This is a genomic window from Leifsonia aquatica H1aii (assembly GCF_000633535.1).
Lineage (GTDB): Bacteria > Actinomycetota > Actinomycetes > Actinomycetales > Microbacteriaceae > Leifsonia > Leifsonia aquatica_A.
In genome coordinates, this window is record NZ_AYMR01000009.1 from 1 (window position 1) to 56521 (window position 56521).

At 72.5% G+C, this 56521-nt stretch carries 54 protein-coding genes (1 of these 54 cut by a window edge); 19 read left to right on the plus strand and 35 right to left on the minus strand.

Annotation, left to right across the window (positions count from 1 at the left end; translation table 11 throughout):
* From U870_RS0108355 to U870_RS0108385, 7 genes are all read right to left on the minus strand, one after another.
* Nucleotides 1-913: zinc-binding dehydrogenase (locus U870_RS0108355; RefSeq protein WP_025156945.1), on the minus strand; the 913-nt coding region annotated here is incomplete at its 3' end.
* 97 nt (nt 914-1010) lie between these two features.
* Nucleotides 1011-2525, minus strand: a complete 1515-nt coding sequence (locus U870_RS0108360; RefSeq protein WP_025156946.1) for a PucR family transcriptional regulator — start codon at nt 2523-2525, stop codon at nt 1011-1013.
* Nucleotides 2522-3550, minus strand: a complete 1029-nt coding sequence (locus tag U870_RS0108365; RefSeq protein WP_025156947.1) for a DUF917 family protein — start codon at nt 3548-3550, stop codon at nt 2522-2524. Before U870_RS0108365 ends, U870_RS0108360 begins: the two co-directional genes overlap by 4 nt.
* 62 nt (nt 3551-3612) lie before the next feature.
* Entirely contained in the window at nt 3613-4731 is a 1119-nt protein-coding gene (locus U870_RS0108370; RefSeq protein WP_025156948.1) for a DUF917 domain-containing protein, read from the minus strand.
* Nucleotides 4728-5840 carry a DUF917 domain-containing protein gene (locus U870_RS0108375; RefSeq protein WP_025156949.1) on the minus strand — a complete coding sequence of 371 codons (1113 nt, stop codon included), beginning with the start codon at nt 5838-5840 and terminating at the stop codon, nt 4728-4730. The genes U870_RS0108370 and U870_RS0108375 overlap by 4 nt, the downstream gene beginning before the upstream one ends.
* A complete protein-coding gene (locus U870_RS0108380; protein WP_025156950.1) occupies nt 5837-7390 on the minus strand; it encodes a hydantoinase/oxoprolinase N-terminal domain-containing protein in 1554 nt (517 codons plus the stop codon). The genes U870_RS0108375 and U870_RS0108380 overlap by 4 nt, the downstream gene beginning before the upstream one ends.
* Nucleotides 7391-7459: 69 nt before the next feature.
* Nucleotides 7460-8845, minus strand: coding sequence for a purine-cytosine permease family protein (locus U870_RS0108385; protein ID WP_025156951.1), 1386 nt, complete (start codon nt 8843-8845; stop codon nt 7460-7462).
* 194 nt (nt 8846-9039) lie between these two features.
* Here U870_RS0108385 and U870_RS0108390 point away from each other — a divergent pair, with 194 nt between their 5' ends.
* Both U870_RS0108390 and U870_RS0108395 read left to right on the plus strand, forming a co-directional pair.
* Nucleotides 9040-9312, plus strand: coding sequence for a DUF1778 domain-containing protein (locus U870_RS0108390; RefSeq protein ID WP_025156952.1), 273 nt, complete (start codon nt 9040-9042; stop codon nt 9310-9312).
* 70 nt (nt 9313-9382) lie between these two features.
* The gene (locus U870_RS0108395) at nt 9383-9814 is read left to right on the plus strand and encodes a GNAT family N-acetyltransferase (RefSeq protein WP_052357652.1); all 432 of its coding nucleotides are present in this window, start codon (nt 9383-9385) and stop codon (nt 9812-9814) included.
* A 62-nt stretch (nt 9815-9876) separates the two neighbouring features.
* On the opposite strand, the gene U870_RS0108400 is transcribed toward U870_RS0108395, so the two are convergent.
* Complete coding sequence (locus U870_RS0108400) at nt 9877-10287, minus strand: (deoxy)nucleoside triphosphate pyrophosphohydrolase (protein ID WP_025156954.1); 411 nt, start codon at nt 10285-10287, stop codon at nt 9877-9879.
* 48 nt (nt 10288-10335) lie between these two features.
* Between U870_RS0108400 and U870_RS0108405 the strand changes: the two genes are divergently transcribed.
* From U870_RS0108405 to U870_RS0108415, 3 genes are read left to right on the plus strand one after another with little or no spacing between them, the layout of a single operon-like run.
* The gene (locus U870_RS0108405) at nt 10336-11013 is read left to right on the plus strand and encodes a DUF1345 domain-containing protein (protein ID WP_025156955.1); all 678 of its coding nucleotides are present in this window, start codon (nt 10336-10338) and stop codon (nt 11011-11013) included.
* A gap of 46 nt (nt 11014-11059) precedes the next feature.
* Nucleotides 11060-11605: a cysteine hydrolase family protein gene (locus U870_RS0108410; protein ID WP_025156956.1), complete on the plus strand. Its 546-nt coding sequence runs from the start codon at nt 11060-11062 to the stop codon at nt 11603-11605.
* Nucleotides 11606-11644: 39 nt separating this feature from the next.
* Nucleotides 11645-12226 (plus strand): hypothetical protein, encoded by a 582-nt coding sequence (locus tag U870_RS0108415; protein ID WP_162819115.1) that lies wholly within the window; start codon nt 11645-11647, stop codon nt 12224-12226.
* Between the two features lie 144 nt (nt 12227-12370).
* Here the strand turns inward: U870_RS0108415 and hpaD are convergent, their stop codons facing one another.
* The 6 genes from hpaD to hpaH all read right to left on the minus strand — a co-directional run bounded on the left by hpaD (nt 12371) and on the right by hpaH (nt 18944).
* Nucleotides 12371-13465, minus strand: coding sequence for a 3,4-dihydroxyphenylacetate 2,3-dioxygenase (hpaD, locus tag U870_RS0108420; protein WP_025156958.1), 1095 nt, complete (start codon nt 13463-13465; stop codon nt 12371-12373).
* 43 nt (nt 13466-13508) lie between these two features.
* Entirely contained in the window at nt 13509-15005 is a 1497-nt protein-coding gene (gene hpaE, locus U870_RS0108425) for a 5-carboxymethyl-2-hydroxymuconate semialdehyde dehydrogenase (RefSeq protein WP_025156959.1), read from the minus strand.
* 29 nt (nt 15006-15034) lie between these two features.
* Nucleotides 15035-15724 (minus strand): GntR family transcriptional regulator, encoded by a 690-nt coding sequence (locus U870_RS0108430; RefSeq protein WP_025156960.1) that lies wholly within the window; start codon nt 15722-15724, stop codon nt 15035-15037.
* Nucleotides 15706-17139: a fumarylacetoacetate hydrolase family protein gene (locus U870_RS0108435; RefSeq protein ID WP_025156961.1), complete on the minus strand. Its 1434-nt coding sequence runs from the start codon at nt 17137-17139 to the stop codon at nt 15706-15708. Before U870_RS0108435 ends, U870_RS0108430 begins: the two co-directional genes overlap by 19 nt.
* Before the next feature lie 222 nt (nt 17140-17361).
* The gene (locus U870_RS0108440; protein ID WP_025156962.1) at nt 17362-18174 is read right to left on the minus strand and encodes an HpcH/HpaI aldolase family protein; all 813 of its coding nucleotides are present in this window, start codon (nt 18172-18174) and stop codon (nt 17362-17364) included.
* Nucleotides 18159-18944, minus strand: a complete 786-nt coding sequence (gene hpaH / locus U870_RS0108445) for a 2-oxo-hept-4-ene-1,7-dioate hydratase (RefSeq protein ID WP_025156963.1) — start codon at nt 18942-18944, stop codon at nt 18159-18161. Before hpaH ends, U870_RS0108440 begins: the two co-directional genes overlap by 16 nt.
* Before the next feature lie 301 nt (nt 18945-19245).
* Here hpaH and U870_RS0108450 point away from each other — a divergent pair, with 301 nt between their 5' ends.
* The 6 genes from U870_RS0108450 to U870_RS23090 all read left to right on the plus strand — a co-directional run bounded on the left by U870_RS0108450 (nt 19246) and on the right by U870_RS23090 (nt 28275).
* Nucleotides 19246-20769: an ABC transporter substrate-binding protein gene (locus tag U870_RS0108450; protein WP_025156964.1), complete on the plus strand. Its 1524-nt coding sequence runs from the start codon at nt 19246-19248 to the stop codon at nt 20767-20769.
* An 82-nt stretch (nt 20770-20851) separates the two neighbouring features.
* Nucleotides 20852-21793, plus strand: coding sequence for an ABC transporter permease (locus tag U870_RS0108455; RefSeq protein ID WP_025156965.1), 942 nt, complete (start codon nt 20852-20854; stop codon nt 21791-21793).
* Nucleotides 21790-23649 carry a dipeptide/oligopeptide/nickel ABC transporter permease/ATP-binding protein gene (locus U870_RS0108460; RefSeq protein WP_025156966.1) on the plus strand — a complete coding sequence of 620 codons (1860 nt, stop codon included), beginning with the start codon at nt 21790-21792 and terminating at the stop codon, nt 23647-23649. The genes U870_RS0108455 and U870_RS0108460 overlap by 4 nt, the downstream gene beginning before the upstream one ends.
* Nucleotides 23646-24518: an ATP-binding cassette domain-containing protein gene (locus U870_RS0108465; protein WP_025156967.1), complete on the plus strand. Its 873-nt coding sequence runs from the start codon at nt 23646-23648 to the stop codon at nt 24516-24518. Before U870_RS0108460 ends, U870_RS0108465 begins: the two co-directional genes overlap by 4 nt.
* Nucleotides 24515-26854, plus strand: coding sequence for an arylsulfatase (locus U870_RS0108470; RefSeq protein WP_025156968.1), 2340 nt, complete (start codon nt 24515-24517; stop codon nt 26852-26854). The genes U870_RS0108465 and U870_RS0108470 overlap by 4 nt, the downstream gene beginning before the upstream one ends.
* Nucleotides 26855-26985: 131 nt before the next feature.
* The gene (locus U870_RS23090) at nt 26986-28275 is read left to right on the plus strand and encodes a hypothetical protein (protein ID WP_162819116.1); all 1290 of its coding nucleotides are present in this window, start codon (nt 26986-26988) and stop codon (nt 28273-28275) included.
* A gap of 19 nt (nt 28276-28294) precedes the next feature.
* On the opposite strand, the gene U870_RS0108480 is transcribed toward U870_RS23090, so the two are convergent.
* From U870_RS0108480 to U870_RS0108500, 5 genes are all read right to left on the minus strand, one after another.
* Complete coding sequence (locus tag U870_RS0108480; protein ID WP_240183663.1) at nt 28295-29533, minus strand: multidrug effflux MFS transporter; 1239 nt, start codon at nt 29531-29533, stop codon at nt 28295-28297.
* Nucleotides 29530-30510, minus strand: coding sequence for an alpha/beta hydrolase (locus tag U870_RS0108485; RefSeq protein ID WP_025156971.1), 981 nt, complete (start codon nt 30508-30510; stop codon nt 29530-29532). Before U870_RS0108485 ends, U870_RS0108480 begins: the two co-directional genes overlap by 4 nt.
* Complete coding sequence (locus tag U870_RS0108490; protein ID WP_025156972.1) at nt 30510-31484, minus strand: alpha/beta hydrolase; 975 nt, start codon at nt 31482-31484, stop codon at nt 30510-30512. The genes U870_RS0108485 and U870_RS0108490 overlap by 1 nt, the downstream gene beginning before the upstream one ends.
* Before the next feature lie 69 nt (nt 31485-31553).
* Nucleotides 31554-32516: an aldo/keto reductase gene (locus tag U870_RS0108495; RefSeq protein WP_025156973.1), complete on the minus strand. Its 963-nt coding sequence runs from the start codon at nt 32514-32516 to the stop codon at nt 31554-31556.
* Between the two features lie 19 nt (nt 32517-32535).
* Nucleotides 32536-33657, minus strand: coding sequence for a zinc-binding dehydrogenase (locus U870_RS0108500; RefSeq protein WP_043709828.1), 1122 nt, complete (start codon nt 33655-33657; stop codon nt 32536-32538).
* 112 nt (nt 33658-33769) lie between these two features.
* Here U870_RS0108500 and U870_RS0108505 point away from each other — a divergent pair, with 112 nt between their 5' ends.
* A complete protein-coding gene (locus tag U870_RS0108505; RefSeq protein WP_025156975.1) occupies nt 33770-35257 on the plus strand; it encodes an amidohydrolase in 1488 nt (495 codons plus the stop codon).
* Nucleotides 35258-35369: 112 nt separating this feature from the next.
* Here U870_RS0108505 and U870_RS0108510 read toward each other — a convergent pair whose 3' ends face one another.
* On the minus strand, nt 35370-36134 hold the full coding sequence (locus U870_RS0108510; RefSeq protein ID WP_025156976.1) for an SDR family NAD(P)-dependent oxidoreductase: 765 nt from the start codon (nt 36132-36134) through the stop codon (nt 35370-35372).
* A 101-nt stretch (nt 36135-36235) separates the two neighbouring features.
* Between U870_RS0108510 and U870_RS0108515 the strand changes: the two genes are divergently transcribed.
* Complete coding sequence (locus U870_RS0108515) at nt 36236-37210, plus strand: aldo/keto reductase (RefSeq protein WP_025156977.1); 975 nt, start codon at nt 36236-36238, stop codon at nt 37208-37210.
* Between the two features lie 115 nt (nt 37211-37325).
* Here the strand turns inward: U870_RS0108515 and U870_RS0108520 are convergent, their stop codons facing one another.
* Nucleotides 37326-38069 carry an alpha/beta fold hydrolase gene (locus U870_RS0108520; RefSeq protein ID WP_029947400.1) on the minus strand — a complete coding sequence of 248 codons (744 nt, stop codon included), beginning with the start codon at nt 38067-38069 and terminating at the stop codon, nt 37326-37328.
* 129 nt (nt 38070-38198) lie between these two features.
* Here U870_RS0108520 and U870_RS0108525 point away from each other — a divergent pair, with 129 nt between their 5' ends.
* On the plus strand, nt 38199-39188 hold the full coding sequence (locus tag U870_RS0108525) for a methyltransferase family protein (protein WP_029947401.1): 990 nt from the start codon (nt 38199-38201) through the stop codon (nt 39186-39188).
* Between the two features lie 19 nt (nt 39189-39207).
* Nucleotides 39208-40191 (plus strand): MBL fold metallo-hydrolase, encoded by a 984-nt coding sequence (locus U870_RS0108530; protein ID WP_025156980.1) that lies wholly within the window; start codon nt 39208-39210, stop codon nt 40189-40191.
* On the opposite strand, the gene U870_RS0108535 is transcribed toward U870_RS0108530, so the two are convergent.
* The 5 genes from U870_RS0108535 to U870_RS0108555 form a co-directional block, all read right to left on the minus strand.
* Nucleotides 40178-40771 (minus strand): TetR/AcrR family transcriptional regulator, encoded by a 594-nt coding sequence (locus U870_RS0108535; protein ID WP_025156981.1) that lies wholly within the window; start codon nt 40769-40771, stop codon nt 40178-40180. The two genes, U870_RS0108530 and U870_RS0108535, sit on opposite strands and share 14 nt — an antisense overlap.
* A 43-nt stretch (nt 40772-40814) precedes the next feature.
* Nucleotides 40815-42488, minus strand: a complete 1674-nt coding sequence (locus U870_RS0108540; protein WP_025156982.1) for an amidohydrolase — start codon at nt 42486-42488, stop codon at nt 40815-40817.
* Entirely contained in the window at nt 42485-43312 is an 828-nt protein-coding gene (locus U870_RS0108545) for a molybdenum cofactor biosynthesis F family protein (RefSeq protein ID WP_025156983.1), read from the minus strand. Before U870_RS0108545 ends, U870_RS0108540 begins: the two co-directional genes overlap by 4 nt.
* 147 nt (nt 43313-43459) lie before the next feature.
* Nucleotides 43460-44170, minus strand: coding sequence for an IclR family transcriptional regulator (locus U870_RS0108550; RefSeq protein ID WP_115644431.1), 711 nt, complete (start codon nt 44168-44170; stop codon nt 43460-43462).
* Nucleotides 44171-44224: 54 nt separating this feature from the next.
* The gene (locus tag U870_RS0108555) at nt 44225-44527 is read right to left on the minus strand and encodes a DUF1905 domain-containing protein (protein WP_029947402.1); all 303 of its coding nucleotides are present in this window, start codon (nt 44525-44527) and stop codon (nt 44225-44227) included.
* 139 nt (nt 44528-44666) lie between these two features.
* Here U870_RS0108555 and U870_RS0108560 point away from each other — a divergent pair, with 139 nt between their 5' ends.
* Entirely contained in the window at nt 44667-45065 is a 399-nt protein-coding gene (locus tag U870_RS0108560) for a DUF7144 family membrane protein (protein WP_025156986.1), read from the plus strand.
* A 90-nt stretch (nt 45066-45155) separates the two neighbouring features.
* Nucleotides 45156-45785, plus strand: a complete 630-nt coding sequence (locus U870_RS0108565) for a hypothetical protein (protein WP_025156987.1) — start codon at nt 45156-45158, stop codon at nt 45783-45785.
* An 88-nt stretch (nt 45786-45873) separates the two neighbouring features.
* On the opposite strand, the gene U870_RS0108570 is transcribed toward U870_RS0108565, so the two are convergent.
* The gene (locus tag U870_RS0108570) at nt 45874-46551 is read right to left on the minus strand and encodes an endonuclease/exonuclease/phosphatase family protein (protein ID WP_081815245.1); all 678 of its coding nucleotides are present in this window, start codon (nt 46549-46551) and stop codon (nt 45874-45876) included.
* A gap of 147 nt (nt 46552-46698) precedes the next feature.
* Here U870_RS0108570 and ligD point away from each other — a divergent pair, with 147 nt between their 5' ends.
* Nucleotides 46699-47718, plus strand: a complete 1020-nt coding sequence (gene ligD / locus U870_RS0108575; protein WP_025156989.1) for a non-homologous end-joining DNA ligase — start codon at nt 46699-46701, stop codon at nt 47716-47718.
* Between the two features lie 33 nt (nt 47719-47751).
* On the opposite strand, the gene U870_RS0108580 is transcribed toward ligD, so the two are convergent.
* Nucleotides 47752-48822, minus strand: coding sequence for an ATP-dependent DNA ligase (locus U870_RS0108580; protein WP_025156990.1), 1071 nt, complete (start codon nt 48820-48822; stop codon nt 47752-47754).
* Nucleotides 48823-48949: 127 nt separating this feature from the next.
* Here U870_RS0108580 and U870_RS0108585 point away from each other — a divergent pair, with 127 nt between their 5' ends.
* Nucleotides 48950-49414, plus strand: a complete 465-nt coding sequence (locus tag U870_RS0108585; RefSeq protein WP_025156991.1) for an SIP domain-containing protein — start codon at nt 48950-48952, stop codon at nt 49412-49414.
* Here the strand turns inward: U870_RS0108585 and U870_RS0108590 are convergent.
* From U870_RS0108590 to U870_RS0108620, 7 genes are all read right to left on the minus strand, one after another.
* A complete protein-coding gene (locus U870_RS0108590; RefSeq protein ID WP_025156992.1) occupies nt 49377-50246 on the minus strand; it encodes an SDR family NAD(P)-dependent oxidoreductase in 870 nt (289 codons plus the stop codon). The two genes, U870_RS0108585 and U870_RS0108590, sit on opposite strands and share 38 nt — an antisense overlap.
* Entirely contained in the window at nt 50243-50644 is a 402-nt protein-coding gene (locus U870_RS0108595; protein WP_025156993.1) for a hypothetical protein, read from the minus strand. Before U870_RS0108595 ends, U870_RS0108590 begins: the two co-directional genes overlap by 4 nt.
* The gene (locus tag U870_RS0108600; protein ID WP_025156994.1) at nt 50641-52092 is read right to left on the minus strand and encodes a dihydrolipoyl dehydrogenase family protein; all 1452 of its coding nucleotides are present in this window, start codon (nt 52090-52092) and stop codon (nt 50641-50643) included. The genes U870_RS0108595 and U870_RS0108600 overlap by 4 nt, the downstream gene beginning before the upstream one ends.
* Before the next feature lie 70 nt (nt 52093-52162).
* Nucleotides 52163-52948 (minus strand): crotonase/enoyl-CoA hydratase family protein, encoded by a 786-nt coding sequence (locus U870_RS0108605; RefSeq protein ID WP_025156995.1) that lies wholly within the window; start codon nt 52946-52948, stop codon nt 52163-52165.
* A 22-nt stretch (nt 52949-52970) separates the two neighbouring features.
* The gene (locus U870_RS0108610) at nt 52971-53909 is read right to left on the minus strand and encodes an arginase family protein (protein WP_025156996.1); all 939 of its coding nucleotides are present in this window, start codon (nt 53907-53909) and stop codon (nt 52971-52973) included.
* A gap of 7 nt (nt 53910-53916) precedes the next feature.
* The gene (locus U870_RS0108615; protein WP_025156997.1) at nt 53917-54687 is read right to left on the minus strand and encodes a PspA/IM30 family protein; all 771 of its coding nucleotides are present in this window, start codon (nt 54685-54687) and stop codon (nt 53917-53919) included.
* Nucleotides 54688-54740: 53 nt separating this feature from the next.
* Nucleotides 54741-56521, minus strand: partial view of a TPM domain-containing protein gene (locus U870_RS0108620; RefSeq protein WP_240183664.1) — the 3' portion only. It continues 271 nt past the right edge of the window; the window shows 1781 of its 2052 coding nt (coding positions 272-2052); its start codon lies beyond the right edge, outside the window — the gene reads right to left on this strand; it ends in the stop codon at nt 54741-54743.

Below are 56521 nucleotides of genomic sequence, written 5' to 3' on the forward strand. Positions count from 1 at the left end.
CGCCGGAGGCGACGAGGTCGAGCATCCCCGCGTAGTCGGCCGCCGCCATCCCGTGGCTTCCGAGCACGTCGAGCTCCCAGCCGATCACCCGGTCGAGCGGGAGCACCGGGCCGCCGCCGGGCAGCAGGCCGATCTGCACATGCCGGCCGCGGCGGCGCAGGGAGTGCAGTGCGGCGGCGGCCGTCGCGGGCGAGCCGACCGCGTCCACCGACACGTGGGCACCGCCGCCTGTCAGCTCGGCGACGGCCTCCGGGGTCTCGTCGCCGGCCTCCAGCGTGTGCTCGGCCCCGAACGCGCGAGCCAGCTCCAGGGCGGCGGGAGCCCGGTCCACGGCGAGGGGACGCGCACCGAGGGCGGCGGCGATCATCACGGCGCTGAGCCCCACCCCGCCGGCACCGTAGACGACGATCCACTCGCCGGGCCGGAGGGCGGCCCGGGCGGTGACCGCGCGGTAGGCGGTGGCGAACCGGCAACCGAGACTGGCGGCGGCCGCGTCCTCGATGGCGTCCGGCAGGGCGACCAGGTTGAGGTCGGCGGCGCGCACCGCCACCAGCTCCGCGTGGGAGCCCCAGTGGGTGAAGCCCGGCTGGGTCTGGTCGGGGCACACCTGCGCCTGCCCGCTCCGGCACCACGCGCACTGCCCGCAGCCGTTGACGAACGGCGCCGTCACCCGGTCGCCGGGCCTCCAGCGCTCGACACCCGCGCCGACCGCCTCCACCACGCCGGCGAACTCGTGGCCGGGCACGTGCGGCAGGGCGACGGTGTCGTCGTGCCCGGCCCAGGCGTGCCAGTCGCTGCGGCACAGCCCCGACGCGGCCACCCGCACGACCGCGCCGCCCGCGGGTGCGACGGGATCGGCGACCTCGGCGACCCGCACGGGTGCGGCGAACGTGTCGTACAGCAGGGCTCTCATGGCGATGGCACTCCGGGGTGGAACGGGCGGTGACGGACGGGCGGTGACGGACGGGGCTGGAACAGGCGGGACGGACGGGGCGAGGACGGGGCGACGATCAGCGCCGGACGGCGCGACAGGCGAGATGGACGGCGAGACGCGTCTCCGGGTCGCCGAGGTCGAGCCCCAGCAGCTCCTGCGCGCGGGAGACCCGGGTCGAGACCGTGTTGCGGTGCAGGCCGAGGGCGTCGGCCGTGGCCGCGATGCCCGACTCGTGGTCGAGGTAGGCGGTCAGTGTCTCCAGCAGCTCCGGACCGCGCGCGATCAACGGTGCGAGCAGGGACTCGGCCGCCGGGACGAAGGTGTCGCTCTCGGTCCAGGACAGCAGCAGCTGCTCCAGGCCGAGCGCGTCGATCCGGACGAAGTACCCCGTCGCGGACCGGTCGGCGGCGATGCGGGCGGCGTCGGCGGCGCCGTCGATGGTGGCGACCAGCCCGGGCGACCCGCTCTCGAGCGTGCCGACGCCGGTCGCCACGTTGAACGCCCGGCGGGCGGCCGTGTGCAGCGCGTGCAATGCGCGCACGTTCTCCTCCACCCGGCTCGGCGCGGGCGGGGTGGTGAAGCTGAGCCAGCCGGTCACCCCGCGCCCGCTGGTCGCGGCGTGCGAGTCCACGGGCATCCCGGTCAGCTCGCGGGTCACGAAGCGCAGCAGCTGCAGCGTGTCGACCCGCGTGCGGCCGATCAGCCGGAAGCCGAGGTGGTAGCCGGTGGTGCGCCAGCCGCGCTCCAGCATCCGCTGCTCCAGCTCGGCGTCGCGGCTGTCGCGGAACTCCAGGAAGTCGCGCAGCAGCCCCGAGGCGACGGCGGCGTCGTTCACATCGGCGACCTCGTCGATGAGGATGCGGGAGGCCACGGCCGGCATCGCCACCTCCGCGGCGACCGCGAGCGCGCTGAGCTGCTGCTGGCCGAGACCGCGCCCGAACACGGCCAGGCGCAGACCTTCGCGGCTGGGGCTGTCGACGCGCACGGAGGCGGCGGCGCCCTCCGGCAGCGAGACCGTGTCGGCCCAGGGGCCGAAGTCGACGGCGGCGTGCACCGCGGCGGGGAGCGACTCGCCGGCCTCCAGCAGCACCCCCTCGCTGTCGATGAGGGCGACGCCGTGGCCGACGCTCGCCGAGAGGTGGCGCAGCAGGTCGGCCAGGTTGTCGGCGTGGTACTCGATGGACTGCGCGACCCGGCGCACGTAGCCCAGGGTGAGGGCGTCGCGCCCCTCGAGCAGCTCCCAGCCGGCGCGCGCCAGGGTCATCGGCTCCGCCGTGTCGAGCAACGCCAGGCCGAGCCGTTCGGCGAGCGCACGGGTGCCGGCTCCGAAGGCCTCCGCCTCCGGCAGTACCAGTCCGCGGTAGCCGCGGTCGCGCACCCGGCGCACGAGGGCGTCCTGCTGCCACGGTGTCGCCGGAGGCGCGACGGTCAGCACGGCCAGCGCCCCGCCGCCGTCGGCGGGCAGTCCGGCTTCGGACGAGGCGACCACGAGCTCGCGCCACACGACGGCGGGGTCGGCTCCGGCGATCGGCCGGAGGCCGCCGTTCGCGGGGTGGGCGAACAGCGCGGCGAGGTCCAGCTGCTCGTTCATGCCGCCGGTTCCAGCCCGGCGAGCCCGAATCCGGCAGGCGTCACGTGGCGCAGCCGGTCGGGGGAGGCGGTCCACCAGGTCGGGGCGGGGAGGGCGATGACGGTGACGTGTCGGGCGAGCGTCACGCCGTCGACCTGCAGCACGTCGCGGGAGATGGAGTCGAGGGCGACGATGATCTCGGGCGAGGCGGAGGTGGTCTCGCCGTCGCGCACGACGGCGAGCAGTTCGGAACGGGCCACCAGCCGCAGCAGCGCGCCGTCGTCCCCGTCGAGCTGGATCGCGCTGACGTACGGGTCGTCGACCGAGGGCACGATCGCACTCACCCGTCCGGAGCCGAGCAGCCGCCCGCCCACCGCCTCGGCGAGTCGCGCCGCCGGGAGGGAGCGGTCGGTGCCCGCCTCGCCCAGGGCCATCGCCCGGGCGTAGGAGCCGAGGACGGCGTGCTCGGTCAGGTCGCCCACGGTGAACCCGGCGACGAGGACGGCGCCGCCGCCGCCGGCCTGCACGATCGCGGCACGCACCTGGCTCTCCACGTCCGCCGGGCGCTGCGTGTCGATCACGACGACGCCGCCTCCCGTGTCGCAGACCGCGACGACGCCGGGCAGCGCGTCGACCAGCAGCGACACCTGATCGAGGCGGGGGAGGGCGCGTCCCATCAGGTCGGCATCGACCAGGGGCAGACGGTCGGCGAGCAGGAGGGGGGTGAGCCCGTTCATCCCGGCGCCTTCGAGCGCGCAGACCGCGGCGGCCCGGACGCCGGTCCAGCGCTCGGCGGCGGCCACCAGCGGGCCGAAGACGTCGGCGCCCGGCAGACGCTCGGCGAGCAGGTAGGTCGATCCGGCGAACGCGACGGCGACGCAGGGGGTCGACGGGTCGAACTCGTCGGGAGCGCGCAGGGTGAGCGGCCAGGCGGGTGCGTCCTGCACCATCAGCTCCAACATCGTCGAGGCGCCGCCGCCGCCGGAGCCGAGCAGGGAGAACCCTCGGGCGAGCGCGGGCAGGCGCTCCGGTCCGAGGGTTCTCATGCCCTCCAGGGTAGGCGGTGCGGACGCCCGGCGGTGCGGGCGTCCGCGGACGGCGGCGCGGCTCAGACGAGTGCCGAGGTCTCGACCGGCACGAACTCCTCGGTCAGTCCGAACGCCGCGGGGCCGAAGGCCGCCAGCGCCTCGGGGGTGCGCATCATCTCCGGCGTGGAGATGCCCAGCACGCGCACGCGCTGGCCGTAGCGCAGACCCTCGGTGGTGATCGGCTCGCCCGACTCGATGTCGGTCACGCAGATCAGGTCAGGCACGATCGCGACGAGCTCGCCGTCGCGCAGGGCGATGAGGTTCTCGTTCTGGAAGCGGATCTCGAGGGTCTCGCTCGCCGCGGCGTCCAGTGACGAGATGGTCGCGCGGCCCTTGGCGAAGCCCTCGGTCGTGCGGCGCTCGACGTCCGTGACCTTGCCGGTGAACAGCTCGCGCACCTCCGAGTAGAGGGTGGTGGAGAGCGTCTGCGCGATCGCCTCGAACGGCGAGCGATGCTGCTCGCGCGCCTCCCGGATCGCCCGGCCCAGGGCCAGCGCCATCGAGAGGGTGCGGGGAACGGCGGTCCGCTTCACGTCGGCGCCGCTCATCGCGTACTCGGCGATGTGGCCGACCCCGCCGAGCCGGATGGTCACGCCGCGGGCGAGCCATTCCATCTGCCGGTCGTCGTCCCCGGTGTCGATCACGACCGTCTCGCCGCGCTCGCCCGCGAGGGCCAGCGGGGAGCCGTGCACGCCGTAGACGGCGAAGGTCTCCATCGAGAGCTCGGGGAAGGCGCGGCCCATGCCGTCGGCGTCCACCACCGGCAGGCCGGTCTCGGCCGCGACGATCAGGGGGATCATCGAGTTGATGCCGCCGCACTCGATCGGCATGGTGGCGTCCGCGGTGCGGCCGATATGCCCCTCCAGCGTGCGCAGGGCGAGCGTCGGCTCGGTGCCGGCGGGGATCTTCTCGATCATCACCGTGGGCGCGCCCATCTGCGCGGTCGGGATGACGAAGAGGTCGTCCGCCAGCTCGTCGGGGTCGAGGATCGTGATGCCGCGCTCGCCCTCGGGCTTCTCGTTCAGGACCCGCGCCACGAGCATCTGCCCGATGTAGGGGTCCCCACCGCCTCCGGTGCCCAGCAGGGTGGCGCCGCGCGCCAGGTCGGGGAGGTCGGTGGCCGTCAGCGTCCAGCTCATGCGGCCGCCTCCTCGAGCGTGTGCTCGGCGCTGCCGTCGAAGCGGTGCGAGGGGAGGTCGTAGCCGAAGTAGCCGGGGCCGACCATCGCGAGCGCGTCGGCGCCGTGCCAGCGCGGGTCGCTGGGGGCGGCGATCACCCGCACCCGCTGGCCGTAGCGCAGGCCCTCGGTGGTGATCGGCTCGCCGCTCTCGGCGTCGAGCACGATGATCAGGTCCGGCGTGGTCACGAAGACCTCGTCACCGGCCTGGGCGATCAGGTGCTCGTTCTGGAACGACAGGGTCAGCTCCGCGTCCGCTGCGGCTCCCGTGGCGGCGCCGTCGATGCGGGCACGGCCGCGGGCGAACCCGGCCGTGGTCCCGCGCTCGACGTCCACGACCTTGCCGCCGAAGAACTCACGCCCGCCGAGCAGGGCGACCGTGGCGGCGACCGGGTCGGTCTTGGCCGCGCGGGCCTCGGCGATGCCGGCGCCGATCGCGACGCAATGGCGCAGCGAGCCGGGGACGAGCGCCTCCCGGGCGACCGTCCCCGACATCGGAAAGCCGGAGATCATGATGGAGCAGCCCATCTCGACGCACGCGACGCGGGCGATCCGCTCGGTCCAGTGGTTGTCGACGGTCTGCAGCACTCCGACGTTGCCCTTCTCGTCCGCGAAGGCGAGCGGGGACGCGGTCACGCCGTAGAGGGTGGGGAGCACCATCTGCAGTTCGGGGAACGCCCGCCCCATGCCGTCCGCGTCGATCAGCGGCAGCCCGAGAGCGGCAGCGGCGGCGACGGGGATGGTGGAGTTCACGCCGCCGACCTCGGCGCACGCGACATGGGTGACCGGGCGGCCGAGGGAGGTGCCGAGGGCGACGACGGGCGCGATGACCTCGTCGAGGCTGGGCAGCTTCTCGACCATGACGGTCGGGGCTCCCATCATGGCGACGGTCAGCACGAGCGCGTCGTCCGGCACCTCGTCGAGCCCGACGACCGTGACCGGTCCGTGCTCGGCGAGCGCCTGCTTCGCGAGCAGGGAGCCGATGTACGGGTCTCCGCCGCCGCCGGTGCCGAGCACCGCGGCGCCGCGGGAGAGGTCGCCGATCGCGTCGGCGGTCAGCGTCCAGCTCATACCCGGACCTCCATCGCCAGGTCGCCGACGGCCTTCACGCGGATGCGCGTGGCGTTGCCGGGCAGGTAGGGGATGGGGACCTCGTCGAAGTCGACGATCGCGACCGACGAGGGGGAGGCGCCGGCCGCGATCGCCTTGTCCACCGCCTCCGCCCGAACGGCGGCGATGGCCTCGTCGCGGCGGCCGGGCTCGACGGCGTACACCTTGTCGATCTCGCCCCCGACCTGTGCGATGGAGGCGCCGATCGCGTTCGCGACGGCGTAGTTCTCCGGCCGGTGCACCGCGCCGAAGATCGGCAGCTCGTCCGGCAGGAGGATGGAGCCGCCGCCGACGGCGACGACGGGGATGGGGTCCGGCGACGTGCGCATCCGGTCGACCGCCTCGGCCACGCGCTCGGCGATGCGGGCGAGCACGCGCCGCACGAAGGCGGGGTCGAGGTGCGCGACCTTCGACGGGTCACCGACCTGCGCGCGCCCCGCCGCCACGGCGATGTCGGTCGCGGTCAGCGTCGAGCCGCCGAAGACCAGCGCCTCGGTGGTGAGCCGGTAGCCGACGGACTCCGGGCCCACCTCGGCGGTCTCGGTGTCGACGATGGAGCCGCCGCCGATGCCGATCGAGAGCACGTCCGGCATCCGGAAGTTGGTGCGCACACCGGCGACCTTGACCTCGTTGGCCGTCTCGCGCGGGAAGCCGTTGACGAGCAGGCCGATGTCGGCCGTGGTCCCGCCGATGTCGACGACAGCGCAGGTCTCGAGACCGCTGGTGAGGGCGGCCCCGCGCATCGAGTTCGTCGGTCCGGAGGCGAAGGTGGCGACCGGGTAGAGGCGCACGTAGTCCTCGTCCATCAGCGTGCCGTCGTTCTGGCTGAGGAAGATCGGTGCGTCGATGCCCTGCGCGCGCACGGCCGAGGTCAGCCCGTCGACGATCTCGCTCGCCAGCTCGCGCAGCGCCGCGTTGATGATCGTGGCGTTCTCGCGCTCCAGCAGCCCGATCCGGCCGATCTCGTGCGAGAGCGAGATGGCGACGTCGTCGCCGAGCTCATCGGCCAGGATGGCGGCGGCGCGCGTCTCGACGTCGTGGTTGACGGGCGAGAACACGCTGGAGATCGCGACCGAGCGCACCCCGTGCGCGGCCATGTCGGCGGCGATGCCCTTCAGCTCCGCCACGTCGAGCGGCGAGATGGGGCGGCCGTCGAACTCGTAGCCTCCGTGCGCCAGATAGCTGCGCGCGCCGATCGCCTCCAGCAGCGACTCCGGCCAGTCGACCAGAGGCGGGAGCGCCTTGGTCGCCGGCAGTCCGAGCCGCAGCGCGGCCGTCGGGGCGAGGCGCTTGGCCTGCACGAGCGCATTGATGAAGTGCGTCGTGCCGATCATCACCGCGTGGATCTCGGAGCCGTCGAACGACCGCGCCGCCCGCAGCGCCTCGATGGCGCTGACGATGCCGGCGGTCACATCCGGGCTGGTCGAGTTCTTGACGCCGGCGAGGGTGGTCCGGCCGTCCATGAGCACTGCGTCGGTGTTCGTTCCGCCGACGTCGATGCCGATATGCATGGTGTTTCGCTTTCTGCCGCGGTGACGGCGGGTGGGGCTGGTGGGACGGGGCGGCGCGCGGCCGCCGGTTCAGTTGGAGGCGATCGCCTCCGAGCCGGGCGTGCTGCCCGCGGCGGCGTCCTCGGACGCGGTTCCGTCGGCCGGCTCGTCCTGGATGGTCCGGGCGCGGCCGACGCCGCGCACCCAGCCGAGCTTGCCGGCGACCGTGTAGAGGATGATCGAGAGGAAGAGCGACCAGAGGGCGGGGATGCCCCAGGTCACGAAGTAGCCGACCAGCGACGACACCAGCCAGACGATGAGCGTCGCCGGGACGATGCGCGGCGCGAACTCGGGCAGCCGACCGGACGCGCGCGTCGCATCCAGGTCGCCGCGCCAGCGTCGCACGAAGAAGTACTCGGCCACGATGATGCCCGCGATCGGCGGGAAGGCGACGCCGAGGATGACGAGGAAGCCGGTGAACTGGGAGAGGATGCCGGCGGCCGCGAGCACCGAGCCGACGATGCCGAGCACGATGGTGGTGGTCACGCGGTTGAGGTTCTTGGCGAACGCGGTGGAGATGAAGTTCACCAGGCCGAGCGTCGAGGAGTACAGGTTCCAGTCGTTGATCTTCAGGGTGCCGGTGATGACGATGATGAGGCCGACGAAGCCGATCGAGGAGGTGACGATCGCGACGATGTCGCCGGTGGCTGCGGCGTGGGCGAGCAGCACGCCCGCCAGGCCGATCACGAACTCGCCGAGCGAGACGCCGACGACGGTCTGCTTGACGACGTCGGCCTTGCTGCGGTTGAACCGCGTCATGTCCGCCGTGATGATCGCACCGACGATCAGGCCGCCCGCGACGATGCCCGTGCCCGCCCAGACCGACATCGTCGGGCCGGGCGCCGGGGAGGTCAGCAGGTCGCCGATCGAGTGCTTGCTGAGCTCGCTGATGACCGACCAGCCGACCAGGATGAGGAACAGCGGGACGGTGATGTTGGCCAGCCACTGCATCCCGACGAAGCCGTAGGCCACGATCGCGGTGACGGCCAGGCCGAACAGCAGGCTCCAGACCCAGATCGGCATGACGCCGGGCATGAGCGCGTCGAGCGACTGCGCCGAGATCGCCGACTGGATGCCGAACCAGCCGATCAGGCTGATGCCGATCGCGAGCCCGACCAGAGCGGCGCCGATCTCGCCGAAGCCGGTCCAGCGCGCGAGGAGAGCCGTGTTGAGACCCTCCTTCTGCCCGATGATGCCGACGATGCACATGATCACCTCGAGGATGATCGAGCCGAGGAGCAGCGCGAGGGCGGCCTCGCCGAACGTCATGCTGTAGCCCAGGGTGGCCCCGAGCAGGAACTGCGAGAGCGCCGAGACCTGACCGAACCGCTGGACCGCGATCCCGAACCACGGTTTGCGCGCGTCGGGGGTCACACGGGAGAGGGCGAAGTCGTCGGCAGGGGCTGTGCGTGCCATGAGGGGAGTCCTTCTGACGGGGACGGGTGTGGGGGTTCCGAACACCGTAGAACGGCCGCGGACGACGCGGAATGTGCGAACTGCACGAAGTTGAGAGAGTTCTGTGCGGTGTGCACAGTACGGCCTTCAGTGTCATATGGAGGTCGACGTCGAGTGCAGCGCGTCGTACAATTGTCCGTACGAAGGAAGGTGCCATGACCGCAACCGAACGTCTCGAGTTCCGCGTCTCGCGCGACCATCTCGACCGTATCGCGCTCGCTGCGCAGCTGTCCGGGGAGAAGGTCGGCGCGTTCGCGCGCGAAGCGGCCGAAGAGCGGGCGGACCGTGTCCTGCGGGCGCATGAGGCGACCACGACGGTCCCGATCGGCTTCTTCGACGACCTCTGGGAGGCGCTGGATGAGCCGGCTAACCCCAACACCGCGCTGGCAGCTGCGGGCGATCGCCTGCGCGGTATCGGGCTTGGCTGACGCCCTTCGATCGGAACGGTTCGATGAGGTCCTCCACGACGTCTCCGGGTTCTTGTGCGGAGAGGGTCGATTGGACCTCTGGCTCCGTCGACATGCCGCAGACGCGGCGCGTCGTCAGACGTCCGCGACGTGGGTGTGGGTCCTGGACGGCGAGGTCGTCGGCTACTACTCACTCTCCGCGCACAAGGTGGTCCGCGAGGACGTACCGGGTCAGGTGGGCAGAGGAGGTCCGCGCGAGATCCCGGCCGTGCTCATCGGCAAGCTCGCGTTGACACGATCCGCGCGCGGTCAGGGCCTCGGTGAGCTCCTCCTGGCGGATGCCTTGACGCGCGTCCTCGCGGCGACACATCATGTGGCCGCGCGACTCGTCGTGGTCGATGCGCTCTCCGAGCCCGTCGCGCTGTTCTACGAACGGATGGGGTTCGTCCGCGTTCCGGGGAGTCTGCTGCTGGTGCAGCGGGTCCGCGACATCCGAGCCGCACTCGAGCCAGGCGCGGGGTAGAAGGCGCGCGACGCAGGAGGCGTCGTGAAGCAGGGACGGCGGACACACCGTGAGCCGGTCGCTCACCCGGCTTCCAGCAGCCGCACGACCGGCCGGTCGGCCTCCGCCCAGTCGAGCCCGGCGAGCTCGTCGCGGGCCACCCAGCGCAGCCGGTCGTGGTCGGTGCTGCGCTCCGGTGCCGGGCCGGTGAGCGTCGCCGCGTAGCAGGCCAGATCGATCGCGCGCGTGCCGATCACGGTGACCGTGCGGTCGAGCAGGCGACCCACGCGGACGGGGACGCCCAGCTCCTCGCGGATCTCGCGTTCCAGCGCCGCCTCCGGCGTCTCGCCCCGCTCCACCTTGCCGCCGGGGAACTCCCAGCGCCCGGCGGCGTCCCGGCCCTGCGCGCGGCGGCAGGCGAGCACGAGGGGGCCGTCGGCGATCACGGCCGCCACGACGACCAGCGGGGTGGGCGGCGGGGAGGCGGGAGGCATGGGTCCATCCTGCCCGGATCCGCGGATGGCGGGCACTAGCATCCAGGTATGTCGACTCCCGTCGTCGCGCGGCGTGCGCCCATCGTGATCGGATTCGTGCTGAGCCTGCTCGTGCAGCTGGTGATGATCGTCGTGGGCGTGTGGCTGGTGGTGCTGTCGGAGGACGACGACACGACCCTGCTGCTGCTCGGGCTCTGGTGCGTGATCGGGACGCTGTACGAGCTCGTCGTGCTGATCGTGCTGGGGCGGGCCGCGCGCCGGCCCGTGGTCGACGGGGACCGGCCCTCCCGGTTCGAGGTCGGGCGGGTGGCCCGGCTGGTGTCGATGACCGCCACCATCCTCGCCAGCCTCATCGGCTTCACCGCCGCCGTGCAGGTGCTCGGTCTGCACAACGACCCCGAGGTCGGGTCGATCACCGACATCGTCGGCGTGTGGTCGATGCTGCTGGCCTGGGGGTTCCTGCACTGGGGGTTCTCGCAGATCTACTACCAGCGTCACTACTCCAGCGACGTGCCGCTGCTGCGCTTCCCGGCGACGGAGCATCCCCGGTTCGTCGACTTCGTCTACTTCGCGTACACGCTCGGCACCAGCTTCGCCGCCTCCGACGTGGAGGTGCTGAGCACCCGCCTGCGCTGGACCGTGCTCTGGCATTCGGTGCTCAGCTATTTCTTCAACGGCCTGATCATCGTGCTCGCCCTCAACACGATCATGTCGTTCAACCGGTGAGCGGCCGGGCAGCCTGGATGACCCCTCCGGCTGGCAGGATGGGGGCGTGAGCGCATCCATCCCCACCGTCCTGCTCGTGATCGACCTACAGAAGGGGGTGCTGCCCGGGTGCTGGGACGCCGATGGCGTGGTCGCCCGGGCCGCGGACCTCGTCGATCGCGCCCGCGCCGCCGGCACCCCGGTGGTCTGGGTGCAGCACGAGGCGGACGATCTGCCCGCGGGGAGCGACGAGTGGGCGTTCGCCGACGGCCTCCTCCCCGCGGACGGCGAGCCCGTCGTGCACAAGCACTACCGGGACGCCTTCGCCGACACCGACCTCGACGAGGTGCTCGAGGGCCTCGACGCCTCCCGGCTGGTGGTCACCGGCGCCCAGAGCGACTACTGCATCCGCACCACCACGCAGAGCGCGGCCGTCCGCGGCTACGACGTCACCCTCGTCGAGGACGGGCACACGACCACCGACGCGCAGTGGGACGGCGTCGAGATCACCGGACGGCAGATAGTGGCCCACACGAATCGCTACTTCTCCGGCCTCCGCTATCCCGACCAGCTGTTCGCGGTGGAGCGCGCGGACGAGGTCGTGTTCGGGTAGGCCGTGCGGGGGATGCGGGGGATGCGGGGTCGGGGGACGATGAGGGCGGGACGACGGGTGCGCGCGCTGATCGGAGCGGGTCTCGTCGCGGGGACGATCGCGGCGGCGCTCACGGGGTGCGCGCCCGCGCGGGAGCGTCCCCAGGTCTGGTCGCCGTGGGGACCTCCCGGATTCCGCCAGCCCGGCGCGCCCCTGCCCTTCATGCCGTCTCCGCCGCCCGAGCCTCCGGAGCAGGCGGAAGGCGACGGGGCGCCGCTCGACGGCGGGTCGGAGCCGCCCACCGGGTTCGGAGAGCCGGACCTCCGGCTGACGCAGACGTTCACGCTCAGCGACGGGACGGTCGCCACCTGCCTGCTGGAACTGGCGGTGGCACCAGACGGCGGGCTCGCCGCGGGCGACGAGCCGGTCCTCCGGGCCCGGGAGACGCTGAGCACGACGGACTGGCTGACCGTCATCGCAGCGCCGTCGGCACTGCCGACCTTCGCACCCGGCGAGGCGGGGACCGGCGAATCCGAGGCCGGTCAGCGGGCCCAGGAGGCCCTCGGCCGCATCGCCACAGAGCTGTTCGCCCGGGTGGCCACGGGCGGCTACTCCCTGATGGGGCAGACCTCCTGCGGCTGAACTCCGGAGATCTCGTCCGACACGCCGGTGAAACGGCGCAACTCCGGAGATCGCGTCCGTGTGGGGCGGGATCTCCGGAGTTGCGGGGTGACAGTCGCGGGCGGAGCGGCAGCGGGGAGGCAGCGGCGAAGAGGACGCCGCGGGCTAGACCTGCGCGCCCAGCTTGAAGCCCTTCTCCTCGTCGCCCGCACGGGTGTACGAGAAGCCGTCGGCGCCGATGGTGACCTCCATCTCGGAGTCGTCGGTGCGGGCGGTGAGGGGCTGAGGGTTGCCGTCGAGGTCGAGCACGAGGGAGGCCTCGGTGTACCAGGACGGGACGACCGGGTTGCCCCACCAGTCGCGGCGCTGGTTGTCGTGCACGTCCCAGGTGACGACGGGGTTGTCCGGGTCGCCGGTGTAGTAGTCCTGCGTGTAGATCTCGACCCGGTGGCCGTCGGGGTCGCGCAGGTAGAGGTAGAACGCGTTCGAGACGCCGTGGCGGCCGGGGCCGCGCTCGATGCGGTCGGAGAGGCGCAGCGCGCCGAGCTTGTCGCAGATGGCGATGATGTTGTGCTTCTCGTGCGTGGCGAACGCGACATGGTGCATGCGCGGGCCGTCGCCGCCGGTCATGGCGGTGTCATGCACGGTGGGCTTGCGGCGCATCCACGCGGCGTAGGTCGTGCCCTCCTCGTCCTGGATGTCCTCGGTCACGCGGAAGCCGAGGTCCTCCATGTAGGCGACGGCGCGGGGGACGTCCGGGGTGACCTGGTTGAAGTGGTCGAGGCGGACGAGCGCGCCCGGCGTGTAGAGGTCGTAGCGCCAGGCGAGGCGCTCGACGTGCTCGACGTCGTAGAAGAACTCGTACGGGAAGCCGAGCGGGTCCTCCACGCGCACGCTGTCGCCGATGCCCTTCGTGAAGCCCTCGGACCGGCGCTCGATGCGGCAGCCGAGCTCGGAGTAGAACGCGACGGCGCGATCCAGGTCCTCGGGGGTGCGCACGCGGTACGAGAATGCGGCGACCGCGGCGACCGGACCCTTGCGGAGCACGAGGTTGTGGTGGATGAACTCCTCGAAGCTGCGCAGGTAGACGGCGTTCTCGTCCTCCTCGGTCACGACCAGGTCGAGCACGTCGACATAGAAGTCGCGGCTGGCCTGCAGGTCGGTGACGACCAGCTCCATGTAGGCGCAGCGCAGGATGTCCGGCGGAGCGGCCTGCGGGGTGGGGATGCGGTTCGCGGGAGCGGGGATGGGGCTGCTCATGGTGTTTCTTTCTCTTCGTCGAGTCGAGTGGCTGCGTGCGGTGTCAGTGGGCGCCGAAACGCGGGGTGTGGACCTCGCCGAGCGTGATGTGCACGGCCTGCTGGTCGGTGTAGAAGTCGATGGAGCGGTAGCCGCCTTCGTGGCCGAGGCCGGAGGCCTTCACGCCGCCGAACGGGGTGCGCAGGTCGCGGACGTTGTGGGAGTTGAGCCACACCATCCCGGCCTCCACGTTCTGCGAGAAGGTGTGCGCCCGCTCCAGGTCGTTGGTCCAGATGTAGGCGGCGAGGCCGTACCGGACGCCGTTCGCGAGCTCCAGCGCCTCTGCATCGGAGTCGAACGGGGTGATCGCGACGACCGGGCCGAAGATCTCCTCCTGGAAGATCCGCGCGTCGGGCTTCACGTCGGCGAACACGGTCGGGGCGACGTAGTTGCCGTGGTCGAGGCCCTCGGGACGCCCGCCGCCGGCGAGGAGCCGGCCCTCCTGCTTGCCGAGCTCCACGTAGCTCATCACCTTGTCGTAGTGCTCGGGGTGCACGAGTGCGCCGACCTCGGTCTTCGGGTCGTGCGGGTCGCCGACGACGATGTTCTTCGCGCGGGCGGCGTAGCGCTCGCAGAACTCCTCGTACACGGCCCGCTCGACGAGGATGCGGGACCCGGCGGTGCAGCGCTCGCCATTAAGCGAGAAGACGCCGAACAGGGTGGAGTCGATGGCGGCGTCCAGGTCCGCGTCGGCGAACACGACGGCGGGGGACTTGCCGCCCAGCTCCATCGAGAGGCCCTTGAGGAACGGCGCAGCGTTGCCGAAGATCAGCTGGCCGGTGCGGCTCTCGCCGGTGAAGGAGATCAGCGGCACGTCGGGGTGCTTGACGAGAGCGTCCCCGGCCTCCTCGCCGAGGCCGTTGACCAGGTTGAAGACGCCGTCGGGGAGGCCCGCCTCGCGGAAGATCTCCGCCCACAGGCTCGCCGACAGCGGGGTGAACTCGGCCGGCTTCAGCACGACGGTGTTGCCGGTCGCGAGCGCGGGAGCGAGCTTCCAGCTCTCCAGCATGAACGGCGTGTTCCAGGGCGTGATGAGCCCGGCGACGCCGATCGGCTTGCGGTTGACGTAGTTGAGCTGGCTGCCGGGCACCTTGTACGCGTCGTCGCGCTGGGCCACGATCAGGTCCGCGAAGAAGCGGAAGTTCTCGGCGGCGCGGCGGGCCTGGCCGAGCGCCTGCGTGATCGGGAGGCCGGTGTCGAAGGTCTCCAGCTCGGCGAGCCGGGCGTCCTGCGCCTCCACGGCGTCCGCGATGCGGTTGAGCACCCGGGCGCGCTCGCGCGGCTTCATGCGCGGCCACGGCCCGTCGACGAAGGCGCGGCGGGCGGCGGCCACGGCGAGGTCGATGTCCTCCTTCTGGCCGGCGGCGGCGGTGACGTAGGTCTCGTTCGACACCGGGTCGAGCACGTCGAAGGTCGCGCCCGAGACGCTGTCGACGAACCGTCCGTCGATGAAGTGCTGGATCTTCCCGGGAAGGTTCTCGGGGACGTAGTGCTGCGCCATGCGCGTGCTCTCCTTCAGGGTGGGTGTGGTCAGTGGGTGTGCTTGTGCTCGCTCTGGTACGCCTGGAAGGCGTCCAGCGTGGCCAGCCGGTGGCGGCGTGCGGCGAGCTCGATCTCCAGCGGCTCGGCGCCGCTCTCGATCAGGGTCAGGATGCGCTCGTGCTCGTCGACGGACTCGCGGGCGCGGCCGGGCACGAAGCTGAAGGTGGAGTCGCGCAGCACCGTGAGCCGGTTCCAGCCGCGGTGCACGAGGTCGAGGATGTGCGGGTTGGGGCACTCCTCGAACAGCACGGAGTGGAACTGCTGGTTGAGCTGGGTGAAACGGTGCGGCACGAAGCGGTCGAGGCTCGCGATCATCTCGGCATTGACCTCCCGCGCCCGCCGGACGTGGTCGGAGGTCAGCAGTGGAGCGGAGAGCTGGGTCGCCGCCCCTTCGACGAGGGCGAGCGTCTGCATGGTGAACGCGTACTCGGTGTCCTGCAGCAGCGCGACCTGGGCACCGATGTTCTTCTCGAACGTGACGAGGCCCTCCGCCTCCAGCCGCCGGATCGCCTCGCGCACCGGCACGACGCTGATCTCGAGCTCGCCCGCGATCTGCCCGAGCACGAGCCGGTAACCGGAGACGTACCGGCCGTCGTCGATCCGCTCGCGGAGGAACTCGTACGCCAGCTGCGATTTGCTGGGCGCCGCCGCGGCCGGCTTCAGTGCTGCGTCCGCCATGCGCGATACCTCTCCTTCCACTCCGCGTTCATCGGGAACAGTCCGTCGACCGGGTGCCCGGCCGCCACCTGCTCGGCGATGTACTCCTCCTCGCGCTCCTGCTCCACCGCGTCGGCCACGACCTCGGCGACCAGGGCGGGAGGGATGACGATCAGGCCGTCCGCGTCGCCGACGATCACGTCGCCGGGCTGCACCGAGGCGCCACCGCACGCGACCGTGACGTCGGCCTCCCACGGAACGTGCTTGCGGCCCAGCACGGCGGGGTGGGGTCCGCCGTGGTAGGTCGGGATGTCGAGCGCGGCGACGATCGCGAGGTCGCGCACGCCGCCGTCGGTCACGATGCCGGCGGCGCCGTTGACCTGGGCGCGCAGGGCGAGCACGTCGCCGACGGTGCCGCTGCCGCGCTCGCCGCGGGCCTCGATGACGAGCACCTCGCCGTCGCCGACCGCGTCGAACGCGCGCTTCTGGGCGTTGTAGCCGCCGCCGTGCGACGCGAAGAGGTCCTCGCGGTTCGGGATGTAGCGGAGCGTCTTCGCGGTGCCGATCAGGCGGGCGTCCGGCCGGGTCGAGGCCAGCCCGTCGATCGAGACGTTGTTCAGGCCGCGCTTGCGCAACTGGGAGCTGAGCGTGGCGGTCGCAACGCTCGCGAGTGCGGCGCGCAGCTCGTCGGTGAGCGCGAACGGGGGAGCGGGAGGCGTTCCCCAGGCCTCGGCGCGCTGGTGGTCGTCGACGCTGGGCTTCGTGCCGACGTCGCCGAACGGGATGCGCCCCTCGGTGATCCGCGTGACGAGGCGGCCGCTGGTCGGGGCGCCCGGAGCGCTCGGCGCATCCACCTCCACCTCGACGGTGTCGCCCGGCTGCGTGACCGACGAACCGGCCGGGGTGCCGGTGAGGATGACGTCGCCCGGTTCCAGCGTCATCAGCTGGGAGAGGTCGGCGATCAGCCGGCCGAACGGGAAGAGCAGGTCGTCGGTCGCGCCCTCCTGCACCAGCTCGCCGTTGAGCCAGGTGCGCACGCGCAGTGCGGCCGGGTCGACGGAAGAGGCGGGGATGATGTCCGGTCCGAGCGGGGTGAAGCCGTCGCCGCCCTTGGACCGGACGTTCGACCCCTTGTCGGCCGCGCGAAGGTCGTAGAGGCCGAAGTCGTTCGCGGCCGTGACACCGGAGACCGCGGCCCAGCCGTCCTCGGGGGAGACCCGGCGGACGGCGCTGCCGATGATCAGGGCGATCTCGCCCTCGAAGGCGAGCAGCTCGGTGCCGGCCGGGCGCTCGAGCGCGCCGCCGGTCGCCGCGACGGAGGAGGCCGGCTTGAAGAAGTACGAGGGCTGGGCCGGGGTGCGCCCGCGTTGGGCGGCGCGCGATCGGTAGTTCAGGTGCACCGCGATGATCTTGCCGGGGCGGGCGAGCTGGCTCACGGGGTGGTTCTCCTCGTCGTCGGGGATGGTGGTGCCGGTGGGCGCCGCAGGTAGTGCGGCTCCGACCGTATTCGAGATTGTATACGATCTGCGGAGGTCGTTCAAGGATGCCGTTCACGGATGCCGGGGGCAACGGAGGAACTGTGGCGGTGCGATGGGGCGGTTGGCGGGGTGCGGAGGAGGTTTCGGGACATGTGGCCGCGATCTCCTCCGCTGCCGACGTCAGTAGCTCGCGGGAGCCGCGCCGTCGCCGTCGCGTGGGACGAACCGTTCGGCGAGTCCCTCCGAGGCCCGGGCCAGCAGCGTGACGTCGGAGCCGACCAGCAGGTAGGCGGCGCCGGCCTCGGCGTATCGGTCGGCCGTGGCGGGGTCGAACGCGTTCACGCCGACCGGCGTGCCGGCCGCGCGTCCCGCCGCGATGACGGACTCGACGGCGGCGACCACATCCAGGTGGTTCTGCTGTCCGAGCAGTCCCATCGAGGCGGCGAGGTCGGCGGGGCCGACGAGCAGGGCGTCCACGCCCTCCACCGCCGCGATGTCGCGCGCCACGGCCACGGCGGCGGCGGTCTCGATCTGGACCGTCAACGACACCAGATCGTTCGCGCGCGCGAGATAGTCCGGGATGCGGCTCCAGCGCGACGACCGGGCGAGGGCGCTGCCGACACCGCGGACGCCGTGCGGCGGATAGCGCACGGCGCTGACCATCGCGGCCGCCTCCTCCGCGCTGTCGACCATCGGCACGAGGATGTTCTGGGCGCCCAGGTCGAGCAGTTGCTTGAGCACGACGGGGTCGCCGATCGGCGCGCGCACCACGGGGGTGACCGGGTAGGCGGCGACGGCCTGGAGGAGGGCGAGCACGGACTCGAGTCCGACCGGGGAGTGCTCGCCGTCGATCACGACCAGGTCGGTGCCGCTGCCGGCGACGATCTCCGCGACCAGGGGGCTGCCGGAGCACACCCACTGCCCGTACTGGACGCGGTCGGTGGAGCCCAGGCGATCCCGGAAGGTGGGTGCGGGGTTCAGACGAATCGGCATGTGACGGCTCCCAGGGTTCCGTAGTCGGCGTGGACGGTGTCGCCGCGCTCCACCCACATCGGGCGGGTGAAGGAGCCGGCGAGCACGATGTCCCCGGACTCCAGTCGTGATCCGTGCTGGGCGAGCTTGTTCGCCAGCCAGACCACGCCGTTGGCGGGGTGGTCGAGCACGGCGGCGGCGACGCCGGACTCCTCGATGGTCTCGTTGCGGTAGAGCAGGGCGCCGACCCAGCGCAGGTCGACCGCGTCGACGGCGACGGGACGGCCTCCGACGACCATGCCGCCCATCGCCGCGTTGTCCGAGATCGTGTCGACGATCGTCCGGCCCTGCATCTCGATCCGCGACGAGAGGATCTCGAGCGCAGGGACCACGTATTTCGTGGCGTCGAGCACGTCGTAGAGCGTGACGTGCGGTCCTTCCAGCGGCCGGGCGAGCACGAACGCGAGCTCGACCTCGATGCGCACGTTGGAGTACTGGTCGAAGGGGATGACGGAGCCGCTCTCGTGCACCATGTCGGCGAAGATCGCGCCGTAGTCGGGCTCGGTGATGCCGGTCGCCTGCTGCATCACCTTGGAGGTGAGCCCGATCTTGCGGCCGACCAGTCTGCGGCCCGCGGACAGTCCGCGCTCGACCCAGACCTTCTGCACCGCGTAGGAGTCCTCGACCGTCATCCCGGGGTACCGGGCGGTGAGCAGGGGGATGGTCGTGCGGTCGCGTTCGGCGGTCGCGAGCTCGTCGGCGATGGCCTGGATCGTGGGGGTGTCGAGCACCGCGGGCGCTCCCTTCGACGTCGGAGGAGGACCGTTCGGACCCCGTCTGGATCGTATATCATCCGGGTCGCCACCGTCAGGGGCCGTGCGCGCCGCGGCAACGCCGGTGCGTGGATTTCCTGTTGGACCCCGGTCGTGTCAGGCTTCTCCCGTTGTTTTTCTCCGCTAGTTGCCTTTCTTGTCAACAACTGTAGAATTACCGCCACGACACAGCGGAGTGTCAGCCGTACCCCGGTCGACGACCGTCTCCACTGTGCTGTTTCGAGTTCCACACCCACCTTGCGAACCGAGAGAAGACAAGATGAAGAAGGCATTGATCGCGGTGGCCCTGGCCGCCGCGACCGCCCTGGCGCTCAGCGCCTGCGGCTCCGGGGGAAGCGACACGAAATCCACCACAGGTGCGGCCGGGGGGCCGCTCAACATCGGCAACTTCGCCGACGTCACCAGCTGGGACCCCTCCCTGGCCGACATCGGGTTCGACGGTCCGTACCTCTCGGCCGTCTACGACCCGCTGGTCGCCGTCGACGGCGACGGCAAGCCCGTTCCGGCCCTCGCCACAGCATGGAAGGTCTCGGACGACTACAAGACGGTCACCTTCACCCTCCGCAGCGGCGTGAAGTTCTCCGACGGGGAGGCGTTCGACGCGGACGCCGCCGTGAAGAGCCTGGACTACCTGAAGCAGGGCGCGCGCAGCGGCGAGGCCTACGCGAGCGTCGAGAAGTTCGAGGCGGTCGACCCCACCACGGTCCGCTTCGACCTGAAGGAGCGCGACGACACCCTGCTGTACTTCATGGGGATCGGCCGCAGCTACATGATGGCGCCCAAGGCGATCGCCGCCGGCACCCTCGCGAAGGAGCCCGTCGGCTCCGGCCCGTACACGCTCGCCTCGACCAGCGTGGCCGGCTCCGAGTACCACTTCACCAAGGTGAAGAACCACTGGGACGCGAAGCAGTTCCCGTTCGACCCGCTCGCGATCTATCCGATCCAGGATGCGACCGCACGGGACAACGCGATGCTCTCCGGCCAGATCAACCTCAACTACGCGGACGACACCGCCCTCAAGCAGGCCGGCGAGAACAGCTGGAACGTGGCCGCGAAGGTCTCGGGCTGGGTCGGCCTGCAGTTCACCGACCGGGCGGGGGAGAAGTTCAAGCCGCTCGGTGACGTGAAGGTCCGCCAGGCGCTCAACTACGCCTTCGACGGCGCGAGCATCCTGAAGTCCGTCGGCAACGGCGCTGGCAAGGTCTCCAACCAGGTCTTCCCGGCCGGCCTGCCCGGCAACGTCGCCGCCCTGAACGACATGTACAAGACCAGCATCAGCAAGGCCAAGTCGCTGCTGGCGGAGGCCGGCTACCCGAACGGCTTCGAGCTGCACATGCCGATGTCCCAGGTCTTCCAGGTCTGGCAGCCCGTGGCCGACCAGGTCTTCAAGGAGCTCGGCATCACGGTCACCTGGGACGACATGCAGTACATGGACTACCAGAAGAACGCCCCGACCTACCCGATGTTCGTCGCCTTCCTCTCGATGGACGCCAACCCGGTGGCCACCGTCCAGCGGATGATCAACCTGCCGCAGTGGTACAACCCGACCCCGGAGGTCGACCAGTTCCCCGACGTGCAGGCGGCCGTGCAGAAGGTGCTCGTCGCCGACCCGAGCGATCAGGAGGCCCAGATCGAGGCCCTCAACACGCTCGTCACCGAGAAGGCGTGGTTCTCCGTCTGGTACCAGGCGAACAACAGCTACGTCAGCACCGCGAGCATCCAGGTCACCCCGGTGGTCGGGATGATGTTCCCCACCCTGCGGCAGATCGCCGTCAAGGGGTGATCCCCTCGGCGGGCCGCGCAGCCGGCGCGGCCCGCCGCCTCCCCTCTCCACCGCTCCCACCGGCATCGACAGGAACCCCCACATGATCAGATTCACGGTCAAGAGGCTCGTCTCGGGCGTGATCCTCCTGGTCGCCGTCTCCGTCGGCACCTTCTTCCTCGCCCACCTCGCGATCGGCGATCCCACCGCCGGACTGCTCGGCAGCGCCGCCACACCGGCCCAGCAGGCCGCCCTCGCGGCCAAGATCGGCACGGACCGGCCGCTCCTGGTGCAGTTCTGGGACTGGGCGAGCCATCTCGCCGTCGGCGACTTCGGCACCTCGTGGCGCAACTTCCAGCCGGTCGGCGCACAGATCGCCCTCAAGCTGCCGGTGACCCTCTCGGTCGTCACGGCCGCCACCCTGCTCTCGGCCCTGTTCGGGGCCCTGTTCGGCATCGCTGCCGGCCTGCGCCCGGGCAGCATCCTCGACAAGGTCGTCAAGGCGGCCTCGGTCGTCCTGTTCGCGCTCCCCGGCTTCTGGGTGAGCCTCGTCCTCGTGATCTGGTTCGCCGTCAACCTCAAGTGGTTCCCGGCCGTGGGCTACGTGCAGCCGGCGGTGAGCGTGGAGGGCTGGCTGCGATCGATCACCCTGCCGGCCATCGCCCTCTCGCTCGGCGCCATCGTCATGATCGCCGAGCAGCTGCGCAACGCCATCATCGCCGCCAACGGCCAGGACTACGTGCGCACCCTGCGCAGCCGCGGGCTCTCCCAGCCGCGCGTGGTCGTGCACCTGGTGCGCAACGCGGCGCCGGCCTCCCTCACGGTGCTCGCCCTCATGTTCGTCGGTCTGCTCGGCGGCGCGATCGTGGTCGAGCAGATCTTCTCCCTGCCGGGGATCGGCGCCCTCACCTCGGGCTCCTCCCAGAACGGCGACATCCCCATCCTGCTCGGCATCACCGTCATCACGGTCATCTTCGTCGTGATCGTGAACTTCCTCCTCGACGTGGCGCTCGGCTGGATCAACCCGAAGGCGCGTGTGCAATGACGGCGACCGACGTTCTCCTCGACCCGCAGCAGTCCGCGACGGCGGCGGGGACCCCGCGCCGCGGCTCCACCGTCGTCCGGCTGCTGAAGCGGCCGGCGGGCGCGGTCTCGGCCGCCATCCTGCTGCTCGTGCTGCTGGTGGCCGTGCTCGCCCCGCTGCTGGCCCCGCACGACCCGAACTTCGTCGATCTGGCGATCACGAAGGCCCCGCCCAGCGCGGCGCACCCGCTCGGCGGCGACAGCGCCGGCCGGGATGTGCTCAGCCGCCTGATCTGGGGCACCCAGTCCACGCTCTGGGGTGCGTTCGTGACGATCTTCGTCGCCGTGGTGATCGGCGTGCCCGCCGGTCTCGCCGCCGGCTACTTCGGCCGCTCCTTCGACCGCATCGCCACCTGGGTGAGCGACGCCCTGCAGGCCGTGCCCGCCATGATCATGCTGCTGATCGTCGCCGCGGGCACCCGCAACGACTTCACGGTGCTGATGGCCACGCTCGGCGTGTTCATGGCGCCCGGCTACTTCCGTCTCACCCGCTCGACCGTGCTGGCCGTGCGCAACGAGCCGTACGTCGACGCCGCCCGCGTCTCGGGACTGGGCGATGCGCGCATCCTGTCGCGGCACATCGTCAAAGCGGTCTACGCGCCGGTCATCATCCAGACCGCCCTCACGGCCGGCCTGGCGATGGGCATGCAGGCGGGCCTGCAGTTCCTCGGCATCGGCGGGGCCCGCACCCCGGGCTGGGGCGCCATGATGAACGAGGGCTTCCGCACCATGCTCACCAGCCCGCTCCTGCTGCTGTGGCCGTCGCTCGCCCTCGGGATCACCATCGCGGCGCTCGCGGTGCTCGGCTCGACGCTCGCCGACGTGGTGACCGTGAGGACGCCGGTGGCGCGACGCCGTCGCCGGGCGCGGGCCTCCGTGTCCGGCTCGGCCTCTGCGTCGGCGGAACCCGCGGCGGTGACCGCCTCGACCGGCTCGGTCGCCCACCGGTCGCGGGACTCGGCGGTGCAGATCTCCAACCTGCACGTGAGCTACGCGACGCCGGACGGCGGCGAGGTGGAGGTCGTGCACGGCATCACCCTCGACGTCGCCCCGGGCGAGGTGCTGGGCATCGTGGGCGAGTCGGGTTCCGGCAAGTCGCAGACGGTCTTCAGCATCCTGGACCTGCTGCCCGCCGGCGGCGAGTGCACCGCCGACGCGATCTGGATCGGCGGACGCGACGTGACCCGGCTCGGCCACCGCGAGCGGCAGCACCTGCTCGGGCACGAGGTCGGTTACATCCCGCAGGAGCCGATGTCGAACCTCGACCCCTCGTTCACCGTCGGGCACCAGCTCATCGAGCCGCTGCGCGCCGTGCACAAGCTGTCCCGGTCCGCAGCGCGGGCGCGAGCGCTGGAGATGCTCGAGAAGGTCGGCATCGTCGACCCGCCCCGGGTGATGAAGTCCTACCCGCATCAGCTCTCCGGCGGCATGGCCCAGCGGGTGCTGATCGCCGGCGCGATCGCGGGCAAGCCGTCGGTGCTGGTCGCCGACGAGCCGACGACCGCGCTCGACGTGACGGTGCAGGCCGAGGTGCTGGAGCTGCTGCGCGAGCTGCAGCAGGAGTACCGGATGGCCTTGGTCATCGTCACGCACAACTTCGGTGTCGTCGCCGACATCTGCGACCGCGTCGTGGTGATGCGCGACGGCGCGATCGTCGAGATCGGGGCGGTGGACCGCATCTTCGCCCGACCGACCAGCGACTACACCCGCGAGCTCATCGCGGCCTCGCTCGACGGCGCCGAGAGCCGCGCCCAGCTCGACGCCGCCGCCCTCGACGCCCCCGACGCCCCCGACACGCGAAAGGCGGTGCTGGCATGACCGCCGCATCCTCCACCCCACCCGTCGGCGACGCGGCTTCCGGCGGCGTCGCGCCCCTGCTCCGCGCGTCGGACGTGGTCGTCGACTACGGTCAGCGCCGCGGGTCCTTCCGTGCGCTGAAGGAGGTCTCGATCGACGTGGGCGCCGGCGAGTGCGTCGGGCTGGTCGGCGAGTCCGGCTCCGGGAAGTCGACGCTGGGCAAGGCGATCCTCGGCCTCGTCCCCGTCACGAGCGGGACGATCACGTTCGACGGGCGCGACATCACCCACCTCGCGGGTGCGAAGCGCCGGGCGCTGGCATCGAGCATCCAGGTGGTGTTCCAGGATCCGTACGGCTCGCTCAACCCGGGGATGACGATCGGCGAGATCCTCGCCGAGCCGCTCACCACCGCGGGTGCGGGCCGGCGCGCGGCACGGGCGACGGTGCAGGAGATGCTCGACCGGGTCAAGCTGCCCGTGGCGGTGGTGGACCGGTACCCCAAGGAGTTCTCCGGCGGCCAGCGCCAGCGGATCGCCATCGCCCGTGCGCTCGTGCGCAAGCCGCGGCTGATCGTCTGCGACGAGCCCGTCAGCGCCCTCGACCTGACCACCCAGGCGACCATCATCGACCTGTTCATCGAATTGCAGCGCGACACCGGGGTCTCGTACCTGTTCGTCTCGCACGACCTCGGGGTGGTGCGCCGGATCTGTCATCGCGTCGCCGTGATGTACCACGGTGAGATCGTGGAGACCGGCGACGGCGAGCAGATCACGCGCGACCCGCAGCACCCCTACTCCCGCCGCCTCCTGACGGCCTCGCCGATCGCGGACCCGGCCAAGCAGGCCGAGCGCCGGGCGGCCTGGCTGCAGCTGCGGGAGCCGGCGGCGTGACGGCGGCCGACGGGACAGCGGCGGACGGGACGGCGGCGGACTGGACGGGAGCGCGCAGCGGGGGACTGCCCTCCCGCGGGTACGAGGGGTTCGGCGGCGTCGCGACCGAGGTCGCCAGCTCGTCCGTGCCCGCGTGGCCCGCACGCCGGCGTGCGCGGGAGGGAGCGCCGAACGTCGTCGTCGTGCTCCTCGACGACCTGGGGTTCAGCGACCTCTCCCCGTTCGGCAGTGAGATCCGCACTCCGGCCGTCCAGCGGCTGGCGGAGACGGGCTACCGGTTCACCAACTACCACTCGACGCCGGTCTGCTCGCCCGCCCGCGCGGCTCTGCTGACCGGGCGCAACCCGCACCGGGCAGGGTTCGCCTCCGTCGTGCACGCCGACCCCGGCTTCCCGGGCTATGTGATGGAGATCGCCGACGACGTGCCCACCATCGCGCAGACCTTCCGCGAGTCGGGTTACGCCACGTTCATGGTCGGCAAGTGGCATCTCACGACGGAGTCGAAGATGCACGACGGCGCCGACAAGTCGTCCTGGCCGCTGCAGCGCGGCTTCGACCGCTACTACGGATCGATGGACGGCTTCACCACGCTCTTCCACCCGCACCGGCTGGTCAGCGACAACAGCCCGGTCGTGGTCGACGACGTGCCGGACGACTACTACCTGACCGATGATCTGACCGATCGCGCGATCGAGATGGTGCGCTCCCTGCGCGCCGGGGACGAGGAGAGACCCTTCTTCCTCTACGTCGCCCACCACGCCGTCCACGGCCCGCTGCAGGCCAAGGCGGAGGACATCGCCGCCTACCGAGGAGCCTACGAAGCCGGCTGGGACCACGTGCGCTCCGCGCGGTTCGCCCGCCAGGTGCGCGACGGCCTCTTCCCGCCCGGGACGGAGGCGGCCCCGGGCGATCTGCCCTGGGACGAGCTGACCGACGACCAGCGGGACCTCTTCGCCCGTTACATGGAGGTCTACGCCGCGGCCGTCGACAACGTGGACCAGAACCTCGCCCGGCTGCTGGACGCCCTGGAGGAGCTCGGCGAACGCGACGACACGATCGTCGTGGTCGCCTCCGACAACGGCGGCACCGGCGAAGGGGGACCGGAGGGGACCCGGAGCTACTTCAGCCAGTTCGTGCAGCTCGCCGGGCTGCCGGCCGACTGGGAGCGCGACGTGGAGCGCGACCGGGAGCTGATCGGCGGTCCACGTCTGCACGCCCACTACCCGGCGGGATGGGCGCGCGTCTCCAACACCCCGTTCCGGCTCTACAAGGGCGCGACCTACGAAGGCGGGATCCGCGTGCCGCTCGTCGTCTCCTGGCCCCGCGGTCTGCCGCGCACGGCGGACGACGACGGCATTCGGTCGCAGTACGCCTACGTGACCGATCTCGGCCAGACGCTGCTGTCGTTGGCGGGGGTCCCGCTCAGCCCCGACGCCGACGGCCGCCCGTTCGACACCGTGCTGCGCGATCGCGGCGCGACGGCGGCGAGGGAGGAGCAGTACTCCGAGTTCGCGGGCAACCGTGCGTTCTCCCGGGGGCGGTGGAAGATCGTGACCGACCACCGCTGGTCCGACCCGTACACCGACGCCGAGTGGCGCCTCTACGACACCGACGCCGATCCGACCGAGCTGGCCGACCTCGCCGCCGCCCACCCGGATGTCGTCGCGGAGCTGGCCGACGAGTGGCGACGGGCCGCGTGGTGGAACACGGTATTCCCGTTGAACGACGACGGCTCGCTCTTCACCCACCGGCCGTCGACCGAGCTGGAGCTCGAGCGTCCCGTCACCCTGTACCCGGGCACTCCGACCCTGGAACGGTTCCGGTCGGGCAAGCTCACCCGGCTGCGGAGCTTCGACATCGTCGTGCGCGCGGACCTCGGCAGCGGGTCCGGCGTCCTCGTCGCCCACGGCGATCAAGGCGGCGGATACACGGTGTCGGTGCGCGATCGCATGCTCGAACTGGCATACAACGAGTACGGCCGGATGCATCGTGCCTCCGCACCGCTCGGGGCACTGCTGGAGGCGGGCGAGACGGAGGTCGTCGTCCGGTTCGTCGCGGAGCCCGGGCTGCGCTGGCGGATCAGCGCCGACGCGGGCGACACCCCGCTCGCGAGCCTGCCGTCCGTGCTCCAACTGGTCGGTATGGCGCCGTTCACCGGTATCAGCGTCGGGCTGGATCGGGGCGGTCCGGTGGACTGGGACCGGCACGAGCGCCTCGGCTCCGACCGTTTCGACGGGCAGCTGCGCTGGGTGCGCTACGTGCCGGGCGCGAAGGCCCCCGAGAACCCGGAGATCATCGTTCCGATCGAGCGGGCGGTGGCGCGCATCTACGAGTGAACCGGTCGGCGCCGCGGGGCGGCTAGGCTGTGCCCGGAGCCCTCTCCGCCGTCGCGCCCTTCTCGCTGGGCCGCCCGTTCGACGGCTCCCGCATCACGTCACCAGACATCAGCCCGACCCGAAGGATCCCCGTGCGCCGACGCCGCCTCCTCCCCGCCACCCTGTCCGTCCTCGGAGCCGCCGCGACGGCCGCACTGCTGACCGTCGCGCCGACCGCCGCGGTCGGGGTGCCCGGCCCGGTCTGCCTCACGGACTGCAGCGTCTTCTTCGACACGCCGTCGTCGGGCGCGATGACGTTCCCCGTCGGGATCTCCTCCCTGACCGCGACGGTGAACGGCGGCGCCGGGGCGCAGGTCGCGGCCGCGATCAGCCCCGACCCGGCCGGTGCGGGCGGCACCGGGGGCAGCGCGACCATCGACCTGGGCCCGTCGTATGCAGGCAAGACGGTGCAGTACAGGGTCGGCGGCGTCGGAGGCGGCAGCTCGATCGCCGCGGACGGCAGCACGCTGGCCATCGCCGGCGGGGGCGGCGGTGCGGGCTACGCCGGCCTGCTCACGCTGCCCGACCAGGTGTTCGCCTCCTACCCGGGCGGCGCCGGCGGCGCACCCGCCACGACCGGTGTCACGCCCGGCGGCTCCGGTACGGCGTTCGGTCCGCTTCCGGCCAACGGCATCGGCGGCAGCACCGTCGGCGGTGCGGGCGGAACGGGTGTCGCTCCCGGGACGGCGGGCCAGTCGCCCGCGGGCGGTCTCCCCGTCTCCGGCGGCGTCGGCAGCACGATCACGATCGGCGCCTTCGACCGCACCGGGGGATCCGGTGGCGGCGGCTACGCAGGCGGCGGCGCGGGCGGCATCATGCGCAACGTCTCCAACGGCGACCTGGACATCGACGTCGTCGCTCCCGGCGGCGGCGGCTCAGGCTACCTCGCGCCGGGCCTGACCGCGTCCGCGAACCCCGGGAACCCGGGTATCGCCGAGGTGACCTTCACCTGGTCGTTCTCGCCCGTCGCGACGACCACCGCGTCCGCGGCCGCCGTGCACCCCGGTGCCACCGTCCCGGTGTCGGTCACGGGCCTGCCCGTCGGTCTCGCCTTCACCGCGACCTTCGACGGCACGACCGTCTTCTCCGGCAGCACCGACGCCGCCGGGGCCGCGACGTTCTCCTTCGTTCTGGCGAACAGCCAGCGCGCCGGCTCCTTCCCGGTGCAGATCGTCGTCGACGGCGCCGCCGTCGCGGGCACCGCGGCGGTGACGGTCGCGCCGGTCGTGGCACCCGCCGCCGACCCGGCCGTCCCCGCGGCCGAACTGGCCGCGACCGGATCCAGCGTCCCGTGGATCATCGTCGGCGTGGCCGTCGTGCTGCTCGCGGGCGGGGCGGTGCTGCTGGTGCTGCGCGCGCGCCGCGGTCGCTCCGCGCGGTAGGGGCGGGGAGCCCCGCGGGTCAGCGTCCCAGCGCCAGCAGGGGCCGGGCCGCGGAGAAGGCGCAGACGCCGGCGATCGTCGCGGCGATCGCGATGGTGAGGGCCATGCTCAGGGCGGACGTGCCGCCGAGCGCGGCGAACGGGCCGACGATCGGACCGACGGTGAAGGTGACGGTGCCGAGCACGGCGGCCGCCGTCCCCGCGCGCATCCCGTGCCCGCTGAGGGCGAGGGCCGTGCCGTTCGGGCCACCGACGCCGGCGGCGAAGAGGAAGCAGGCGAGAGCGGTCAGCACGCCCGCGACGCCCCAGCCGAGCAGCACGCCGGCCAGCAGCAGGAGGGCGGCCGCCACGGTGGCGAGCTGGCCGACGAGGTACATCCGCGCGGGCCCGAGGTGTCGGACCAGCACGCGGCTGAGCTGCGCGCCCGCCAGGTTGGCCAGGGCGTTGAGCGCGAAGAACAGGCTGAACTGCTGCGGGCTCAGGCCGAACCCGTCCTGCAGCACGAAGCTCGACATCGAGAGGTACCCGAAGAACGCGGCCCCGCCGGCGGCCGCCGCCACGACGATGACGAGGAAGAGACCGTCGCGCGAGAGCGCGCGGAAGTCGGCAGCGGTCCGGCGCAGTCCGCCTCCGTGCCGGAGCCCCGGCGGCAGCGTCTCGCGGAGCCCGGTCAGCGCGAGCAGGAACAGCGCGGCGCCGATCCCGGCGAGCACGCCGAAGATCCCGCGCCAGTCGAGCGCGAGAGCGAGCGCACCGCCGATCACGGGCGCGATGATCGGGGTCGAGGCGCTGACCAGCGCGAGCAGGGACAGCATCCGCGACAGCTCCACGCCGCTGTACATGTCGCGCGCGACCGCCATCGTGATCACCAGCCCGGCCGATCCGGCCAGCCCCTGGAGCAGCCGTGCGAGGAGCAGCACCTGGATGGTGGGGGCGAGTGCGCACACCAACGACAGGATCGCGAACAGGGCGACGCCGACCAGCAGCGGGCGGCGCCTCCCGAACCGGTCCGAGAGCGGGCCGGCCACGAGCTGGCCGACGCCCAGGCCGACCATGCACACCGACATCGTCGCCTGCGCCAGCGCGTCGCTCGTGCCGAGACTGCCGGCGAGCTGGGGGAGCTGGGGGAGGTAGAGGTCCATCGAGAGCGGGCCGAACGCCTCCAGCACCCCGAGCACCAGGATGCTGCGTCGCACGCTCATCACCGGCGCAGCGGTCGCGGCACCCGCCCCGATCCCCGGCAGGCCCCTCCCGCTCACGACAGCCGCAGAACGCGCCGCACCCAGCTGTCCCGGGCGTCGAGCGCGGCGCGGGAGACGATCGCATCCGGCGAGAAGCCGGAGAAGCCGTGATAGGCGCCGGACCACACGTGCAGCTCGGCCTCGCCGCCCGTCGCCCAGATGCGGCTCGCGTAGTCGATCGACTCGTCGCGGAACACCTCGGCGGCGCCGACCTCGACATACGCCGGCGGCAGCCCGGAGAGATCGGCGGCGCGGGCCGGTGCGGCGTACGGCGAGACCCGGTCGGTGAAGCGGTCGGCACCGAGGATGGCGTCCCACGCGGTGTCGTTGTTGGTGCGGTCCCACGCGCCGATGCCGTCGTACTGACGGCTCGACGGAGTGCGGTTGCGATCGTCGAGCATCGGGCAGTTGAGCAGCTGCCCGACCAGGCGCGGTCCGCGGCGGTCCCGCGCCATCAGCGCGACGGCGGCGGAGAGGCCCCCGCCCGCGCTGGCACCGGAGACGAGGATTCGTTCCGGGTCGACGCCGAGCTCGTCGGCGTTCTCCGCCAGCCACAGCAGAGCGGCGTAGCAGTCTTCGCCGGCGGCGGTCCCGGGGTGCTCCGGCGACAGCCGGTACTCGACCGCCACGCCCACGACCCCGTGCCGGACCGCCAGGTCGATCAGCTCGCCGGTGCCGAAGAAGCGCGTGCCGAGCACCTGGCCGCCGCCGTGGATGCCGAGCACGCCGGGCGCACCCGCGGCGACGCCGACGGGGCGGATGACGGTGACGGTCACGGCGGGAGCACCGGGAGGTCCGGGGATGTCCCGGTCCTCCCAGGTGACCGGGACCCCGGCCACCTGCTGCTCGATCGGCGGGATGATCGTGGCGAAATGCGCCCGGTTCGCCAGGATGGTGTCCGCACGCAGCGGGATGCGCTCGACCAGGTCGAGGAAGGCCGCCAGCCCGGGCTCGAGCGCCGGGTCGTAGGGGACGGGCGGCGGCGCGAGGTCCATCAGATCCCCAGCACCCGGCGCAACCACGAGAAGCGCGCATCGAGCGCCGCCCTGGTCAGCTCGCTCGTCGGGGCGTACATGTCGAAGCCGTGGAAACCTCCCGACCACACGTGCAGCTCGGCGGAGCCGCCGACGGCCCAGATGCGGGAGGCGTACTCGACGTCCTCGTCGCGGAACGGCTCGGCCGCGCCCACCTCGATGTACGCGTGCGGGAGGCAGGAGAGATCGGTCGAGCGCGAGGGGGCCGCGTAGGCCGGGGCGTCGGCGCTGAACGCCAGCTCCTCGCCGAGCACGCACTCCCAGGCGAGCAGGTTCGTCTCCCGCGTCCAGGTGCCGAGGCCGGCGTACTGCCGGCTCGACACCGTGGTGTTGGTGTTGTCGATCATCGGGCACAGCAGCAGCTGTCCGGCGAGGGCGGGGCCGCCGCGGTCGCGCGCGAGCAGCGACACGGCGGCCGCGAACCCGCCGCCCGCGCTGCCGCCCATCACGACGATCCTGTCGGGGTCGGCGCCGAGCTCGTGGGCGTGGGCGGCGAGCCAGACCAGCCCGGCGTAGCAGTCCTCCACACCGGCCGGGTACGGGTCCTCCGGGGCGAGCCGGTACTCGACGTTGACGGCGATCACGCCGAGCTCGTCGACGAGCTGCACGAGACGGCCGGTCTCCCAGCTGCGGTGACCGACGATCATCCCGCCGCCGTGGATGTTGTAGAGCACCGGCAGGGCGGGCTTCGTGGCGTCGTGGCCGCGCGGCGTCAGCACCGTGACCTCGAGGTCGGGCGCGCAGGCCGGACCCGGGATGACGCGGTCGTGGGAGTCGATCGGCAGGTCGCCGATGACCTCGGCGGCGCTCGGGAACATCGTCGCCGCTCCGTCGCGGGTCTGCGGGATGCTCTCGCGGGAGAGCGCAGGCTGCGGGTCGGCGGCCATCGCGTCGAGCACGGGGGCGATGTCGGGGTCGAACGGGACGGGGATCATCGGTGGCTCCTCGGTCGTGGGGTCGTGGGGTGGTGGGGTGTGCGGTGTGACGGGGATCGGTGAGCGAGCTCACGGACCTTCGGGATCGACCGCGTCCCGGTCGGCCCAGAAGGGTGCAACGCGCTCCCGGATGGTCTCCGCTCCGAGCCGGTCGAGCAGTGCGACGGCCTCGAGATTGGAGCGCACCTGCTCCAGCCGGCTCGCTCCGAACAGCGTGGTGGCCGTGGCCGGGTGGGTGAGCGTGAACGCGACGGCGAGCTGGGCGGGGGTGGTGCCGAGCTCGTCCGCCAGGGCGGCGAAGGCGGGAACGTCGGCGACGATGCGCTCCCGCACCGCGCCCGGGTCGCGGCCGACCTCCCGGCCCGGCGTGACGTTGCCGGCGAGGATGCCGCCCTCCATCACGTCGGAGGCCTGCATCGAGAGGCCCTGCTCCCACAGTCGCGCGAACGGGGCGCCGTCGGGGATGGAGCGGCGCGCGACGCTGTACTTGAGCTGGGCGACCTGCGGCCCGGCGACGCCCTCGGCGGCCGCGATGTCGATGAGCGACTGGATGTTCACCGCCGACCAGTTGTTGACGCCCCAGGCGCGGATCAGTCCGGCGTCGGTCAGGGCGGCGAGGTCGAGCACGAGGTCGCGCAGTTCGAGGTCGTCGCGGCGCAGGTCGCCGAGCACGACGAGGTCGGCGTGCTCGGCGCCGACGCGGAAGAGGGCGTGCTCGAGCTGCGGCCGGAATCCGTCCGCTCCGAAGCCCTCGAGCCAGAGCTTCTCCGACAGCAGGTAGCCCTCGCGGGGGATGCCGGCCGCGCGCACGATCGCCGAGAACAGCACGTCCGTGAAGACCGGGGGCTGCATGCCGCGGAAGCCGTAGACGCCGACGTCGAAGAGGTTCACGCCGTGCTCGACGGCGAAGGCGACCATCTCGACGGCGTCGGCGAAGTCCATCCGGTCGTAGGTGTGCCACGACCCGAGCGAGAGCACGCTCGCCTCCAGGCCGGAGGTGCCGATGGGACGGGTGGGGATGCGGGAGGTCACGCTGCTGCTCCTTCTGCGCTCAGCCGAGGCGCGGGTCGATGACGGCTTTGATCTCGCCGAGGGCGGCCATGGTCTGGATGCGCTGTGACGCCTCGGCGAGGCCGACGGGTGCGCTGAACAGGTCGTCCCACGGCATCCGGTCGGCGAAGACGCGGAAGAAGTCGATCGCGCGCGCGTAGTCGCCGATGTCGCCGTTCAGGGAGCCGACGACCGTGAGCTCCTTGCCCATGATGGTGCTGAGGGCGACGGGGTCGCCGACCGGGCCCGTCGATCCCACGACGACGAAGGTGCCGCGGGCGGCGGCCATCGCGACGGCCTCCGGGCCGACGCTGCGCGCCCCGGCGAAATCGAGTACGAGGTCGGCGCCGGCGCCGTCCGTGAGCGCGAGGACGCGTTCGACGGTCGCGTCCGATCCGCCGGCGATGTCGACGACCTCGTCTGCCCCGAACCGCCGCGCCGCCGCGAGCCGGTCGGCCGGTGCGCCCACGGTGATGACCTGGCCCGCGCCCGAGAGCTTCGCGACGGCCGTCGCGAAGATGCCGAGCGCTCCCGACCCCTGCACGACCACACGCGAGCCGGGGCGCACGCCGCCGGCCCGGGAGAAGGCGCGCAGCACGGTCTTCGCGGCGCATCCCGCCATCGACGCCCAGGTGTCCTTCACCTCCGCGGGAAGCAGCAGCTTGGCGGCGCCCGGCACCACGTAGGCGTGGTCGGCGAGCCCGGCCGTGGCGAACGGCGGCACGTCGGAGCGCTGCAGGAAGCCGTATCCGCGGCGGGAGCAGTGCACCGGCTCGCGCAGCACGGTGCAGCCGAAGCACTCCCCGCAGGTGGACTCGGACCAGCCGATCCGGTCGCCCACCGCGATCGCGCGGCCGAGCGCATCCCGCGTTCCGTCGCCGACCGCGACGACCTCGCCGACCATTTCGTGGCCGAGCACGAGCGGCAGCATTCCGGGGAAGGTCATCGCGCCCGACCAGATCTCGATGTCGGTGCCGCAGAGCGTGGCGCACGAGATGCGGACGAGGGCCGCGCCGGGCTCGATCGTCTCGGGGAGGGGGAGGGTCTGCAGTGCGAGCGGCTCGCCGTGCGCGGTGAGGACGGCGGCGCGGGTGGTGCGCGGGACAGTCAGGGGGATCGTCATCGATTGCTCCGGATCTCGACGCGCGGATGCCGTCGGTGTGGGTTATTCTACATACGTTGACCAAAATGGGAACAGACATCCGTCCGCTTCCCGATCGTCTCGAGGAGGAGCCGTGCACTCAGCAGCCACCCCCGATCGCAGCGCGGACCTCGTCCTGCGCGGCGGCGTCGTCCACACCCTCGATGCCGACGGCTCGACCGGCCAGGCCATCGCGGTGCGGCACGGCCGGGTGCTCCGCGTGGGCAGCGACGCCGAAATCGCGGAGACGATCGTGCGCGGAACCCGCGTGATCGACCTCGACGGCCGCGCCGTGATCCCGGGCATCAACGACTCCCACCTGCACGCCGCCTGGCTCGGCGCGCTGTGGCCGCACACGGTCTTCGGGTCGCCCGGCGCCGTGGGCGTGGGCGTGGGCGGGGACGGGGCCGACGCGGGCGGTGCCGGTGGCGTGCCCGACGGCGCGGCGCCGCTCACCGCGGACCCCGCCGCAGACCCGCACGACACCTCCGGCGCCGCGCCCCTGCTGACCACCCGCGAGCAGCGCCGCGCGGCCATCCTGCGCGCCGGCCGCCTCCTGGCCTCCCTCGGCATCACCAGCTACACCGAACCCGGGCTGGGCCCCGGGGAGGACGGCGGTGCGACGGGATGTTTCGGACAGGACGTCTTCGAGGCCTACGCCGAGCTGGAGGCCGAACGTGCGCTGACCGTCCGGGTCACCGTCCTGGGCCTCTTCGGTGTGCTCGACGGCCCGAGCAGCCTGCACGATGTGCTCGCCGGCCTGCCCGCGCTCCGCCAGGAGACGGCGCGGCCCAGCCGGCTGCGTGTCGCCGGCATCAAGATCTTCGCCGACGGCATCCCGCCGATGCACCAGGCCTGGACCCATCGCCGCTACCCGGACGGCACGCAGGGCGGCCTCCTCGTGGAGGGGGCGGACCCCGAGGAGCGGGCCGCAGCGCTCCGCCGGATGATCCGGGAGGCGAACCGCCTCGGGCTCCAGGTCGGCGTGCACGCGACCGGCGACCGCACGATCGACACCGTCGTCGAGGCCGTCGAGGAGGCCCTCGCGCAGACCCGCACCGACCTCGGCCACTACGTCATCCACGGCGACCTCGTCGGCGCCGACGCGCTCGCCCGGATGGCGCGACTCGGCATGGGGCTGAACGTGCAGCCGGGGATCGCCGCGCACACCGCCTCCTGGGTCGCCGCCGTGCTCGGCGACGAGGTCGCGGCCTCGGCGTGGCCCATCCGTGCGGCGTGGGAGGCCGGGGTGCCCGTCTCGCTCAGCTCGGATGCGCCCATCCTGGCTCCCGATTGGCGGCAGGGCATGGCCGACGCCGACGCCTGGATCGGCGCGCCGGCGCCCGGGGGTGAGCGTGACCGGATGCTCGCCCTGCTGCACGCGTACACCACGGTCCCGGCTCGGCAGGACGGCGCCGCGGCCTGGAAGGGGTCGCTCGAACCGCTCAAGGCGGCCGACCTCTGCGTGCTGGAGGCGGATCCGCTGACGCTCGCGCCGACGGAGCTGCCGGCGGTCGGCGTGGATCTCACCGTCGTCGACGGCGATGTGGTCTTCGAGCGGGTGCCGGCACCGTCGGTGTGAGGGCGGGCCGCGGTGGAGCGGGCGGCGGACGGCCGCATGCCGCACCGGCCGGTCGCCCGGCGCGAGCGGCGCGACCGGCGCGACCGGCGCGACCGGAACGGTGCGGCTCGGCTCAGACGAGCAGCTGCCCGCCGTCCACCGCGAGACTCACGCCGGTGATGTGGGCCGCCTCGGGTCCGGCCAGGAACACCACCGCCGGGGCGATGTCGTCCACCTCGGCCAGGCGGGCGAGCGGGATGCGCGCCGCCCAGGCCGCGCGCTCCGGCGAGCCCTCGGGCATCCCGAGCTGAAGCATCGGGGTCAGCACGGGTCCGGGGGCCACCGCGTTCACCCGGATGCCCGCGCCGGCGAGCTCGATCGCGGCCCAGCGCGTCAGCGAGTCCACTGCGGCCTTGCTCGACTCGTACGCGCCCATCCCCGGAGTGGGCTGGCGGCCGCCGATCGAGGAGATGTTGACGATCGCGCCGCGGGTGCCGCTCGCGGTCATCTGGCGCGCGACGGCCTGCGTGACCGTGAAGGTGCCGAGGATGTTCACGCGGACGATGAGGTCGTAGTCGGCGACGGCGAGCTCGGTCAGCCGGCCGTGCACCGACAGGATGCCCGCGTTGTTGACCAGCACGTCGATCGGGCCGTGGTCGGCCGCGACCTGCTCCACCAGGGCGGCGACCGCCTGCGGGTCGGTGATGTCGGCGGCGACGGCGGCGATGCCGAGCTCGCTCGCGGCGGCGGCGACGGCGTCGGCATCCACATCGACGAGCACGACCCGGTCGCCGAGCTCGGCGAAGGCCCGGCCGATTCCGCGGCCGATGCCGCCGGCGCCGCCGGTGACGACGACGGTGCGTGCGGGGGAGGGGAGTGCGGACGGGGATGCGGTCATGGGTCGGGCCTCTCTGCTCGTCGGCCGCGACGTCGCGGCGCGTGGTTATATTATACGAGTGTAGAAAAACCGCCATCGACCGCTCGACGCAAGGAGGCCTCGTGCCCGAGACCGGAACCATCCCCACCCGACAGCTCGGCCCCCACGGGCCGGAGGTGCCCGTGTTCTCCCTGGGGTCCTGGAACACCTGGGACCGCATGGAGCCGGACGACGCGGTCGCACTCATCCGCCGTGCCCGCGACGTCGGCGCCGCCTTCTTCGACGTCGCCCACTACAACATGGGTCCGCACGCCGAGAACGCCCGCACCGACCTGCTGTTCGGCGAGGCCGTGCGCGCGGCGGGTCTGGCGCGCGAGGACTATCTGCTCTGCGGCAAGCTCTGGCTCTGGGAGTACCCGCAGACCTCCTTCGCCGACCAGCTCGCCGTCTCCCTCGACCGCATCGGCGTCGACCGGGCGGACCTGGTCGTCGTCGGGGACTACGTCGGTGCGGTGGATGTGCGGCGCATCGTCCGCGACGTCGCCGCCGAGATCGCGAAGGGCCGGTTCGCGCACTGGGGCGTCAACAACTGGCTGATCGGCGACGTGCGCCTGGCTCTCGACATCGCGGAGGAGGAGGGGCTCACGCCGCCGACGTTCGCGCAGCTCAAGTATGGGCTCGTCCGCCGGTCGATGGCCGAGGGGGAGCCCTACGGCGCCCTCTTCGCGCAGGGGCGGCTGGCGCTGCAGGCCTCCGACGTGTTCGAGGGCGGCATCCTGGCCGGGAAGCTCGCCCCCGCCCGGAAGATCGGCGCGGACGTGGGCGGCATCCGGGAGCGGATCGTCGCCGCCTATCCCGAGGTCGAGCGCGTCGCGGCGTCGCTGGAGGCCACGCCCACGCAGCTCGGGCTCGCCTTCGCGCTCGCGCATCCGGCCGCTGCCAACGTGCTCTTCGGTGTCAGCCGCCTCGAGCAGCTCGAGGACAACCTCGGTGCGCTCGCCCTGCTCGACCGCGTGGGTGCCGAGGAGCTCCGCGCCCGCACCGCGCACCTCTGGCTCGACCGCGCCGTCGCCCCCGACGGCACCTGGGCCCCCTGACGCCCCGCCCCTCCCACCGTGTGCCCGCAGATTTGGACCGAATGTGGGGAATGGCGCCGCCATACCCCACATTCGGTCCAAATCTGCGGCGCGGAGGTGGGAGGGGGAGAGATGGTCAGGCGAGGAAGGTGAGGGCGGCGGCGCGGAACTCGGAGGAGGCCAGGGCGCCGAGGTGGTCGCCGGGCACGCGGACGAGACGCGCGTCGGGGACGATCGCGGTCAGTCCCTCCAGTCCCTGCGTCATCGCGTCGTCGGCACCGGCGACGAACAGGGTGGGGACGTCGGGGCGGGTGGCGGCCGGGTCCTCGGGGGCGAAGGGCTGCGACCCCAGCCCGGCGATGAGGGCCAGCAGGGAGTCGGTGTCCCGGCCGGGTCCGGAGACCATCCCGGCCATCATCCCCGCGAAGGGATCGGCGGGAGGCTCGCCGTCGACGGCGCGCGCGACGGCGACCACGTCGACGCCGGCGAACGGCTCGAACGGGCTCAGGCCGCCGAGCACGAGCCGGCGCACGCGTCCGGTCGCGGCGGGCAGCTCCCACGCCAGCCGTGCACCGAGGGAGTAGCCGATCACGTCGACGCGCTCGGCGCCGAGGGCGTCGACGGTGGAGGCGAGCGCGGCGACCACCGCGTCGGTCGTCGCTGCGGTGCCGGCGATCGCGGGGGAGTCCCCGTGCCCCGGGAGGTCGATCAGATAGGCGTCGCGCCCGGCGTCCGCGAGCAGCTCGGCCCACGCGCCGAAGTCCGCGCGGGCCGACGATGCGAAGCCGTGCAGGAGCAGCACGGGCGGCAGCGGCGCCGGCTGTCGGACGGCGGTCAGGCGGTGCACCGCGAGCGCGGAGCGGGGGGTGGGAACGGGCATCGTCGACCTCCGGGGTGAATTGTTTTTCTATGATAGTAGAAAATAAACGTCTCCATCGGTAGAGTCATCCCGATCCCGCCGCGCGGCGGGCACCCGGAGACATCCCTCCCCGAGAGAAAGAGCGTGAAAGTGACAACGACCCGTCCCGTGACGCCCGAGGCCATCGTCGACATCGCGATCGGCTTCATGGGCGCGAAGCAGCTCTTCGCCGCCAGCCGGGTCGGCCTGTTCGCCGCCCTCGCCGACGGGCCGCTCGACGCCGACGCCCTCGCCGCCGCCACCGGCGTCCCCGCCCGCCAGGCGCGCATCCTGGCCGACAGCATGGCCGCCCAGGGGCTGCTGACCCGCACCGACGGCCGCTACGATCTGGAGCCCGACGCCCGCGCCTTCCTCACCGGCGCGAGCGCGGAGCTCGACCTCGCGCCGTTCCTCGCGTTCCTCGGCAGCACGAGCTACACGCAGTGGCTGGGCTACGACTCCACGGTCGACACGGATGCGCCGGGCGTGCTGGAGCTGGACGAGTCCGGCTGGGGCGACTTCCTCGCGGGCGTGATGCGCTACAACGAGCTGCACGCCGCGATGCTCGGCGACGCGTTCGATTTCACGCCGTACCGCTCGGCGCTCGACCTCGGCGGACTGAGCCCGGCGTTCGCGGTGGAGGGGCTGAAGGCGAACCCCGACCTGCAGGTGCGCTTCGTCTTCGACCCGGCCTCCGTCGACGGGGTGCGGGAGGCGGTGGAGGCCGCCGGCTACGGCGACCGCAGCACGGTCGAGGGCGCGGACACCGCGACCGCCCAGCCGGGAGGGGAGCACGACCTGGTGCTCGTCAACCACGTCATCCACCGCTTCGACGACGCCCAGAACCGGGCCATCTTCGCCAACGCCCGCGCGGCCGCGGCGGACGGCGCCACCCTGGTCGTGCTCGACTTCTTCCTCGACGACGACCCGCAGCAGCGCAAGATCGACGCCTTGCACGCCGGTGAGTACTACAACATCGACGGCACGCTGGTGTACCCGGAGGCGACCGTTCGCGAGTGGCTCACCGCGTCCGGCTGGCGGCCCGAGCGCACCGTCGCGCTGCCCGGCAGCCCGCGCATCCTGCTCGCGACCGCCGTCTGAGCTCGGCTAGCGTGAGGGCATGGCCGCCCTCGAGAGCATCCGTCCGGATGTGCACCTGCTGCGCGTCCCGATGCCCGGCGGCGGCCTGCCCTTCTCGCTCTGCTACCTGCTCGAGGATGCGGCCGGCGGCGTCCACCTGATCGATCCGGGCTCGCCGGGGCCGCGCGCCGTGGCCGTCATCGAGGACGCGCTGCGCGACATCGGCAGGCGGCTCGACGACGTCGTGTCGATCCTGGGCACGCATCTGCACTCCGATCACATCGGCGCGGCCGGGGCGATCCGGGAGGCGACCGGAGCCCGCCTGCTCCTGCACGCGCGCGAGCGCGACGCCCTCGCCGGGGACGGGCACGCAGGACGCCCGAGCGCCGCGACGCTCGACGCCGCGACGCTCGACGCCGCGACCCTCGACAGCTGGGGCGTTCCCGCCGACCGCCGCCCCGAGTTGCTCGCGCTCCCCGTGCTCCCCGCGCTGCCCGTGCTCCCCGCGTCCGGAGCGGCCGCGCCGGACGCGGTGCTGTCGGACGGCCGGCTGCTCGACCTCCCGGGCCGTCGAGTCCGCGCGCTCTGGACGCCCGGGCACACCGCCGGCCACCTCTGCTTCGACGACGAGGACCACGGCCTCCTGTTCACCGGGGACCACGTGCTGCCGACGGTGAACCCGGGACTCGGTCTCGGTGGCCCCGCCGATGACCCGATCGGCGACTACCTGCGTTCTCTGCGCCGCGTCGCCGCGCTCGACCCGGTGGCGCTGCCCGGCCACGAGGCGCCGTTCCCTGCTTTGCGCGAACGCTGCGCCGCCCTCGCCGAGCACCACCTGCGCCGGGCGCGGGAGGTCCGGGATGCGCTCCAGGCGCGACCACAGGCGACCCCCTGGGAGCTCGCCCAGGGGATGACGTGGACGGGAGGCTGGGACGGCCTCGCCGGATTCACCCGGGCATCGGCGCTCGCGCAGACGGTGATGCACCGCGCGTTCGTGGAGTCCGGAGCGCCTATCGCGTGGTGAGCCGTGCGAAGAACGCTTCGATCTGCGCCTCCAGCAGTGCCGGCGTGGACAGATCCGGCGCGATCAGGCTCATGATGTTCGCGCCGGCGTTGATGAGCACGATCTCGTCGACGAGCTGCTCGTCCGGGGTCGCGGTGACGATGTCGCCGTCGGCCCGGCCCTGCGCGATGTAGGAGGCGAGGCCGGCGCGCCAGGAGACCAGGTGGTCGCGGTACGCCTGGTGCAGCTCCTCATTCGACAGCGCGCGCTCCCAGAAGCTGAGCAGGACGCGTCCGGCGGTGATCGCCTCCGGGGTGGTCGGCGCCGAGGCCTCGACGATCGCGCGCAGCGCTTCGAGGCCCGTCTTGTCGCCGACGGCCTGCTGCACGCCGCCGCTCATCATGCCGAGGGCGCGCTCGTAGGTGCCCTGGATGATCTCGTCCTTGCCCGGGAAATAGTGCTTGAGGGCGCCGTTGGCGAAGCCCGCCTCGCCGGCGATCTCGCGCATCGTCGCCGCCTCCAGACCGCCTTTGACGATCAGGCCCCAGGTCACGTCGATGATGTCGGAGCGTCGCTGGTCGTGGTCGATCACCTTGGGCATGGTCCTCCACTCGTCGTTCGTCCACAAGTGTAGGGGAAAGCGGTCACCCGCGACGGTGCACGGCGCGCCCGGCGAAATACGTGGCCCGCGGGCGCAGCCCGACCAGCTCATCCACCGGCAGCGCGAACGGGTCCTCGTCGAAGACGACGAAGTCGGCGGACAGGCCGGGGGCCAGGGACCCTGTGGTGTCGCCGAGACCCATGGCGCGGGCGCCGTTGACGGTGAAGACCTCGATCGCCTCGGCGAGGGTGATCGTCTGTTCCGGCCCGAGCGTGCCCGGACGCCGCCCGGACGGGTCCGCGCGGGTCACCAGGCCCTGGATCCCCTCCCAGGGGTTCGGCGTCTCGCTCACCGGCCAGTCGGAGCCGCCGGCGACCAGGGCGCCCGTGTCGATCAGCGAGCGGTTGGGCTGCAGCCCGGCCACCTCCGCGGCGGGACGCACGGTGCCGAGCGCGTCGGCGATGACGCCGGGGAACCACAGGAACGGCGAGATGTCGGCCACGACCCCGAGCCGGCCGAAGCGCGGGAGGTCCTCCGGGGCGATGAACTGCCCATGGGCGATCTGGTAGATCGGCTCGAGGTGTCCTTCGGCGCGCACGACCTCCACAGCGTCCAGCACCATCCGCACCGACGCGTCGCCGGTGCAGTGGATCTTCGCGGAGATGCCGAGCGCGGCGGTGCGACGCAACCAGCCGAGCAGCTCGTCGGCGGGCATGGTCGTGCCGCCGTGCCAGTGCGAGTGGTCGTGATCGTCGACCGGCAGGTACGGCTCGAGGAAGGCCCCGGTGCGGGCCGGCGGGGTCCCGTCGAGGAAGATCTTGACGAAATCGGGACGGTGGTGCTCCCCGGTGAGCTCGTCGCGGTGCGCGATCAGCGCCTCGCCGAGGTCGTCGTAGCCGAAGATCTGGTCGTTCACCGTCATCGACGAGACGACCCACGCGTCGAGCTCGCCGCGGCCGTCGAGCGCGGCCAGCGCGCGCATCTGCGGCAGGGAGATCGCAGCGTCCTGGAACGCGGTGATGCCGTAGGTGTGCAGGATCTCGATGCCGCGCGCGGACGCACGCTCGTCCTGCTCGGGGGAGAGCGCGACGGCCGGCGCGGCGACGGCCTCGACCAGCAGGCCGGCCGCCTCCAGCAGCACACCGGTCGGCTCTCCGGTGCCGGGGTCGTGGACGATGCTCCCGCCGACGGGGTCGGGGGTGCGCGCGTCGATCCCGGCCAGTTCCAGGGCGCGGGTGCTGGCCCACCGATTGTGGTGGCTGTCGTCCGTCAGGAGCACGGGACGGCCCTCGGCGGCGGCGTCGAGCGCGTGCCGCGCCGTGGCGTGCCCGAGCGCGTCGAGGAGTCCCGTGCCCCAGCTGCTGCCGACGATCCAGGCGTCGGGTGGGAGAGTCGCGGCGTGTCCGCGAACCGCCTCGACGATCTCGTCGACCGAGGCGGTGTTCGGGAACGTCAGCTCGAAGAGCTCGGCGCGGCCGGCGTGCGCGTGGTGGTTGTGCACGTCGACCAGCCCGGGCATCGCGAAGCCGCCGGCGAGGTCGACCGTCTGCGTGCCGGGACCGCGGAAGCGCTCGATCGCGTCGGTGGATCCGACGGCGACGATCCGCCCGTCCCGCGCGGCGAACGCCTCCGCGCGCGACCGCTCGGGGTCGACCGGGTAGACGATCCCGCCCGTGACGATCAGATCGGCGGCCGGGGCGGCGTCGTGGTCGCTCACGCGTTCGCCGGGTCGTACTCGGCCGGGTGCACCGTGTTGCTCAGGAGGCGTCCGTGCGCGCCGAAGGTGAAGTGCGTCGGCTGCTCGCCGGTCGCGTCCAGCCCGAAGAGCACCCCGTGCGAGCGCAGCGCGCGCTGATCGCGGTGATCGGCGATCGTGACCGAGGCGCACGGGATGACCTTCTCGCGCCACGCGAAGACGAGGATGCCGGGCCGGACCTCCCACACCGAGCACTCGTCGGTGTCGGCGAGCCCGCGCTCGGGCCCGGCGAGGCACTGCCAGGTGTACCAGTGCGGGCTGAGGTAGACGTGCTCGTAGGCGTGCTCGGCGCTGTACACCCACTGCACCCGGCGGCCGATCAGCGTCGTGCTGGGGGCGGCGGGGCGCCCGCTCGTCGGCAGCTCCTCGATCTCCGACGGCACGAAGAGCTGCTTGACCGCGGTGCCTCCCGGCAGGTCGCCGCCGATCGCCTGCACGACCGAGAGCGCGCGGCCCGCCGTCAGGTCGACGATCAGCGAGACGGCCTCGGACGGATCGTACTCGTGGTGGAACTGGACGAAGTAGAGCCCGTCGTCCACTCGGAAGGCCTCGTAGTCGTCGGCGCTCGCCGTGGCCGGGATGGGGTCGCCCTCCCCGGGCACGTACTCCCACTCGACCCGGTGCTCGGCGAAGCGGTGCACGATGCGGGTGCCGCGGTCGTCGACCAGGGTCACCGTCCGTCCGGCGAGATCGGTCGAGTGGGCGGCCTTGCTGGCGTCGAAGCCGGGCGCGAGCCCGTCGAGCGGCAGCCAGGCGGCGGTGTCGGTGAGGTCCTCGATGGGCATGGCGTTTCCTTCCGTCGTCCGCCCAGTATCGGCAGCGGGCTCGCGCGGGGGAAAGGGGGCGGCGGGGGATGTGCGGCTGCGGTCAACCGTCGTTCCGTCGTCGCCAAGGCGCCCGTGCTCGACCGGCGGCCGTGCCGCAGCGGACCGTCAGCGCAGTTCCGCCGCGATCGCCTGGGCCGCCTGCCGCAGTCGCTCGGCGACACCCTCCACCGCGCGTCCGTTCGCCACGAACACCACGGCCACCGCTGCCGGTGCGCCGTCCGGGAGGACGAGGGGGACCGCGACCGACGCCAGTCCGGGGATGACCTCGTCGTGACTGGTCGCGAAGCCGCGCTCCCGGGCCTGGGCGGCCTCGTCGCGCGGGTGCTCGTCGGGCAGCGCCCGCCACTGCGATTCGGTGAGCGCCGACTGGATCGCGATGCCGGGCGCTCCGGAGGCGAGCGGATGACGCGTGCCCGGGCGCTGCACCACGGTCGCGTGCGCGTGCGAGGGCTCGACGCTGACGAGCGTCACGACCTCGTGCCGGTCGAGCACCGCGACGAACGCCGTCATGGCGAGGTCGTTCGCGATCGCGGTCAGCTGCGGCAGGGAGGCCGACTGCAGGTCGCGCGACACGGAGCGCGCCAGCGTCGCCATCCGCGGCCCGAGCTGCACCGCTCCGGCGGCGTCCCGGACGACCAGCCCGTGGTCCTCGAGCGTGCGCAGGATGCGGTAGGCGATCGACCGGTGCACCCCGAGGGCGGACGAGAGGGCCGCGATGCTCATCGGCTCCTCCGACTCGGCCAGCACTTCCAGCAGCCGGATGCCGCGCGAGAGCGTCTGCGAGTGCGGCGCGCTCTGCCCGTCCGGTGCATCCATGCGGTCCATTCTGTCGCATGGTGCACGCCAGGCCGGTTCGGGCGGCCCCCGGCGCTAGAGCAGGGTCTCGACCCCGAGGCGCACGCGATCGCCGAGCTGGACCCCCTCGGCCTGACGGACGGCGCCCTTGATCGACACGATGTAGGCACCCTCGGCGCTCTCCGGGAAGAGGGAGGTCGACCACCGCGACCCGCCGAGCGTCATCATCACCTTGACCGAGCCGAAACCGGCCGGGGGATGCGGCTGCAGCCGGATCTCCTCCGAGATGTCCTCCGGCAGCCGCGCGAACACCCAGAGGTCGCGGCGGGCCTCCCACCGGAACAGCTCGGCCTCGAACTCGTAGCGCACTCCTGCCATGCCTCCAGCCTGCCACGCGCCGCCGACGATCGGACGGCGCCCGGATCGCGCCGATCACCCCTGCCGCTGCAGACGTCCCGGCCAGTAGGGTGACCGTCAGCGGACCGACCGCAGCGCGTCCGTGACAGAGGAGGTCCCCATGCCCACGCGCCCCGGCTCCGTGACGTTCGTCGCCGTGCTGACCTACATCAACGGCATCCTCAACATCATCGGCGGTGTGATCGCGCTCTTCACGCGGGAGTCCTCACCTGCGGCGCAGACCGCCGGCGGCCTGGCCGGGGTCACCACGTCGGCGATCGTGTCGATCGTGCTCGGAATCGTGATCCTGATCGTCGCCCGCGGCCTGCTGAACGGCAGCACGGTCTCGCGCGCGCTCGTCACCCTGGTGATGGTCCTGAACCTCATCAACGGCGTCCTGCTGCTGTTCACCCTGCAGTTCGTCAGCGGGATCCTCGAGATCCTCTGGGCGCTCCTCGTCATCTCGCTGCTCTTCACCCGGCGGGCGAGCGCGTTCTTCACCGGCCGTCGCCCGGCCTGACCCGGATCGGAGAGAATGGGAGCGGGCGCCGCCGCCGCGTCGTCCGCGCGCGTGCGCGCGCAGCCGAGAGAAAGACGGGCAGAAGAGACGATGGGCTGGTCGACGTGGTTCCGCCGCCGCGCGCCGAAACGGACGGTGCGCACGCGTCCGTTCGACGAGGACGCCCTCACGGCGCCGCCCGCTCCGACCCTCGATCAGGCGGTGGAAGAGGGCATGCTGCTGGCGGAGTACGCCACGCGCATGGCCGTGAAGAACCACATCGTCGTCGACACCATCCAGTACGGCAACGACTTCGATCCCCAGCGGCACACGGGAGAGGCGGCGCGCATCCTGCGTGAGCTCGCCTCGGAGCAGGGGCAGGCGGCCGGTCGCATCGACGAGGAGCTCGCCGCGGCGACCGGCGTCCGGGGCGATGCGACGCATCCCCACGACTACCGGGACGTCGACCTGGACAACCTCGGCCTGCGCCGCTCGGCCGCGCTGGCGCTCGCCGCCCAGCTGCGCGAGAAGGCCGATTCGCCGGAGCAGCTGCTCGCCCTGGTGGAGCGCGGTCGGCAGGACGCCTGGGACGACGTGGGGACGGCCATCGAAGCTGGTCTCGACGCGCTCTCGGGCGTGGAGGCTCTGCGCGACGACTACGAGCGCGAGAAGCCGGCCCGGCTCAAGCTGCTCATCTGGCGCGACCTCGCGAAGCTCCAGGAGGAGCGCACCGGGTACTGAGGTGCGCAGGCAACGCTCTCAGCGGGCACCACCGGCCGCTGCCGTACGCGTTCGCGCGGTTCCAGCGGGAACCGGACCGGGGAAGAGGTCAGGCCGCGCGCTCGGCCTCCAGGCTGATCGCCCGGTGATCGGAGGCGCCCGCCGGGAGGACGTCGACGCGCTCGATGTCGAACCCGGTCGAGGTGACGAAGTCGAAGTACCCGGTGAAGAACTTGTAGCGCAGGTAGGTCGGCTCCGTGCTGCGCTTCAGCGTGTATCCGCTCGTCGTCAGGCTGCGCTCCAGCCCGTTGATGAACCACGGATAGTTGAAGTCGCCGACCATGATCGCCGGGGTGTCGGGGGCCAGCGAGCGCATCCCGTCGTGGGCGGCGGCGATCTGCTTGCGGCGCAGCGAGTTGGAGGCCGTCAGCGGGGCGGCGTGGAACGAGCCGACCAGCACGCTGTCGCCGCTGTCGCGGTCGCGCAGGTGGACGGCCAGCAGCCGCTCGTGCGCGGGGGCGAGCACGCGGTCGTGCAGCGACTTGTGCACGGCGAAGACCTGGGTGTGCAGGATCTCGTAGCGATCGTCCTTCACGTACACGGCGAGGCCGAGCCGGTTGGCGCGCGTCGCGTCGGCCAGGGTCAGGTGATGCAGGCGCTCGGGCAGGACGTCGGTATCCGCCTCCTGCAGGCACAGGGCGTCGACGTCGTGGGTCAGGGCGATGTCCGCGAGTTCATGGCCTGCCGCGTGCTTGCGGAGGTTGTAGCTGATGATCCTCAGGGCGATGCACCTCTTCTCGTGGTCCGGCGCGCGGGGGAGCGTCGGACGCGCTTGTCATTCTGGCCCACTTCGGCCGCCATGCCCGGGGGCGGGCCGCATCCCACATGGAATTCACACCCTGGTCATCGGCCGTTCGGGCGGTACGGTGGTGCCATGGCAGGCGACGCGGTCATCCTCACCGTCCCGGGTCCGAGCGGCGACCGGGAGGTGCGCATCTCGAGTCCAGGCCGGGTGCTCTGGCCGGAGCTCGGCATCACGAAGCTCGACCTGGCGAACTACCTGGTCACGGTGGGGGCTGCGTTCGTGCGCGCCAACGGTGACCGCCCGGTCTCGCTCCAGCGCTTCCCCGAGGGGATCGACGGCGAGCAGTTCTTCTCCAAGAACCCGCCGCGCGGCGTCCCCGACTACGTGCGCTCGGTGATGGTCGTCTACCCGAGCGCCCGCACCCACCCGCAGCTCGTCATCGACGAGCCTGCCGCGGCCGTGTGGGCTGCGCAGATGAACACGGTCGTGTTCCACCCCTGGCCGTCGCGGGCGGAGGACTCCGACAACCCGGATCAGCTGCGCATCGACCTGGACCCCCAGCCGGGCACCGGATTCGCCGACGCGATCCCCGCCGCGCTCGAACTGCGCGCCGTGCTGCGGGAGGTCGGGCTCGACGCCTTCGTGAAGACCTCGGGCAACCGCGGGCTGCACGTCTTCGCCCCCGTCGAGCCGACCCGCGAGTTCCTCGACGTGCGGCACGCGGTGATCGCGGCCGCCCGTGAGCTCGAACGACGGATGCCGGACGCGGTCACGACCGCGTGGTGGAAGGAGGAGCGCGGGGAGAGGATCTTCGTCGACTTCAACCAGGCCAACCGCGACCGCACGATGGCGGGCGCGTACAGCCCGCGCGCGCTCGCACACGCGCCGGTGTCCACACCGGTCACCTGGGACGAGCTGCCCGACGTCGATCCGCGCGACTTCACGCTGCTGACCGTGCCGCAGCGGCTCGCGACCATCGGCGACCCGTGGGAGGGGTTCGGCGACGCCCCCGGCACCATCGACGTGCTGATGGAATGGTGGCAGCGCGACCTCGACGCCGGACTCGGCGAACTGCCGTTCCCGCCGGACTACCCGAAGATGCCCGGGGAGCCGCCGCGCGTGCAGCCCAGCCGCGCCAAGAAGGTCTAGAGCGCTGCCGCCGGTCGGCCGTCGGTCACCGGTTCAGCCGAGGACCTCACCGAGGTCGTAGGCGACGGGACGGTCGAGTTGGTCGAAGGTGCAGGAGCGCGCCTCGCGGTCGGGGCGCCAGCGCTCGAACTGCGCCGTGTGCCGGAACCGCATCCCCTCCATCTGGTCGTAGCGCACCTCCAGGACCCGCTCGGGGCGGAGCCGGACGAACGACACATCCTTGCCCGAGGAGAACCGGCTGCGGTCGGTCTCGCCCGTGACGGCGGCGCCGGCGTCGTCGCGCTCGACCAGCGGCGCGAGTTCGTCGATCAGCTCCCGGCGGCGGACATCGCTGAAGGCGGAGACGCCGCCGATGTTGCGCAGCACGCCGTCGGCGTCGTAGAGACCGAGCAGGATCGAGCCGACGCCGTGCCCGCTGGCGTGGATGCGGTAGCCGAGCGCGATCACGTCCGCCGTGCGGTGGTGCTTGATCTTCAGGAGCGTGCGCTTGTTCGGCGTGTATGCGCCGGCCAGCGGCTTCGCGACGACCCCGTCGAGCCCCGCACCCTCGAACTCGACCAGCCAGCGCCGGGCGACCTCGACATCGGTGGTCGTCCGGGTGAGCGCGAGGGGAGCAGGCAGGCCGCCGGCGAACTCCTCCAGGGCGGCCCGCCGGTCGGCGAACGGCCGGTCGAGGTACGACTCGTCGCCGAGGGCGATCAGATCGAACGCGATGAAGCTCGCGGGCGTCTGCTCCGCCAGCAGTGCCACCCGGCTCGCGGCGGGGTGGATGCGCTGGGAGAGCGCCTCCCAGTCGAGCCGTTGGCGACCGGGGTCGCCGGTGGGAACCACGATCTCGCCGTCGAGTACGCACGGCCCCGGCAGCAGGCGGCGGAACGCCTCCACGAGCTCGGGGAAGTACCGGGTGAGCATCTTCGAGCCGCGGCTGCCGATCTCGACGGCGCCGATGCCGCCGTCGTCCGCGGGCTCGGCGTAGACGATGGCCCGGAAGCCGTCCCACTTCGGCTCGTAGCTCAGGCCTCCCGTGACGGAGGCGGAGTCGGGGACCGTCGGCACGGCCTTGGCGAGCATCGGGGCGACGGGGGAGTCCGGCGTGGGGCGCATGAGTCGATCATCCCGCGCGGGGCGGGGGAGCGGAAGGGCGGTCGGGCGAGCGGCGGCTGGGTGTCGTCTTCGAGGTCGTCGGCACCGAGTTGAACTTAGGTAAGCCTGGCCTATACTCGAGAACGAGATGCACCGACCCGACCATTCCTCCCACACCGCCGAGACGGCGCACCACGACGACCGTGTGCAGTTCGTCGTGGTGGGTGACGAGACCTCGCTGCCGCAGGTCGAGGCCGAGCTGGCCCTGCTGCCGCTCTGCGCCCGCGGCCGGGTGTTCGTCGAGGTGGAGGACGTGGAGAACATCGTCCCGATCTCGGCGCCGATCCGCATGACGGTCACCTGGCTGACCCGCGCGACGCGCTCCGGCCGACCGGGGACCGGAGAGCGCTGCGCACGCGGCGCGGCGGCCTCCCGCGCCGTCCGCGCCTGGGCGGCGGAGATGCTCTGCGATGGGCCGGGCGCCACTCAGGCCGTCGTGACCGGCGGGTTCTCGCTCGTCTCCGAGGTGCGCGAGCTCCTGCTGGACGAGGTGGGGATGACGGCCGACGCGGTCGTCACACCGGAGCGTCCGCACCGACCAGCGTCTGTGTGACGGCCCAGAGGTCACGCCCGAGCTGGGCGTCCTTCGCCTGCGTCGTCGTCGCGCCGTTGGCCGCGAGCTTGTCGAAGTAGGTCCCGCTGGGGGCGAGCACCGGCGTCTCCGCCGCGAGCCGCACCAGGGGAGCGGCCCCCTCGGCGACGGGGATGCCGTACGTTCCACGGGTCACGAGCGCACCGAATCGGATGAGCGGCGACGTCCGCCCGAAGTTCGTGGCGATGGTGCCGGGGTGGAACGAGTAGGCCGTCACGCCGGTCCCGGTGAGCCGCTCGGCGAGCTCGACCGTGAACAGGATGGTCGCCAGCTTGGCCGTTCCATAGGCGGGCCAGCCGCCGCGCCACGGCCGCCGCTCCCAGTCGAGGTCGTCGAGGCGGAGGCGGCCGAACCGGTTGGCGAGGCTGGCCGTGTTGACGATCCGCACGTCGCGCCCGTCCGCGGCGGTCGCCTCCAGGCGCGGCCGGAGCAGGTGGGTGAGCAGGAACGGCGCCAGGTGGTTGTTCTGGATGGTCCGCTCGTGCCCGTCCGCCGTGAGGAGCCGTTCGTGGTTGAGCCCTCCGGCGTTGTTGGCGAGGACGTCGATCGTCTCGTACCGGTCGAGGAGGGCCGCAGCCAGGGCCCGCACGTCGTCGAGACGCTCGAAGTCGGCGAGGAACGGCGTCGCGCCGACCCGCTCGGCGACCGCGCGGGTCCGCTCGGGGTTGCGCCCGACGACCGCGACGTCGTTGCCGAGCGCAGCGAGCTGTTCCGCCGCGATGACCCCGATCCCGGAACTCGCCCCCGTCAGGACGATGGTCCGTCGGTGGGTGGCCCCCTGGCCTGCGCTCATCGGTATCCGCCCTTCTCGAGGCCCGCCTCGACCTCGTACCGGTTGCGGAGCGGATCGCGCCCGGACAGCAGGTAGAGCAGCGGGAACACCATCCCGTAGCGCTGCCACTGCCGCTTGTGCACGGCCTCGTGCTCGAGCACGTCGTCGCTCACGTTCTGGTCCGTCAGGTAGCAGCCTCCCACGCACGACCCGCCGCGCCCGAAGGTCCGCTGCGGCATGCCGCGGAAGACGAACAACCCGGCCCGCCGCTCGATGGGTCCGGTGCTCCAGAGGAAGCCCCAGGCCAGGCCGACCGCCGTGGCGTAGAGGTAGCCCAGACGGCTGATCGGGGAATCGAAGAGCAGCCGGCCGAGCAGGCTGCGGTCGAGCGCGTCGGCGATCCGGTCGCGCGCCCTCACGAGGTCGGCCGGCCGTACGTCTCGAGCAGCCGCAGCCAGACCTCGCTGATGGTGGGGTACGACGGCACGGCGTGCCAGAGCCGGGCGAGCGGAACCTCGCCCACGACGGCGATGGTCGCCGAATGCAGCAGCTCGCCGACGTCCTGCCCGACGAAGGTGACGCCGAGCACGACCTGGCGGTCCTCGTCGACGACCATCCGCGCCTGGCCCTCGTAGTTGTCGGCGACGACGGAGGCGCCGCTCACCGAGCCGATCGGGTAGTCGACCACCCGGATCCGGTGGCCGGCCTTCTCGGCGGCGGCGGCGGTCAGCCCGACCGAGGCGACCTCGGGGTCGGTGAACGTCACCTGGGGAACGGACCGGTGGTCGGCCGTAGCGACGTAGGTGCCCCACGGCTCCAGGGGCACCGGCGTGCCGTGCGCGCGCGCCGCGATCGCGTCGCCGGCGGCCCGGGCCTGGTACTTGCCCTGGTGGGTGAGCAGGGCGCGATGGTTCACGTCGCCGACGCCGTACAGCCAGCCGCCCTCGACGGCGGGAACGCCGTCGGCGTCGACCACGCGCAGGGAGTCGTCCACCCGCAGCCAGCCGCCGTCCTCCAGCCCGAATGCCTCCAGGCCGAGTCCCGAGGTTCGGGGAAGGCGGCCGGTCGCGACGAGGAACTCGTCCGTCTCGATCGTGCCCCCGTCGTCGAGGGCGATGCGGAAACGGTCGCCCTCGATCCGCTCGACCGAGGTCGGCGACACATCGAGGTGGACGTTCGCGCCCAGCTCGCGCAGCGCCTTCGCGACGGCCTCGCCCGCGAAGGGCTCGTCGTTCGCGAGCAGGGCGCCGCGGGAGATCAGGTGCACCTCGGTCCCGAAGCCCGCGTACGCCGTCGCCATCTCGACGCCGACGACTCCGCCGCCGAGGATCGCCAGCGAGACCGGCACGCGCTGCACGCTCGTCGCGTCGCGGCTCGTCCACGGCTCGCTCGCGCGCAGGCCCGGGATGTCCGGCAGCACGGCGGCCGAGCCGGTGCACACGGCGACGGCGTGGGCGGCGGTGAGGACCGTCACGGTGCCGTCCTCCGCGGTGACCGTGACCTCCTTCGGTGCGGTGACGACCGCCCAGCCCCGCACCAGATCGATCCCGGCTCCCTCCAGCCAGGAGACCTGGCCGTCGTCCTTCCAGTCGCTGGTCATCCGGTCGCGGCGAGCGAGCACGGCCGCGACATCCAGCTCGCCCGTGACCGCCTCGCGCACGCCGCCGACCCGGGACGCGGCGCGGAGCAGGGCGCCGCTGCGCAGCAGCGCCTTGGACGGCATGCAGGCCCAGTACGAGCACTCGCCGCCGACCAGTTCGGCTTCGACGATCACGGTACGCATCCCGCCTTGGACAGCGCGGTCGGCGACGTTCTCGCCGACGGCGCCCGCTCCGATCACGATGACGTCGTACTCGGTGGTGGTCATGCTGTCTCCTTGTCGTCGGGGAGGTCCTGGGTCGGACCGTCGGCCGGCCGTGGTCGGCTCGGGAGGGCCGTCAGCGGCCCACGAATCGCGCCTCGGTGCGGGTGAGGAAGGCCTCCATGCCGATGCGGGAGTCCTCGCTGGATGCGAGGCGCACGAGCGCCGGCTGCAGTTCCGCCTCGGCGGCCGCGTCGCCGTCGCGCACCGCGCGCTTGGCGTTCGCCAGTGCCGCCTGGACGGCCAGCGGGGCCTGGGCGGCGATGCGCTCGGCGATGGCGAGGGCCCGGTCGAACTGCTCGCCGTCCTCCACCACCTCCTGTACGAGCCCGATGCGGAGGGCCTCCGCGGCGTCGAACATGTCGCCGGTCAGGATGTAGCGCATGGCGTTGCCCCAGCCGACCGCACGCGGGAAGCGCAGGGTCGCGCCGCCGAACGGCAGGATGCCCCGGGTGACCTCGATCTGCCCGAATGCCGTCGAGCGCGCGGCGACCGCGACATCGGAGGCCAGGATGAGCTCGATGCCGAGCGTCAGGCAGGTCCCCTGGACGGCGACCACGACCGGCTTGAAGAGCGCGGTGCCCGAGACCTGCCACGGGTCCAGGCCGCCCTCGCCGACGAACGACAGGCCGTCGGGACCGATGCGCGGCCCGAGGTCGGCGAGGTCGAGCCCCGCCGTGAAGTGGTCGCCCACCGCGTGGACCAGCCCCACCCGCAGCTCCGGATCGCGCTCCAGCTCGCCATAGGCGTCGGCGAGTGCCGAGAGCAGTTCGAAGTCGGCGGCGTTGCGCTTCTCCGGGCGGTTGAAGCCGATGAGCAGGATGTGGCCCCTGCGCTCGGTGCGGATCTTCGGTTCGGTCATGGAGGCCACGCTACCCGTCGCCTCAGAGACCGTCATCGGCGGTCGCCGAATCGGTGGAGAGGTGTCGCGGTCGGGCGTCGGTGGAGGACGGCGTGTCCGGGGTCGCGGCGCCCTTCGCCAGCGGGCCGGTGAGCGCGCCGAGGATCCGCAGGATCACCGGGAGGTCTCGGCCCGCGGCGTCCGGCGTCTCGGGGGCGAACTCCGTGATGGCCGCACCCGCGAGCTCGAACCGCCCGCGCAGAGCACGGATCGCGTCGCAGAGCGCGCCCGGCGAGACCCCGAACGGCTCGGGGTAGCCGATGCCGTCGATCTGCGCGGGGTCGAGCACGTCGAGGTCCACGTGAACGTACACCGCGCTCGCCCCCGTCGTCTCCACCGCCCGCACGATCGACGCCGGATCGTCGAGCTCCGCGGGGGCGACCACGCGGATGGCCGAGGCCTCGATGAAGGCGGACTCGCCGTCGTCGAGCGACCGGGTGCCGGCGAGGACGAGGTTCGACGGAGGGAGGACGGCAGGCCCCGTCGAGGCGAGGCCGTCCGGTCCGTCGCCGAGGAGCGCCCGCGCCACCATGCCGTGGAACGCACCGGACGGGGAGGTGGACGCGTCGTTGAGATCGCCGTGGGCGTCGAACCACACCAGCGCGACCGCGCCGGGGGGACGCGCGGCGACCGCGTGCTGCACGCTCGCGAGGTCGGCGGCGCAATCGCCGCCGACCGTCACGACCGGGCTCTCCAGCAGAGCGAGTTCCGCCGCGGCCGTCTCCCGAACGAGGGTGAGCGACGACAACCGGTGCACGCCCGTGCCCAGCGACTCCCCGGCGGCCGAGGGGACGGCGACGACGTGTGTCGCGGCGGCGGGCAGGTCGCCCTGGATCGCCTCCGCCCCGTCGATCAGCCGCATGGCGCGGGACGACCCCGAGCCCTGCCACTGCGGCACGACCAGGAAGGATGCTGCGCTCACCGGGCGGTCACTGCCCCGGGGTGTACGGGGCGGAGGACGCGGGGTCGGCCGTGACTGCGGGCTGGGCGCCGCCGGTCTTCAGCGCCGCGAGGCGGGCCTCCACCTCGGTCATCTCGCCCAGGTCGTCGAGGTCGTTGAACTGCGCGTCGAGGCTCGACGCGGCGAGCTCCTGGGCGCCGCGCACACGGGCCTCCTCCCGGCGGATCTTCTCCTCGAAGCGGGAGACCTCGCTCGTCGGGTCGAGGATGTCGACGCTCTTGACCGCGTCGATGACCTGCGACTGGGCCTGCGCGCTCTTCGCACGCGCGATCAGCTCCGCGCGCTTGCTCTTGAGCTGCTCCAGCTTCTCCTTCATGCCGTTCAGCCCCGACTTGAGCTTGTCCACGACCTCGGTCTGCGCGGCGATCTGCGGCTCCGCGGTCTTCGCCTCGTTCTCGGACGAGATCTGGCGCTGCAGGGCGACCTTGGCCAGGTTGTCGAACTTGTCGGCATTCGCGGTGTCGCCGGAGGAGCGGTAGGTGTCGGCCTGCTTGCTGGCGGCGAGCGCCTTGCGGCCCCACTCGTCGGCGGCCTCCACGTCTTCGCGGTGGTCGTCCTCGAGCAGGCGCAGGTTGCCGATGGTCTCGGCGATGGCGCTCTCGGCGTCGGCGATGCTGTTGGTGAAGTCGCGGACCATCTGGTCCAGCATCTTCTCCGGGTCCTCGGCCTGGTCGAGGAGGGAGTTGATGTTCGCTTTCAGGAGCTGTGAGATGCGCCCGAAGATGGACTGCTTTGCCATGTGCTCTTCCTTTCCTCTCGCCCCCGATGAGGCGCTGGATCTGTGTCCGCCTGCTAGAACCGGCCGCCTCCGCGCCGACTGCGCGTGCCGCCGCCGCCGAAACTGCCCGGGTTGAAGCCGCCGCCGCTGCGTCCGCCGCCGCTTCGGCCGCCGCCGGAGCCGCTTCCGAACATCCCGCCACTGAGGACGGAGTTGATCAGGATGCCGCCCAGGATGGCGCCCATCGCGCCGTTTCCGCCGCCTTGTGCGGGCGCGGTGCCGCCGCCGAAGAGGTCGCCCAGGCCGCCCTGCTGCGGCTGGAAGCCGCCCACATCGCTCTGCGCCAGCCGGGTGGCCTCGTCGGCGAGCTGGGCGGCGCGCTGCGCCTGGGCGAGCGCCGTCACCGCGTCGGTCGCGGCCGTCTGCTCGGCCTGCACCACCAGCCGGCCGGCCTCGGCCAGCCGGGTGCGTGCCTCGGGGCCGACGGCGCCGCGGCGCGCAGTGATGAAGTCCTCGCAGGCCGACACGCGCGCTCTGGCCGCCAGCAGCGTCTGCTGCAGCGACGACTGCGCGCGCTGGGTCTGCATCCGGGCATCGCGGACGCCCTGCAGCGCGCCGTCGATCGACCGGTTGGCCGCGTCGAGGCGCTGGGCGATCTCGAGGGGGTTGATCGGTCCGGCGGCGAGCTTGGCCCGCACGTCCGCCACCGTCTGCTCGGTGCCGGCGATCACGCCCGCGATCGTGCCGCCCGGGTCTCCGGAGGCGGCGAGGGCGCGCGCCTCCGCGAGGTCGCTCTCCAGCTCCGGCAGCACGGTGTCGATCGACTGCTGGGTCGCCGCGAGATCGGTCGCGACGCGGTCGACGGCGTCGAGCAGGAGTCCGGCCTGATCGACGGACTCCTCGGCGGCCCGCACGCCGATCGCGGCGGCACTGCTGTCGCCGGCCTGGGACTTCTGCGCCGCCGCGTCGAGCGCCGTCTGCACGAACGCGAGGCGTTGGGTGGCCTGATCGACGTTGTCGTGCACCGTGGCGAGGGAGGCGTCCGTGTAGCGCTGGGTGAGTGCCGCCTGGGTGGCACGTGTCTGCTCGATCCGGGCCGTCACCTGTGCGGCGGCGGCGGTGACCTCCGCGGAGGCTTCCGGGATGCGCTTCTCCAGCGAGCGGAGCTCGTCGAACGCGTCCGCCTGCGCGTCGAGCGCGTGGTTGGCCGCGGCGCAGAGCTCGACGATGCGGATGTTCCAGCCGCGGCGCTGCTCGTCGGTGTCGGGTTCGGCGTCGTCGAGCTTCTGCTTGAGGGTGAATGCCTCGCGGAGCTGTCCCTTCGCCTGGTCGAGAGCGGCCTGGAACGGGACGACCGCGTCGGCGCCGTACTGCGCGGTGGCGAAGCCGAGCTCCTCCTCGCTGGTGCGGATGGCGTCGTCGGTCTGCACGAGCGCCGAACCCGCGCGCCGCTGCAGCTCCTCGATCGGCAGGGTCTGCAGCTCGCTCTGCGGCTGCCCAGACGCTCCGGCCGTGCCGACGGCCGTCTTCTTCGTGCGGCGCGACCGGACCACCAGGAAGATGACGAGCCCGACCACGATGACCGCGATCAGGAAGATCCAGAAGAAGCCGCCTCCGCCTCCGCCGACCGCGTCGGAGAGGCCCTGCGCCGCGGCGATCCCCGCTCCCGACCAGTCGCCGGCGCGCAGCTTGGGCTCGATGTCGTTCTGCTCGATGCGGTCGAGCTGGTCGCCGCTGACCGGGCCGGCGTCGTCGCCGGAGAGGTAGTACGCGCGGCCGTCGGTGGCGACCGCCAGCAGGTAGTCGTTCGGCCCGAGGTTGTTCTGGGCGGCGGTCTCGTTCGCCCAGTCCGCGG

Coding starts and splice junctions, on each gene's coding strand:
- U870_RS0108590 (WP_025156992.1), bottom strand. CDS start 50,246: ATGAGCGCAGGCCAGGGGGCCACCCACCGACGGACCATCGTCCTGACG.
- U870_RS0108555 (WP_029947402.1), bottom strand. CDS start 44,527: ATGGCAGGAGTGCGCTACGAGTTCGAGGCCGAGCTGTTCCGGTGGGAG.
- U870_RS0108550 (WP_115644431.1), bottom strand. CDS start 44,170: ATGGATGCACCGGACGGGCAGAGCGCGCCGCACTCGCAGACGCTCTCG.
- U870_RS0108490 (WP_025156972.1), bottom strand. CDS start 31,484: ATGATCCCCGTCCCGTTCGACCCCGACATCGCCCCCGTGCTCGACGCG.
- U870_RS0108460 (WP_025156966.1), top strand. CDS start 21,790: ATGACGGCGACCGACGTTCTCCTCGACCCGCAGCAGTCCGCGACGGCG.
- U870_RS0108545 (WP_025156983.1), bottom strand. CDS start 43,312: ATGCCCATCGAGGACCTCACCGACACCGCCGCCTGGCTGCCGCTCGAC.
- U870_RS0108430 (WP_025156960.1), bottom strand. CDS start 15,724: ATGGCGGACGCAGCACTGAAGCCGGCCGCGGCGGCGCCCAGCAAATCG.
- U870_RS0108405 (WP_025156955.1), top strand. CDS start 10,336: ATGTCGACTCCCGTCGTCGCGCGGCGTGCGCCCATCGTGATCGGATTC.
- U870_RS0108415 (WP_162819115.1), top strand. CDS start 11,645: ATGAGGGCGGGACGACGGGTGCGCGCGCTGATCGGAGCGGGTCTCGTC.
- U870_RS0108385 (WP_025156951.1), bottom strand. CDS start 8,845: ATGGCACGCACAGCCCCTGCCGACGACTTCGCCCTCTCCCGTGTGACC.
- U870_RS0108370 (WP_025156948.1), bottom strand. CDS start 4,731: ATGAGCTGGACGCTGACGGCCACCGACCTCCCCGACCTGGCGCGCGGC.
- U870_RS0108375 (WP_025156949.1), bottom strand. CDS start 5,840: ATGAGCTGGACGCTGACCGCCGACGCGATCGGCGACCTCTCCCGCGGC.
- U870_RS0108360 (WP_025156946.1), bottom strand. CDS start 2,525: ATGAACGAGCAGCTGGACCTCGCCGCGCTGTTCGCCCACCCCGCGAAC.
- U870_RS0108455 (WP_025156965.1), top strand. CDS start 20,852: ATGATCAGATTCACGGTCAAGAGGCTCGTCTCGGGCGTGATCCTCCTG.
- U870_RS0108440 (WP_025156962.1), bottom strand. CDS start 18,174: ATGCCGATTCGTCTGAACCCCGCACCCACCTTCCGGGATCGCCTGGGC.
- U870_RS0108530 (WP_025156980.1), top strand. CDS start 39,208: ATGGCCGCCCTCGAGAGCATCCGTCCGGATGTGCACCTGCTGCGCGTC.
- U870_RS0108615 (WP_025156997.1), bottom strand. CDS start 54,687: ATGGCAAAGCAGTCCATCTTCGGGCGCATCTCACAGCTCCTGAAAGCG.
- U870_RS0108605 (WP_025156995.1), bottom strand. CDS start 52,948: ATGACCGAACCGAAGATCCGCACCGAGCGCAGGGGCCACATCCTGCTC.
- U870_RS0108565 (WP_025156987.1), top strand. CDS start 45,156: ATGGGCTGGTCGACGTGGTTCCGCCGCCGCGCGCCGAAACGGACGGTG.
- U870_RS0108535 (WP_025156981.1), bottom strand. CDS start 40,771: ATGCCCAAGGTGATCGACCACGACCAGCGACGCTCCGACATCATCGAC.
- U870_RS0108400 (WP_025156954.1), bottom strand. CDS start 10,287: ATGCCTCCCGCCTCCCCGCCGCCCACCCCGCTGGTCGTCGTGGCGGCC.
- U870_RS0108465 (WP_025156967.1), top strand. CDS start 23,646: ATGACCGCCGCATCCTCCACCCCACCCGTCGGCGACGCGGCTTCCGGC.
- U870_RS0108560 (WP_025156986.1), top strand. CDS start 44,667: ATGCCCACGCGCCCCGGCTCCGTGACGTTCGTCGCCGTGCTGACCTAC.
- U870_RS0108510 (WP_025156976.1), bottom strand. CDS start 36,134: ATGACCGCATCCCCGTCCGCACTCCCCTCCCCCGCACGCACCGTCGTC.
- U870_RS0108390 (WP_025156952.1), top strand. CDS start 9,040: ATGACCGCAACCGAACGTCTCGAGTTCCGCGTCTCGCGCGACCATCTC.
- U870_RS0108485 (WP_025156971.1), bottom strand. CDS start 30,510: ATGGACCTCGCGCCGCCGCCCGTCCCCTACGACCCGGCGCTCGAGCCC.
- U870_RS0108580 (WP_025156990.1), bottom strand. CDS start 48,822: ATGCGCCCCACGCCGGACTCCCCCGTCGCCCCGATGCTCGCCAAGGCC.
- U870_RS0108500 (WP_043709828.1), bottom strand. CDS start 33,657: ATGACGATCCCCCTGACTGTCCCGCGCACCACCCGCGCCGCCGTCCTC.
- hpaE (WP_025156959.1), bottom strand. CDS start 15,005: ATGGCGCAGCACTACGTCCCCGAGAACCTTCCCGGGAAGATCCAGCAC.
- U870_RS0108380 (WP_025156950.1), bottom strand. CDS start 7,390: ATGCATATCGGCATCGACGTCGGCGGAACGAACACCGACGCAGTGCTC.
- U870_RS0108585 (WP_025156991.1), top strand. CDS start 48,950: ATGCACCGACCCGACCATTCCTCCCACACCGCCGAGACGGCGCACCAC.
- ligD (WP_025156989.1), top strand. CDS start 46,699: ATGGCAGGCGACGCGGTCATCCTCACCGTCCCGGGTCCGAGCGGCGAC.
- U870_RS0108520 (WP_029947400.1), bottom strand. CDS start 38,069: ATGCCCGTTCCCACCCCCCGCTCCGCGCTCGCGGTGCACCGCCTGACC.
- U870_RS0108365 (WP_025156947.1), bottom strand. CDS start 3,550: ATGAGAACCCTCGGACCGGAGCGCCTGCCCGCGCTCGCCCGAGGGTTC.
- U870_RS0108450 (WP_025156964.1), top strand. CDS start 19,246: ATGAAGAAGGCATTGATCGCGGTGGCCCTGGCCGCCGCGACCGCCCTG.
- U870_RS0108600 (WP_025156994.1), bottom strand. CDS start 52,092: ATGACCACCACCGAGTACGACGTCATCGTGATCGGAGCGGGCGCCGTC.
- hpaD (WP_025156958.1), bottom strand. CDS start 13,465: ATGAGCAGCCCCATCCCCGCTCCCGCGAACCGCATCCCCACCCCGCAG.